General features: G+C 71.2%; 59 protein-coding genes (1 of these 59 only partly in view). 28 read left to right on the top strand and 31 right to left on the bottom strand.

The features are described 5' to 3' along the window. From Aph01nite_RS27995 to Aph01nite_RS27965, 7 genes are all read right to left on the bottom strand, one after another. A protein-coding gene (locus tag Aph01nite_RS27995; protein WP_204043989.1) for a hypothetical protein crosses the window boundary here: on the bottom strand, positions 1-280 show its 5' portion. The gene continues 122 nt to the left of window position 1, outside the view; the window shows 280 of its 402 coding nt (coding positions 1-280); its start codon is at positions 278-280; its stop codon lies beyond the left edge, outside the window. A 101-nt stretch (positions 281-381) separates the two neighbouring features. Beyond that, positions 382-1,506 carry a S8 family peptidase gene (locus tag Aph01nite_RS27990; protein WP_204043988.1) on the bottom strand — a complete coding sequence of 375 codons (1,125 nt, stop codon included), beginning with the start codon at positions 1,504-1,506 and terminating at the stop codon, positions 382-384. Then, positions 1,500-2,333 (bottom strand): hypothetical protein, encoded by an 834-nt coding sequence (locus tag Aph01nite_RS27985; RefSeq protein ID WP_204043987.1) that lies wholly within the window; start codon positions 2,331-2,333, stop codon positions 1,500-1,502. The genes Aph01nite_RS27990 and Aph01nite_RS27985 overlap by 7 nt, the downstream gene beginning before the upstream one ends. A 9-nt stretch (positions 2,334-2,342) precedes the next feature. Continuing rightward, the gene (locus Aph01nite_RS27980) at positions 2,343-3,650 is read right to left on the bottom strand and encodes a S8 family serine peptidase (RefSeq protein ID WP_239162030.1); all 1,308 of its coding nucleotides are present in this window, start codon (positions 3,648-3,650) and stop codon (positions 2,343-2,345) included. After that, on the bottom strand, positions 3,644-4,363 hold the full coding sequence (locus Aph01nite_RS27975) for a hypothetical protein (protein WP_239162029.1): 720 nt from the start codon (positions 4,361-4,363) through the stop codon (positions 3,644-3,646). The genes Aph01nite_RS27980 and Aph01nite_RS27975 overlap by 7 nt, the downstream gene beginning before the upstream one ends. A gap of 72 nt (positions 4,364-4,435) precedes the next feature. Further along, on the bottom strand, positions 4,436-5,617 hold the full coding sequence (gene moeZ / locus Aph01nite_RS27970; RefSeq protein ID WP_204043986.1) for an adenylyltransferase/sulfurtransferase MoeZ: 1,182 nt from the start codon (positions 5,615-5,617) through the stop codon (positions 4,436-4,438). Positions 5,618-5,729: 112 nt separating this feature from the next. Beyond that, positions 5,730-6,632, bottom strand: coding sequence for an alpha/beta fold hydrolase (locus Aph01nite_RS27965; RefSeq protein ID WP_204043985.1), 903 nt, complete (start codon positions 6,630-6,632; stop codon positions 5,730-5,732). A 148-nt stretch (positions 6,633-6,780) separates the two neighbouring features. Between Aph01nite_RS27965 and Aph01nite_RS27960 the strand changes: the two genes are divergently transcribed. Next, on the top strand, positions 6,781-7,164 hold the full coding sequence (locus tag Aph01nite_RS27960) for a hypothetical protein (protein ID WP_204043984.1): 384 nt from the start codon (positions 6,781-6,783) through the stop codon (positions 7,162-7,164). 39 nt (positions 7,165-7,203) lie between these two features. Here the strand turns inward: Aph01nite_RS27960 and Aph01nite_RS27955 are convergent, their stop codons facing one another. Both Aph01nite_RS27955 and ku read right to left on the bottom strand, forming a co-directional pair. Beyond that, positions 7,204-7,701, bottom strand: a complete 498-nt coding sequence (locus Aph01nite_RS27955) for a hypothetical protein (protein WP_204043983.1) — start codon at positions 7,699-7,701, stop codon at positions 7,204-7,206. 28 nt (positions 7,702-7,729) lie between these two features. Beyond that, the gene (gene ku, locus Aph01nite_RS27950; RefSeq protein ID WP_204043982.1) at positions 7,730-8,623 is read right to left on the bottom strand and encodes a non-homologous end joining protein Ku; all 894 of its coding nucleotides are present in this window, start codon (positions 8,621-8,623) and stop codon (positions 7,730-7,732) included. A gap of 83 nt (positions 8,624-8,706) precedes the next feature. On the opposite strand from ku, the gene ligD (Aph01nite_RS27945) reads away from it, so the two are divergent. From ligD (Aph01nite_RS27945) to Aph01nite_RS27925, 5 genes are all read left to right on the top strand, one after another. Continuing rightward, positions 8,707-9,648, top strand: coding sequence for a non-homologous end-joining DNA ligase (ligD, locus tag Aph01nite_RS27945; RefSeq protein ID WP_239162028.1), 942 nt, complete (start codon positions 8,707-8,709; stop codon positions 9,646-9,648). Further along, positions 9,645-10,523, top strand: a complete 879-nt coding sequence (gene ligD, locus Aph01nite_RS27940) for a non-homologous end-joining DNA ligase (protein WP_239162027.1) — start codon at positions 9,645-9,647, stop codon at positions 10,521-10,523. The genes ligD (Aph01nite_RS27945) and ligD (Aph01nite_RS27940) overlap by 4 nt, the downstream gene beginning before the upstream one ends. A gap of 33 nt (positions 10,524-10,556) precedes the next feature. Next, the gene (locus tag Aph01nite_RS27935; protein ID WP_204043981.1) at positions 10,557-10,730 is read left to right on the top strand and encodes a hypothetical protein; all 174 of its coding nucleotides are present in this window, start codon (positions 10,557-10,559) and stop codon (positions 10,728-10,730) included. Between the two features lie 77 nt (positions 10,731-10,807). After that, on the top strand, positions 10,808-11,452 hold the full coding sequence (locus tag Aph01nite_RS27930) for a TetR/AcrR family transcriptional regulator (RefSeq protein ID WP_239162026.1): 645 nt from the start codon (positions 10,808-10,810) through the stop codon (positions 11,450-11,452). Between the two features lie 89 nt (positions 11,453-11,541). Further along, positions 11,542-11,772 (top strand): DUF3107 domain-containing protein, encoded by a 231-nt coding sequence (locus tag Aph01nite_RS27925; RefSeq protein ID WP_204043979.1) that lies wholly within the window; start codon positions 11,542-11,544, stop codon positions 11,770-11,772. Between the two features lie 303 nt (positions 11,773-12,075). On the opposite strand, the gene Aph01nite_RS27920 is transcribed toward Aph01nite_RS27925, so the two are convergent. Continuing rightward, positions 12,076-12,738 carry a ferritin-like fold-containing protein gene (locus Aph01nite_RS27920; protein WP_204043978.1) on the bottom strand — a complete coding sequence of 221 codons (663 nt, stop codon included), beginning with the start codon at positions 12,736-12,738 and terminating at the stop codon, positions 12,076-12,078. A 238-nt stretch (positions 12,739-12,976) separates the two neighbouring features. Between Aph01nite_RS27920 and Aph01nite_RS27915 the strand changes: the two genes are divergently transcribed. Genes Aph01nite_RS27915 through Aph01nite_RS27905 form a run of 3 tightly spaced genes read left to right on the top strand, consistent with a single transcriptional unit; the run spans position 12,977 to position 16,181 of the window. Continuing rightward, complete coding sequence (locus tag Aph01nite_RS27915; protein ID WP_204043977.1) at positions 12,977-14,833, top strand: DEAD/DEAH box helicase; 1,857 nt, start codon at positions 12,977-12,979, stop codon at positions 14,831-14,833. 31 nt (positions 14,834-14,864) lie between these two features. After that, positions 14,865-15,248: a PLD nuclease N-terminal domain-containing protein gene (locus tag Aph01nite_RS27910; RefSeq protein WP_204043976.1), complete on the top strand. Its 384-nt coding sequence runs from the start codon at positions 14,865-14,867 to the stop codon at positions 15,246-15,248. A gap of 57 nt (positions 15,249-15,305) precedes the next feature. After that, a complete protein-coding gene (locus tag Aph01nite_RS27905) occupies positions 15,306-16,181 on the top strand; it encodes an alpha/beta fold hydrolase (protein ID WP_204043975.1) in 876 nt (291 codons plus the stop codon). Positions 16,182-16,189: 8 nt separating this feature from the next. On the opposite strand, the gene Aph01nite_RS27900 is transcribed toward Aph01nite_RS27905, so the two are convergent. Genes Aph01nite_RS27900 through Aph01nite_RS27890 form a run of 3 tightly spaced genes read right to left on the bottom strand, consistent with a single transcriptional unit; the run spans position 16,190 to position 18,497 of the window. After that, a complete protein-coding gene (locus Aph01nite_RS27900; protein WP_204043974.1) occupies positions 16,190-17,071 on the bottom strand; it encodes a RecB family exonuclease in 882 nt (293 codons plus the stop codon). 23 nt (positions 17,072-17,094) lie between these two features. Then, the gene (locus Aph01nite_RS27895) at positions 17,095-17,808 is read right to left on the bottom strand and encodes an MBL fold metallo-hydrolase (RefSeq protein WP_204043973.1); all 714 of its coding nucleotides are present in this window, start codon (positions 17,806-17,808) and stop codon (positions 17,095-17,097) included. Between the two features lie 53 nt (positions 17,809-17,861). After that, complete coding sequence (locus Aph01nite_RS27890; RefSeq protein ID WP_307836809.1) at positions 17,862-18,497, bottom strand: DUF6758 family protein; 636 nt, start codon at positions 18,495-18,497, stop codon at positions 17,862-17,864. A gap of 67 nt (positions 18,498-18,564) precedes the next feature. Between Aph01nite_RS27890 and Aph01nite_RS27885 the strand changes: the two genes are divergently transcribed. Next, entirely contained in the window at positions 18,565-18,939 is a 375-nt protein-coding gene (locus Aph01nite_RS27885; RefSeq protein WP_204043972.1) for an NUDIX hydrolase, read from the top strand. On the opposite strand, the gene Aph01nite_RS27880 is transcribed toward Aph01nite_RS27885, so the two are convergent. Then, on the bottom strand, positions 18,920-21,937 hold the full coding sequence (locus tag Aph01nite_RS27880) for a beta propeller repeat protein (protein WP_204043971.1): 3,018 nt from the start codon (positions 21,935-21,937) through the stop codon (positions 18,920-18,922). The genes Aph01nite_RS27885 and Aph01nite_RS27880 overlap by 20 nt on opposite strands. 99 nt (positions 21,938-22,036) lie before the next feature. After that, positions 22,037-22,894, bottom strand: a complete 858-nt coding sequence (locus Aph01nite_RS27875) for a CPBP family intramembrane glutamic endopeptidase (RefSeq protein WP_204043970.1) — start codon at positions 22,892-22,894, stop codon at positions 22,037-22,039. A gap of 394 nt (positions 22,895-23,288) precedes the next feature. Here Aph01nite_RS27875 and Aph01nite_RS27870 point away from each other — a divergent pair, with 394 nt between their 5' ends. Both Aph01nite_RS27870 and Aph01nite_RS27865 read left to right on the top strand, forming a co-directional pair. Then, positions 23,289-23,993, top strand: a complete 705-nt coding sequence (locus Aph01nite_RS27870; protein WP_204043969.1) for a hypothetical protein — start codon at positions 23,289-23,291, stop codon at positions 23,991-23,993. A 15-nt stretch (positions 23,994-24,008) separates the two neighbouring features. Beyond that, the gene (locus Aph01nite_RS27865; RefSeq protein WP_204043968.1) at positions 24,009-24,569 is read left to right on the top strand and encodes a DUF6529 family protein; all 561 of its coding nucleotides are present in this window, start codon (positions 24,009-24,011) and stop codon (positions 24,567-24,569) included. A 61-nt stretch (positions 24,570-24,630) separates the two neighbouring features. On the opposite strand, the gene Aph01nite_RS27860 is transcribed toward Aph01nite_RS27865, so the two are convergent. Further along, positions 24,631-25,566: an HpcH/HpaI aldolase/citrate lyase family protein gene (locus Aph01nite_RS27860; protein WP_204043967.1), complete on the bottom strand. Its 936-nt coding sequence runs from the start codon at positions 25,564-25,566 to the stop codon at positions 24,631-24,633. An 86-nt stretch (positions 25,567-25,652) separates the two neighbouring features. On the opposite strand from Aph01nite_RS27860, the gene Aph01nite_RS27855 reads away from it, so the two are divergent. Continuing rightward, positions 25,653-26,024 carry a hypothetical protein gene (locus Aph01nite_RS27855; protein WP_239162023.1) on the top strand — a complete coding sequence of 124 codons (372 nt, stop codon included), beginning with the start codon at positions 25,653-25,655 and terminating at the stop codon, positions 26,022-26,024. On the opposite strand, the gene Aph01nite_RS27850 is transcribed toward Aph01nite_RS27855, so the two are convergent. Then, the gene (locus Aph01nite_RS27850; protein WP_204043966.1) at positions 26,001-26,951 is read right to left on the bottom strand and encodes an EamA family transporter; all 951 of its coding nucleotides are present in this window, start codon (positions 26,949-26,951) and stop codon (positions 26,001-26,003) included. The two genes, Aph01nite_RS27855 and Aph01nite_RS27850, sit on opposite strands and share 24 nt — an antisense overlap. 81 nt (positions 26,952-27,032) lie before the next feature. Here Aph01nite_RS27850 and Aph01nite_RS27845 point away from each other — a divergent pair, with 81 nt between their 5' ends. The 3 genes from Aph01nite_RS27845 to Aph01nite_RS27835 are packed head-to-tail and all read left to right on the top strand — an operon-like array spanning position 27,033 to position 29,852. Further along, positions 27,033-28,238, top strand: coding sequence for a magnesium transporter MgtE N-terminal domain-containing protein (locus tag Aph01nite_RS27845; RefSeq protein ID WP_239162021.1), 1,206 nt, complete (start codon positions 27,033-27,035; stop codon positions 28,236-28,238). Continuing rightward, positions 28,231-28,695: a DUF1003 domain-containing protein gene (locus Aph01nite_RS27840; protein WP_204043965.1), complete on the top strand. Its 465-nt coding sequence runs from the start codon at positions 28,231-28,233 to the stop codon at positions 28,693-28,695. Before Aph01nite_RS27845 ends, Aph01nite_RS27840 begins: the two co-directional genes overlap by 8 nt. 17 nt (positions 28,696-28,712) lie before the next feature. Continuing rightward, the gene (locus Aph01nite_RS27835) at positions 28,713-29,852 is read left to right on the top strand and encodes an Mrp/NBP35 family ATP-binding protein (RefSeq protein WP_204043964.1); all 1,140 of its coding nucleotides are present in this window, start codon (positions 28,713-28,715) and stop codon (positions 29,850-29,852) included. 51 nt (positions 29,853-29,903) lie between these two features. Here Aph01nite_RS27835 and Aph01nite_RS27830 read toward each other — a convergent pair whose 3' ends face one another. The 4 genes from Aph01nite_RS27830 to sigE form a co-directional block, all read right to left on the bottom strand. Further along, positions 29,904-30,254 (bottom strand): sec-independent translocase, encoded by a 351-nt coding sequence (locus tag Aph01nite_RS27830; RefSeq protein ID WP_204043963.1) that lies wholly within the window; start codon positions 30,252-30,254, stop codon positions 29,904-29,906. Between the two features lie 69 nt (positions 30,255-30,323). Next, a complete protein-coding gene (locus Aph01nite_RS27825) occupies positions 30,324-31,754 on the bottom strand; it encodes a S1C family serine protease (RefSeq protein ID WP_239162020.1) in 1,431 nt (476 codons plus the stop codon). Positions 31,755-31,888: 134 nt separating this feature from the next. After that, positions 31,889-32,392 carry a zf-HC2 domain-containing protein gene (locus tag Aph01nite_RS27820; protein ID WP_204043962.1) on the bottom strand — a complete coding sequence of 168 codons (504 nt, stop codon included), beginning with the start codon at positions 32,390-32,392 and terminating at the stop codon, positions 31,889-31,891. A gap of 46 nt (positions 32,393-32,438) precedes the next feature. Then, positions 32,439-33,068 (bottom strand): RNA polymerase sigma factor SigE, encoded by a 630-nt coding sequence (sigE, locus tag Aph01nite_RS27815; protein WP_239162019.1) that lies wholly within the window; start codon positions 33,066-33,068, stop codon positions 32,439-32,441. A gap of 140 nt (positions 33,069-33,208) precedes the next feature. Here sigE and Aph01nite_RS27810 point away from each other — a divergent pair, with 140 nt between their 5' ends. Further along, a complete protein-coding gene (locus tag Aph01nite_RS27810; protein WP_204043961.1) occupies positions 33,209-33,835 on the top strand; it encodes an O-methyltransferase in 627 nt (208 codons plus the stop codon). 50 nt (positions 33,836-33,885) lie between these two features. Here Aph01nite_RS27810 and Aph01nite_RS27805 read toward each other — a convergent pair whose 3' ends face one another. Together Aph01nite_RS27805 and Aph01nite_RS27800 are read right to left on the bottom strand one after the other, a co-directional pair. Beyond that, complete coding sequence (locus Aph01nite_RS27805; RefSeq protein ID WP_239162018.1) at positions 33,886-35,253, bottom strand: leucyl aminopeptidase family protein; 1,368 nt, start codon at positions 35,251-35,253, stop codon at positions 33,886-33,888. A gap of 111 nt (positions 35,254-35,364) precedes the next feature. Then, entirely contained in the window at positions 35,365-35,532 is a 168-nt protein-coding gene (locus tag Aph01nite_RS27800) for a DUF3117 domain-containing protein (protein ID WP_083502187.1), read from the bottom strand. A 183-nt stretch (positions 35,533-35,715) separates the two neighbouring features. Here Aph01nite_RS27800 and Aph01nite_RS27795 point away from each other — a divergent pair, with 183 nt between their 5' ends. Then, positions 35,716-36,489, top strand: coding sequence for a PaaX family transcriptional regulator (locus Aph01nite_RS27795; protein ID WP_204043959.1), 774 nt, complete (start codon positions 35,716-35,718; stop codon positions 36,487-36,489). Continuing rightward, positions 36,486-37,640, top strand: coding sequence for a low temperature requirement protein A (locus tag Aph01nite_RS27790; RefSeq protein ID WP_204043958.1), 1,155 nt, complete (start codon positions 36,486-36,488; stop codon positions 37,638-37,640). Before Aph01nite_RS27795 ends, Aph01nite_RS27790 begins: the two co-directional genes overlap by 4 nt. Here Aph01nite_RS27790 and Aph01nite_RS27785 read toward each other — a convergent pair. The 5 genes from Aph01nite_RS27785 to dapE all read right to left on the bottom strand — a co-directional run bounded on the left by Aph01nite_RS27785 (position 37,615) and on the right by dapE (position 41,344). Further along, positions 37,615-38,169 carry a DNA-3-methyladenine glycosylase I gene (locus Aph01nite_RS27785; RefSeq protein ID WP_204043957.1) on the bottom strand — a complete coding sequence of 185 codons (555 nt, stop codon included), beginning with the start codon at positions 38,167-38,169 and terminating at the stop codon, positions 37,615-37,617. The genes Aph01nite_RS27790 and Aph01nite_RS27785 overlap by 26 nt on opposite strands. Then, positions 38,163-38,690, bottom strand: coding sequence for a hypothetical protein (locus Aph01nite_RS27780; RefSeq protein WP_204043956.1), 528 nt, complete (start codon positions 38,688-38,690; stop codon positions 38,163-38,165). The genes Aph01nite_RS27785 and Aph01nite_RS27780 overlap by 7 nt, the downstream gene beginning before the upstream one ends. Positions 38,691-38,728: 38 nt before the next feature. After that, complete coding sequence (locus Aph01nite_RS27775) at positions 38,729-39,295, bottom strand: LOG family protein (RefSeq protein ID WP_204043955.1); 567 nt, start codon at positions 39,293-39,295, stop codon at positions 38,729-38,731. 20 nt (positions 39,296-39,315) lie between these two features. Beyond that, a complete protein-coding gene (locus Aph01nite_RS27770; protein WP_204043954.1) occupies positions 39,316-40,110 on the bottom strand; it encodes an LOG family protein in 795 nt (264 codons plus the stop codon). Positions 40,111-40,297: 187 nt separating this feature from the next. Further along, entirely contained in the window at positions 40,298-41,344 is a 1,047-nt protein-coding gene (gene dapE / locus Aph01nite_RS27765) for a succinyl-diaminopimelate desuccinylase (protein ID WP_204043953.1), read from the bottom strand. Between the two features lie 38 nt (positions 41,345-41,382). On the opposite strand from dapE, the gene Aph01nite_RS27760 reads away from it, so the two are divergent. Next, on the top strand, positions 41,383-42,183 hold the full coding sequence (locus Aph01nite_RS27760) for a hypothetical protein (RefSeq protein ID WP_239162017.1): 801 nt from the start codon (positions 41,383-41,385) through the stop codon (positions 42,181-42,183). On the opposite strand, the gene Aph01nite_RS27755 is transcribed toward Aph01nite_RS27760, so the two are convergent. The 3 genes from Aph01nite_RS27755 to fdxA all read right to left on the bottom strand — a co-directional run bounded on the left by Aph01nite_RS27755 (position 42,180) and on the right by fdxA (position 44,281). Next, on the bottom strand, positions 42,180-42,791 hold the full coding sequence (locus tag Aph01nite_RS27755; protein WP_204043952.1) for a DUF4178 domain-containing protein: 612 nt from the start codon (positions 42,789-42,791) through the stop codon (positions 42,180-42,182). The genes Aph01nite_RS27760 and Aph01nite_RS27755 overlap by 4 nt on opposite strands. An 11-nt stretch (positions 42,792-42,802) precedes the next feature. Then, positions 42,803-43,882 (bottom strand): succinyldiaminopimelate transaminase, encoded by a 1,080-nt coding sequence (dapC, locus tag Aph01nite_RS27750; protein ID WP_204043951.1) that lies wholly within the window; start codon positions 43,880-43,882, stop codon positions 42,803-42,805. A gap of 72 nt (positions 43,883-43,954) precedes the next feature. Next, entirely contained in the window at positions 43,955-44,281 is a 327-nt protein-coding gene (gene fdxA / locus Aph01nite_RS27745) for a ferredoxin (RefSeq protein ID WP_204043950.1), read from the bottom strand. 98 nt (positions 44,282-44,379) lie between these two features. Here fdxA and Aph01nite_RS27740 point away from each other — a divergent pair, with 98 nt between their 5' ends. The 8 genes from Aph01nite_RS27740 (at position 44,380) to cysS (ending at position 54,893) form a co-directional block, all read left to right on the top strand. Next, entirely contained in the window at positions 44,380-44,586 is a 207-nt protein-coding gene (locus Aph01nite_RS27740) for a putative acetyltransferase (RefSeq protein WP_204043949.1), read from the top strand. A 48-nt stretch (positions 44,587-44,634) separates the two neighbouring features. Next, positions 44,635-45,705 (top strand): ABC transporter substrate-binding protein, encoded by a 1,071-nt coding sequence (locus tag Aph01nite_RS27735; protein WP_239162016.1) that lies wholly within the window; start codon positions 44,635-44,637, stop codon positions 45,703-45,705. A 60-nt stretch (positions 45,706-45,765) separates the two neighbouring features. Next, a complete protein-coding gene (locus Aph01nite_RS27730) occupies positions 45,766-46,542 on the top strand; it encodes a class I SAM-dependent methyltransferase (protein WP_204043948.1) in 777 nt (258 codons plus the stop codon). A gap of 124 nt (positions 46,543-46,666) precedes the next feature. Then, the gene (locus Aph01nite_RS27725) at positions 46,667-48,475 is read left to right on the top strand and encodes a hypothetical protein (RefSeq protein WP_204043947.1); all 1,809 of its coding nucleotides are present in this window, start codon (positions 46,667-46,669) and stop codon (positions 48,473-48,475) included. Positions 48,476-48,481: 6 nt separating this feature from the next. Beyond that, positions 48,482-50,536, top strand: a complete 2,055-nt coding sequence (locus Aph01nite_RS27720; protein WP_204043946.1) for a UvrD-helicase domain-containing protein — start codon at positions 48,482-48,484, stop codon at positions 50,534-50,536. Between the two features lie 48 nt (positions 50,537-50,584). Beyond that, on the top strand, positions 50,585-52,411 hold the full coding sequence (locus Aph01nite_RS27715; RefSeq protein WP_204043945.1) for a sigma factor-like helix-turn-helix DNA-binding protein: 1,827 nt from the start codon (positions 50,585-50,587) through the stop codon (positions 52,409-52,411). A 60-nt stretch (positions 52,412-52,471) separates the two neighbouring features. Next, positions 52,472-53,503 (top strand): lysozyme, encoded by a 1,032-nt coding sequence (locus Aph01nite_RS27710; protein WP_204043944.1) that lies wholly within the window; start codon positions 52,472-52,474, stop codon positions 53,501-53,503. A 10-nt stretch (positions 53,504-53,513) separates the two neighbouring features. Then, positions 53,514-54,893 carry a cysteine--tRNA ligase gene (gene cysS, locus Aph01nite_RS27705; protein WP_204043943.1) on the top strand — a complete coding sequence of 460 codons (1,380 nt, stop codon included), beginning with the start codon at positions 53,514-53,516 and terminating at the stop codon, positions 54,891-54,893. Positions 54,894-54,918 lie beyond the last annotated feature (25 nt).

Here is a 54,918-nt window from a genome sequence, read left to right as displayed (position 1 = left end):
CGCCGGTCAGCCGCCCGCCGACCAGCCCGGACAGGACGGCCAGCTGGGCCAGCTGCCAGTCGGACGCGGGCTCGCCCACCAGGCGGCAGGCGGAGGTGGCCCAGGTCGCGACGGTGTGTGTCGCGTCGCCGAAGCGCACGACCACCTCGCCGGCCTCCCGCAACCCGCGCAGCTCGAACCCGGCCTCGGACGCCTCAGGGGAGGTGTCGGCCGACAGCGACTTCGCGAGTTCGGTGTAGCCGAGCGGTATCTCCCGCTCCACGCGCAACTCGTAACCCATGAGGCGCGACCCTAGCGAAACTTTGCCCCGCCCTGTGACCAGTTGGCCTAACTTGAGGCAGCCCGCAGCCGAAAAGCACTCGTTTCGCCGCCGTTATGTGATCAGCTGCCACGGCGCGCCAGCAGTATCACCGAGACGCCGAAGGCGCCCAGGCCCAGCACCACTCCGATGCCGTAGACCCAGAGCCTAACCGGATCCGGGCCGGGGCGCACGGGTCCTTCCGAGAGCGGTCCACCGCCGAAGTGCAACTCGCCGGAGACGTCGAGGGCGCGCTGGTAGGCGGCCAGTTCCCCGGCGCGGGTGAAGGCCCGCTCGGCGTTGACCACGCCGAAGCCGATCTTGTCGTCGTAGCCGGCCGGCGGCTGGGTCCTGGTGCCCTCGGTGAGCGCCCGCGCGATCAGATCCGGGGTCAGCTCCGGGTACGCCGCCTTGATCAGCGCCACCACGCCCGCGACCAGGGCGCCGGCCGAGCCGGTCCCGGTCACCCGCTGCCCGCCGGCCACCGGGATCTCCACTCCGGGCGCCCCGACCAGCACCGAGAGGTTGTCGCTGCTGAAGGGCGCGCCCGCGTTCTTGTCGTCCACCGCGGCCACGCCGATCACGCCCGGGTAGCCGGCCGGGAACTGCCAGTAGGAGGTGCCCGTCTCCCGCGCGTACGGCGACTGCCCGAAGTCCCCTACGCCCGACACGACCGCGACCCCCCGGGCCAGCGCGTACGCCACCGCGTCCCGGTCGATCCTGGCCACGCCGAAGGAGCCGACCGGCACCAGGATGACCTGGGCGCCGTGGTTGGCCGCGTATCTGATCCCCCGGGCGATCGGGCTGTCGATCATGCCGCCGCTGCCGGCCTGCGGGTCGATGAGCTCGTTCCCCAGCGGGGGGGCGAGCACGGGCACCGACATGATGCGCGCCTCGGGGGCCACGCCCTGAACGCCGCCGCCGCGGCCGTCCCCGGCGATGAGTGCGGCCATGGCGGTGCCGTACGGGCCGGAGCGGGTGTCGGGGCCGGAGTAGTAGTTGCCGGTCATGTCGGGCGCGTGGACCACCCGGCCGCGGAGTTCGGGGGCGTTGGCGTCCACCCGCTGGCTGAGCACGGCCACGGTGATGCTGGAGCCCTTGGTCTGCTTCCAGACGGGCGCGACGTTCAACCGGTCCAACGGGGTCGGCGCGGGCGCGGCCACCAGGACCATCACGGTGGCCGCCAGCGAGGCGGCGGTCCTCAGCACACGTTCCCCTGGGTGCAGCGCGGCACGTCGGGCTCCTCGCCCAGGGAACGGGCCACCCGGCCGCCGATGGCCTGCGCGGTCGGCCACATCTCGCTGTTCAAGGCCTCCTCCGGCGGGATCGAGTCTCGCGTCCTGCCGTCCGTATACCCCGTCGTGACGAAGACAATGTAGGGACCGACGCCGACCCACGCGGAGCGCTGCCGCTGGGCGGCCCCGAACCGGTCGGTGACCGTCCCGGGGAAGGCCACCGGGCGCACGCCGACCCGGTCGTCCACCGGGAGTTTGGCGGCGGCGCTGACGCGGGCGTCCTCGTCCTTGAGCACGGCCACGCCGACCGTGATCGCGAACGTGGCCGACTGGTCCACGTACGTGGAACGGAGCAGGACCCGGCAGCCGCTCTCGTTGAGCACCGAGGCGACCGACGCGTCCACCCCGGCCCAGCACGGGATCTCCGGCGCCACCCCGACCCTGCGGGCGAACTGCTGGGTACGGGCCAGCCCGGTGTATTCGAGCTCCTCCGGGAAGACCACAGTGGCCGGCCAGTCATGCCAGCGGCGCGCGACGTCCTGCTTCACGTACTCGGCGCGCTCGGCGCCGGTGAGCGGGCGTGACCTGGTCTCCTGGAGCAGGGCGGCGATGCCCAGCAGCACGGTGATGGCCGAGGCGCCGAGCACCGCGGCCATGACGGCCAGGAAGATCGAGCGGAGCCGGATGCCGCGGGCTAACTCGGCGCGCTCCCTGGCGGCCTGCGCGGCGGCGGCACGTCCCCGCGAGGCAGGCCACGGGCGCACCCGGGTACGGCCGGTCCGTGGCTGCTGAGGCGACATACTCTGATGTTACGTCGATGCGTCCGTATGCCAACGATTCGGTAGAGGTATCTCAGTCGGTGGCATCGGCTGGGGCGTCGGTTGTGGTAGCGGATGCCGCCGGATGGCGACCACACCGGCGTTGCGTCTGGCCCTTCTGACCAGGAAGACCACCACCATGAGCCCACCGCCGGCGCCGAGCAGACCGGCCAGGCCGATCCCGGCGAACACGGTGATGGCCTGCTGATTGCGGTTGACGACGACGACCGGCTCCGGCGGGGCGCTGGCGATCGGGCGGTCCGGGTGCTGCACGCCGGGCCCGGACGCGATGGCCCGGTGCCGGGAGAGCACGGCGGCCATGCGCAGCGCGCGGGAGGCGTTGACGACCCCGAAGCCGGTGCCGGTGTTGTAGCGGGCGGCCCGGGCGCCGCCGGGGGCCACCGCGGAGGAGGCCAGCGCCTGCGCCACCACCGCAGGCGACATTTTCGGATATTTCGCTTTTATGAGGGCGGCGACGCCGGAGACGAGCGCGGTCGCCTGGGAGGTGCCCCGGCCCACCCAGTACTCGTTGTCCGGTCCCGCGCCCAGGATGTCCACGCCCGGCGCGGACAGCATCACCGAGGAGTTGCGGTTGGAGAAGGAGGCCCGGGTCATCGTGCTGGTCACGGCCGCCACCGAGATCACGCCGGGGATCGAGGCCGGATAGGAGAACGGCGCCGTCCTGCGCCCCGCGCCGTCGTTGCCCGCCGCCGCGACCAGCACCACGCCCTTGGAGATCGCGTACCGGATGGCGGCCCGCTCGGCCTCGGTGGCCAGGTCCTTGGAGATGGACAGGTTGATCACGTCCGCGCCGGCGTCCACCGCGTACCTGATGCCCTTGGCGACCACGCCCTCGTATCTGGCCTCGGCGTTGAAGGTGCGGAAGCCGGGCTCCTCGTCCTCCAGGATCACCCGTACCGACAGCACGCGGGCCTCGGGGGCGACGCCGATCACGCCGTCGCCGCGTCCCGGGCCGTGCCCGTGCCCGGCGATCAGGGAGGCCATGTACGTCCCGTGCAGGCGTACGGGCTCCACGTCGCTGGGGTTGGCGCCCTCGGTGAAGTCCTTGCCGATCCGTACGGACCCGACCAGGTCGCGGTGCCCCGGATCCACCCCGGAGTCCAGCACGGCCACCAGCACCCCACGGCCCTTGGTGACCTGCCATGCCTTCGCCAGCCCCAGCGTCCTGAGCACCGCGGCCTGGCTCCCCCGCACGTCGTCGGCGGCGGCGGGAGCGGCCAGCAGGCCCGGCAGTGCCAGAAGCAGCAGGGTCAGGAGCGCGCGCAGCGGTTTCAGCACTGGAACTCCTTGGACGCGCAGTCCGGCAACACGGGCGTGAGCAGGTCCTTGGCGATCTGGTCGGCCAGGTCGCCGGTGAAGGTGAACATGGTCGGCCGCTGCCGTCCCAGCGCCCTCGCCGGCCGCCCGTCGGTCTGCCCCGCGGTCGTCATGACCAGGTACGGCCCGGCCCGCCGTACCGTGGCGACCTGACGGCCCGCCGCGGTGAAGCGGTCCGCCACCGTGCGCGGGAAGGCCAGCGCGCGCAGGCCCGGCGCGGGCTTGCCGCCCTGCGGCAGCGCGGCGGCGGCACTGTCGGCGGCCCCCGCGTCGGGGAACGCGGCCACGCCCACGGTGACCACGATGCCCTGCAGGGCGTCCAGGTAGGTGGCGCGCAGCACGCCCTGGCAGCGGGCGGCCTTCATGGTCTCGCGGAGCGCCGCGTCCACGGCGGCGGCGCAGTCGGTCCTGGCCGAGATGCCCACCCGCCGCGCCCGCTCCGCGCCGCCCTGCTCGCCGGTGTAGGCGATGGTGGCCGGGAAGACCTTCCCGGCCGGCCACACCCGCCAGCGGCGGCCGACCTCGGCCGCCGCCGCCTGGCGGAGTTCCTGCGTGGTGGGCTGCCGGGTCAGCTCAGCCAGCGCGGCGCTGGCCCCCACCCCGGCGACCAGCGCGCAGCTGACCGTGAGAGCGGACGCCACCAGCATCGTCGGCCAACTGCGTCGCTCCTTCACGGCCCCGACCTTAACCCCCAGTAGGGACTGCCATCCCCACAAACGGTCCGGAAGGTCGTTATCAGTGCGAGATCAGTACGTCGGCAGGGAGGGGTCCACGGTCTTGATCCAGCTGAGGACACCGCCGCCGACGTGCACCGCGTCGGAGAAACCGGCGCTCTTCAGGACGGCGAGGACCTCGGCGGAGCGGGCGCCCGACTTGCAGTGCAGGACGATGCGCTTGTCCTGGGGCAGGCTCTCCAGGGCGGCGCCGCTGAGGAACTCGCCCTTGGGGATGAGAACCGAGCCGGGGATGCTGACGATCTCGTACTCGTTCTGCTCGCGGACGTCGATCAGGTAGATGTTCTCGCCCTGGTCCTTCATCTGCTTGAGCTCGGCGGCGGTGATGGTGGCGCCCAGCGCGGCCTGCGCGGCCTCGTCGGAGATCGTGCCGCAGAAGGCCTCGTAGTCGTCCAGGAGCTGGGTGACCGTGGGGTTCTTGCCGCACAGCACGCACTCGGGGTCCTTGCGCACCCGGACGTCGCGGTACTTCATCTCCAGCGCGTCGTAGATCATGAGCCGGCCGACCAGCGGATCGCCCACGCCGGTGAGGACCTTGATGGCCTCGTTGACCTGGATGGAGCCGATCGAGGCGCAGAGCACGCCGAGCACGCCGCCCTCGGCGCAGGAGGGGACCATGCCGGGGGGCGGGGGCTCCGGGTAGAGGCACCGGTAGCAGGGGCCGTGCTCGGCCCAGAAGACGCTGGCCTGCCCGTCGAACCGATAGATCGAACCCCACACGTACGGCTTGCCGAGCAGCACGGCCGCGTCGTTGACCATGTAGCGGGTGGCGAAGTTGTCGGTGCCGTCCACGATCAGGTCATAGCCGGCGAAGATGTCCATGACGTTGTCGGTGGTCAGCGCCACGTTGTGGATGACGACGTTGACCAGGGGGTTGATCTCGCGCACCGACGCGGCGGCCGACTCGGCCTTCAGCCGGCCCACGTCGGACTGGCCGTGGATGATCTGCCGTTGGAGGTTGGACTCGTCCACGATGTCGAAGTCGACGATGCCCAGCGTGCCCACCCCGGCCGCGGCCAGGTACATGAGCGCCGGGGACCCGAGGCCGCCCGCGCCGACACAGAGGACCTTGGCGTTCTTCAGCCGCTTCTGCCCGGCCATCCCGACATCGGGAATGATCAGGTGGCGCGAGTAGCGACGCACCTCGTCGACGGTGAGCTCGGCAGCCGGCTCGACCAGCGGTGGCAACGACACAGTTCTCTCCCATTTCAGGGCATTCGGGGTACGGCTCACGCGGACTCACGCGCCCACGTGTCACATCTCAACCTAGCTCGGGTGTCCCCGCATTCCCCAATCCGGCAACCGCTTACCGCACAACCGTACGCGCCTCGGCCAGCAGCCGTCCGACCTCCCGGGCGACGACCTCGGGGAACTCCATCTGGGCCACGTGACCGGCCCGCGGCAGGGTGACGATCCGTACGTTCGGGAAGGTCCGCCCGGCCCGGACGGCCATCCGCGCGTCCACCAGCCGGTCCCGGCCGCCGTGCAGCACCAGGGTGGGCGCCGCGATCCGCCCGGCCTCCCGCCACAGGTCGTTCCTGAAGTACTCCCGCACGATCCCCCGCGCCGAGGCCAGCAGCGCCCCCGCCGCGTACGGCAGGCCGTCCCGGCGGCGCAGCTCCGTGATGGCCTCCTCCAGCCGGGCCGGATGCACCCGCGCCAGGTCCGCGTAACACAGCTCCAGCGTCGACTGGATCCGCCGCTCCGGCGGTACGGCCGTGAGGCGTTTGATCACCCACTCGGCCAGCACGGGGGTGACGGACATGGCGATCCTGGCCGGGCCGACCCTGGGCAGCAGGTCGGGGAGGGCCGGGGAGACGAGGGTGAGGGAGCGCACCAGGTCCGGCCGGGCGGCGGCCAGCCGGACCGAGACGGCCCCGCCGAGGGAGTTGCCGAACAGGTGCACCGGCGGCCCGACGTGCTCGATCAGGCGGACGACCGCGCGGGCGTGCGCGCCGATGGAGTAGTCGCCGTCGGCGGGGGCGGGCGAGTATCCGGCGCCGGGGAGGTCGACCGCGAAGCCTTCGACGTCGGCGGCCAGCAGGGCCATCAGATCGGTCCAGTTCGTGGCGGAACCCGCCAGGCCGTGGACGTAGACCGCCCGTTCGGCGGGACCTGACGGCCCGGTCCGCACGTTCAGCGCCATATCGCCCAGGTCGAGCAGCTCCGCCGGCCAGGCGGGGACAGGCTCCGGAAACCCCAGCTCCATCGCACAGCCTCCTGCCGTTTACGTCCCGTCTGCCCCAGCATATGCCACAACTACTCTAAGTGATCGCAAAGGCCCATTTCTGCCCGTTTTGGCACGGAGAGTGAGGACATAACACGATTAGGCACCAGATGAACACAAGGAGTAACGGATGCAGTTCAAGACCATCGCCAGCGCGCTGATCGCCGCCGCTCTCACCACCGGCGGCGCGGCTCTCGCCACCGCCGCCACGGCGACGCCCGCACAGGCGAGCTCGTCCGACTTCGGCTCGGACAGCTTCGGCGACGAGGGCTTCGGCTTCGGCAACAACCGGGGCTTCGGCTTCAACGAGGACTTCGGCTTCAACCGGCACTGGGGCCACCACCGTCACCACCACCACGGCCACGGCCGCTTCCACCACCGGCACCACCACTTCGGGCACATCCGGCACCACCACCATCACCACCACGTGGGGTGCCACCACCACCGCTGGAACCGCGGCTGCAACGTCGGCTGCGGGGCCCGCCGCTGGCGCGGCGGCTGCGGCCGCTGGTAACCACGCGCCCGATCAGCCCGACCAATCCGACTAATCCGACTAATTCGTCACAGAACACATAGGAGCTTTGACATGCGTTTCAAGCGAATCGCCACAGCACTGATCGCCGCCACAATCACCACAGGCGGTGCCGCCCTGGCGACTGCCACCATGGCGACCCCCGCCCAAGCCAGTTCCGGCTTCGACAGCTTCGGCGAAGAGGGCTTCGGCGAGCGCGGTTTCGGCCACAACCGGGAGTTCGGTTTCAACCAGCACTTCGGCCATCACCGGCACTTCGGGCACCATCACCACCGCCACCACAGCCATGGCCACTTCCACCACCGCCACCACCACTTCGGGCACATCCGCCACCATCACCACCACGTCGGGTGCCACCACCACCGCTGGAACCGCGGCTGCAACACCGGCTGCGGCGGGCACCGCCGCGGCGGCTGCGGTGGCGGCGGCTGGTGGTAACCGGTCCGGCCAGGTGACCTGCCACTGGGCATGACGCCCAGCACCTGATGTCCGAGAGCGTGCCGCGATGACCTCTCTCATCGCGGCACGCTAAGGGCATCCCGGGTGATCAGGCGGACTTCTTGGCCCGGCGTTTGGCCGCGGGCTTCTCCTCCTCTTCCGCCGCCGGCTTCGCGGACTTGGCGGCGGTCTTGGCGGCGGGCTTCGCGGCCGGCTTCTTGGCCGCCTCACGCTCCTTCTTCGCCGCCTCCACGCTGGCCCGGAGCGCGGCCATCAGGTCCACGGCCGGCCCCTCCTCGGGAGCCACCTCGGGCGCGACGACCTCACGCCCGGCGACCTTGGCCTCGATGACCTCCTGCAGCGCCTCCCGGTAGGCGTCCCGGTACTCCCCCGGATCGAAGTCCGCGACCATCGTCTCGATCAGCGACTCGGCCATCTTCAATTCCTGCGGGCGGACCTCCACGTCCTCCTCCAGGAACGGGAAGTCGGCCACCCGGACCTCGTCCGGCCAGAGCATCGTCTCCAGCACGAAGATCCCGTCCCGTACCCGGAGCGTGGCCAGTGACTCCCGCTGCCGCAGCGCCACCTTGACCACCGCCACCTGCCCCGACCGCTCCAGCGCGTCCCGCAGCAGCACGTACGGCTTGGCCCCCTGGGCGTCCGGCTCCAGGTAGTACGTCTTGGCGAAGTAGATGGGGTCGATCTGCTCGGCCGGGGTGAACTGGAGCACGTCGATCCGGCGGGAGGTGGTCAGGGGGAGGTCGGCGAAGTCGTCGTCGGTGAGCACCACGATCTCGCCGGTGGCCAGCTCGTACCCTTTGGCGATGTCGGAGTAGGGGACCTCCTCGCCGTCGATCTGGCAGACCCGCCGGTACTTGATGCGGCCCCCGTCGGCGCGGTGCACCTGGTGGAAGGTCACGTCCTTCTGCTCGGTGGCGGAGTACAGCTTCACCGGGATCGTCACCAGACCAAACGAGATGGCGCCCTTCCAGATGCTACGCATAGCCACATACTCGTCTCTTTGTTCGAATACCGCTATATCGGGATTCAAGGGACTTACCTAATGGGCAGATACCCACTGTGGCAATGCCATATCCGGTCGAACCCATGCTCGCCGTCCCCGGAAACCTGCCGGTGGACGCGGCGAACTACGCCCTGGAAGTGAAGTGGGACGGCATCCGCGCGATCGTCTACATCGATCAGACGATCCGGATCACCGGCCGCAAGGGCACCGATTTCACCTCCCGGTATCCCGAAATTTCAGCGCTGCGGGTGCCGGGGCACGAGGTGATCCTGGACGGCGAGGTGGTCGCGCTGGACGCCCTCGGGCGGCCCAGCTTCGAACTGCTCCAGCGCCGCATGCACATCACCGACCCGGCCGCGCACGGGCTGCTCACCCGGGTCCCGGTCCGCTACATGCCCTTCGACCTCCTCCACCTGGACGGCGAGAGCCTCGTTCACCTCCCCTACTCCGCCCGCCGGCGCCTGCTGGAAGGACTGCCCGGCCTGGTCGTGCCGCCCAACTTCCCCTGTGATCCGGACGTGGTGGCGGCGACCCAGGAGCAGGGGCTGGAGGGCGTGGTGGCCAAACGGCTGGACTCTCCGTACCGGCCGGGGCTGCGCACTCCGTGGTGGATCAAGGTGAAGAACCTGCGCGAGACCGAGGCGGTGGTCGGCGGCTGGCGGCCCGGCAAGGGCCGCCGCGAGGGCGGCGTCGGCTCACTCCTCCTCGGCATGTACGCCGACCTGCCCGGCGGGGGCTCGGAGTTCGTCTTCGTCGGCCACGTGGGCACCGGCTTCAGCGACGCCATGCTGGACGAGCTGTACCGGGTGCTGCGCGCGCTGGAGGTGCCGCGCAGCCCGTACTCGCAGCCGCTGCCGCGGGAGATCGCCAGGAACGCGCACTGGGTCCGGCCCGAGCTGGTCGGCGAGGTCACCTTCACCATGTGGACCGAGGAGCGCCGGCTCCGCCACCCGGCCTGGCGCGGCCTGCGCCCCGGCAGAATCCCCGCGGAGGTCCGGCTGTGAAGGTTCCCGCGAAGGTCCCCGTGGTCGTGGACGGCAAGCAGCTCGTGCTCACCAACCTGGACAAGGTGCTCTACCCGGAGGCCGGCTTCACCAAAGCGGAGGTGATCGACTACTACTCCCGGATCGCGCCGGCGATGCTGCCGCACCTGCGCGGGCGCCCGCTCACGGTCAAGCGCTACCCGAACGGCGTGACGGGACCCTTCTTCTTCGAGAAGAACGCGCCCAGGCACACGCCGCCCTGGATCCGCCGGGTCACCCTGCCCGTGCCGGGGAGCACCAAGGACCGGGAGAGCATCGAGTTCGCCGTCGTCGACGACCTGCCCACCCTGGTCTACTACGCCAACCTGGCCGCGCTGGAGATCCACGTGCCGATGTGGCGGGTCTCCGCGGAGGGCGCGGCGCTGCCGCCGGACATCCTCGTCTTCGACCTGGACCCGGGCCCCGGGGCCACGATCGTGGAGTGCTGCCGGGTGGCGGTGCTGCTGCGCGACGCGCTCGCCGCGGACGGCCACGCCTGCTACCCCAAGACCAGCGGCAACAAGGGCATGCAGCTGCACGTGCCCTGGCCCGACCCCGACCGCGCCACCTCCCCGTACGCCAAGGAGCTGGCCCGTCTCCTGGACGCCGGGCACGACCTGGTGACCAGCGTGATGAGCAAACGGCTGCGGCCGGGCAAGGTCTTCATCGACTGGAGCCAGAACAATCCGGCCAAGACCACCGTGGCCGCGTACTCGCTGCGCGCCAACGCCCAGCCCACCGTGTCGGCCCCGCTTTCCTGGGAGGAGGTCGAGGACTGCGAAAGCGCAGATCAGCTCGTGTTCACCGGGCCCGACGTGCTGGCGCGGGTCGCCGAGTTCGGGGACCTGTTCCCGTAGGCTGGGAGGAAGCCCACAACGCGGGAGGACACCGTGTCCGAGATGAACTCGCTGGACGCCGCCGAGGCCGACCTGGTCGAGCAGAGTCGCACGCTGCGCCCCGACGAAGGCCCCTGGCCGCTGGAGATTTCCCTGGAAGCAGACCCGGCGGACGCCGCGGAGCAGGGCCGCGAGGTCGGCCTGGACGACGAAGACGACTATCGCTGACCTGGTTACCCGCGCGTAGGATGAGTCCCCGTGAACGCCAGGCGCGGGACCCGCAAGAGCCCTTCAAGGAGACCGTCGTGACCGCTACCCCGGACGCCAAGCCCCGGGGCACCCGGCTGCCCCGGTTGGCCCGCCGCCGCCAGCTGCTCAGCGCGGCGCAGGAAGTGTTCGTGGAGAACGGTTACCACGCGGCCGCGATGGACGAGATCGCCGAGCGGGCCGGGGTCAGCAAGCCGGTCCTCTACCAGCACTTCCCGGGCAAGCTGGAGCTCTACCTGGCCCTGCTGGACCTGCACGTGGACGACATGGTGACCCGCTGCAAGGAGGCGCTGGCCGCCACGCCGGACAACAAGCAGCGGGTGCAGGCCGCCATCGGCGCGTTCTTCGACTTCATCTCCAGCCAGGGCGAGGCGTTCCGGCTGGTCTTCGAGTCCGACCTGCGGAACGTGGCGCCCGTGCGGCAGCGCATGGAGCGCTCGCTGCGGGAGAGCGCCGACGCCATCGCCCAGGTCATCCAGGAGGACACCGGCTGCTCCAGCGACGAGGCCCACCTGCTCGGCGTCGGCCTGGTGGGCATGGCCGAGGTGAGCGCGCGCTACTGGCTGACCGCGCAGGGCTCGATCCCCAAGGAGGCCGCCACCCAGCTGATGGCCCGGCTGGCCTGGCGGGGTATCAGCGGATTCCCCCGGCACACGCCAGAGGTGTCCCCGGAGACGTCCTAGGGCGTGCGCTGACCGTTACGCTCGCCGCGATCACCCGCCCATGCCGCGGACCCGCGGGTCACGATGGAGGTCAGTCGAAAGGGGTCCCCATGGAAATCAAGATCGGCGTGCGATCCGTGCATCGCGAGATCGTGCTGGAGTCCGAGCAGACCGCCGAGGAGGTCGAGCAGGAACTCCGCAACGCCCTCGCCGCCGACCGTGGCGTCTTCTCCCTCACCGACGTCAAGGGCAACCGCTACATCGTGCCCGTGGCGGCCCTCGGGTTCGTCGAGATCGGCGAGGGCGAGACCCGTTCCGTCGGCTTCGGCGGCACCCTCTAGCCGTTCCCCCCGCTTCCGGCGCGCCGGGCCTGAGCTCCCCGGCACGCCGAACGCGGTGTCAGCGATCCCTCAGATCACACCCCGGCGGCCTCCGGCGGGGATGTGGGGCGTGTTCTCGCCGTTGCCCGATGGTCGGGCAGCCCGTGCTCCCCCTTCTCAGCACGGCGCGGGAAACCCAGCGGTTCGGTCCACATCTGGTCAAGGAACTGCCGTAGCGGCGCGAGGCCCTCATGCCTCGCACGGTACAACCGTTTGGACCCTTCACGCTCCACGAACGGCACACGGGTTGGCGGACAGGCGCTCTCAGGCGCCCGGGGTGAGGCCGATCGCCGACATGCGTTTGCCGTGCTCCTCGGTGATCTGGGCGAACATCTTGCCGATCCCGGCCAGGTCCGCGGAGTCCGCCGAGTCGCCCAGGAGAACGGCCAGGTCCGGCCGGGCCGCCGCCACCCGGTAGGCCTGGCTGAGCGCCTCGCCCACCAGCCGCCGCGCCCACAGCGCCAGCCTGCCGTTCAGCCGCGGGTCCTCGGCCAGCGCCTGGCGTACCCGCTCGACCGCGAACACCGAACGGCCCTCGTCGGCCAGCGCCCGGTCCACCAGCTCCCGGGTGGAGTCGTCCACGTGCCTGGCCGCCTCCCGGTAGAAGTCCCCGGCGATGCCCGTCCCCACGTACGCCTTGACGAGCGCCTCGTACCAGTCGCCGGGGCGGGTCTGCTCGTGCCAGGCGTCCAGGGCCTCGGTGAAGGGGGCCATGGCCGCTTCCGGGTCGGCTCCGAGGGATTCCAGGCGGTCCCGTACGAGCCGGAAATGGCCGTATTCGGTCGCCGCCACGTCGCCGAGCGCGGCGCGGTCGGTCAGCGTCGGCGCCAGGAGCGAGGCGTCCTCGGCCATCCGCAGAAAGGCGGTGAGCTCGGCATACGCGAGTACGCCGAGGAGGTCGACGACACCGGGCGGAGAATCTGTCATGGCAGCAGCGTAGGGGCACCGTCTCCCCGAAAAACATGCGGAACACGGGGAAATCGGTTCACGGTTGTGGTATCGAGTAGACTGCTCTGTGAAAGTGCGACCGCACTGTGTTGATCCGGGGTATAAGTTCCCGGAACCCCCAGAAATCTTGGATGCCGCGGTCGCTGATGACGTCGAAGGCGTCACCTCCGTGAGGACCCGGCCCGGGGATTGCTCGGAACATGCGACGAGCGCCAAGATGCCGGAGGTCCCGAAGGCCGTCTTCGACCAACGACTGAGGCAGGCGACGATTACGACGACGTTCCGAGACCTGGGAGTGATCCCGGAGATCGCCGATGCCCTGGAGACCGAGGGCATCACTTCACCGTTCCCGATTCAGGAGATGGCGCTTCCGCTGGCGCTCGCCGGCCAGGACGTCATCGGCCAGGCCCGTACCGGCACCGGCAAGACCTACGCCTTCGGCGTCGCCATGTTGCAGCTCGTCGGGAAGCCGCGGAAGAACCGCAAAAAACCGCGGGGCCTGGTGCTGGTGCCCACCCGCGAGCTGGCCCTGCAGGTGACCGAGGACCTGGTCCTCGCCGCCGGCAAGCTCGGCTCCCGCATTCTCACCGTGTACGGCGGCCGCGCGTACGAACCGCAGATCGAGGCGCTCAAGAACGGCGTCGACGTCATCGTCGGCACGCCGGGGCGGCTGCTCGACCTGATCAAGCAGAAGCACGTGGACCTCGGCCAGATCGCCATGCTGGTGCTGGACGAGGCCGACCGCATGCTGGACCTGGGCTTCCTGCCCGACATCGAGCGCATCATCAAGCTGGTCCCGGCGGAGCGGCAGACGATGCTGTTCTCGGCGACCATGCCGGGCGAGATCGTGGCGCTGTCGCGGCGCTACCTGAGCCAGCCCATCCGGGTCAGGGCCGAGCACGAGGAGCCCGATCCGGAGCAGCCGCCGCAGACGGCGCAGTTCGTCTACCGGACCCACCGGATGGACAAGATCGAGATGCTGGCCCGGCTGCTGCAGAGCCGCGCCACCGGGCTCACCATGGTCTTCTGCGAGACCAAGCGGGCCTGCGACATGGTCTTCGAGCAGCTGCGCGAGAAGGGGTTCGCGGCGGCGGCCGTACACGGGGATCTGGGGCAGGGGCAGCGGGAGCAGGCGCTGCGCGCGTTCCGGAACGGGAAGATCAACGTTCTGGTGGCCACCGACGTGGCGGCCCGCGGCATCGACATCGACGACGTGACGCACGTGGTCAACTACGACTGCCCGCAGGACGACAAGACCTACGTGCACCGCATCGGGCGGACCGGCCGGGCCGGGCGGACCGGGGTGGCGGTGACCTTCGTCGAGTGGACCGAGATGACCCGCTGGAAGGTCATCAACAACGCCCTCGGCCTCAGCTTCGCCGAACCCCTGGAGACCTACTCCAGCTCGCCGTGGTTCTTCACCGACCTGGACATCCCGGAGGGCACGAAGGGCGTGCTGCCCCGGGCCAACCGGTCCAGGGCCGGGCTGGAGGCCGAGCAGATCGAGGATCTCGGCGAGACCGGGCGCACCCGCAGCCGGTCCCGCTCGGGCGGCGAGGAGCGGGAGCGGCGGGAACGCCCCGCCCGCACCCGGGAGCGCCGCCGCACCCGCAGCGGCCGGTCCGTGGAGACCGCGGAAGCCGAGGGGATCGCCGCCGCGGAGACTGTCAGGGAGACCGCCGGGGAGGTCGAGAGCATGGTCACCGCGATACCAGAGCCGTCTCCGGAGCCGCCCGCGACGGCGGTCGAGGCCGTCGAGGAGCGCAAGCCCGCGCGCAGGACGCGGACCCGCAAGACGGCGGACAAGACGGTCGAAACGGCAGTGGAGCACCCCGCCGCCGAGCACCCCGCCGTCGAGCCCGAGCCCGTGCTCGAACCCGTGGAGGCCTTCGTGGAGGACCCCGTCCCGCCGCGGAAGGAGCCGGAGCGCATCATCCCGGCCAGCCCGTTCGCGGTGGTGTTCCAGTCTCCCGACCTGGCGACCGACGACGACGCTCCGGCGCCGTCCGCGGCCACCGAGCGGAAGGCCATGCGCAGGCAGAACAACCGGCCGCGACCCCGCCGCAACGGCTGATCGACGGACCGGACGGAAAGGTACCCCGGCAATGGTGATCATTCGCGGCGTGGTCGTGCTGCTGCTGATCGGACTCTGGCTCTACTGCGTGCTCGACGTGATCACCACACCGGCCGGCCAGCACCGGAACATGCCGAAGCTGGTCTGGCTGGCGGTGGTGATCATCCTGCCGACCGTGGGGTCGCTGCTGTGGCTCATCGCCGGCCGGCCGCGCCGTACGGGCCAGGCCCGGGCGCAGGGTCCCCGATCCCAGCAGTCGCCCCCGCGGGAGCGGCGGCCGCTCAGCCCGGACGACGACGAGGAGTTCCTCCGCAAGCTCAGGGAGCGGGCGGAGGAGCAGCGCAGGGCGGCCCGCGACAAAGCGGATCCGGAGAGCCCGGATGCGTCCAAACCGGAACCAGCTCCTGAAGAGTAACCGGCGAAAAAGTCTCGCCGGTGTCTCTGTCGGGCTTGTTCAGTATCGTGGCTTCACGTGAGTACGCCGAGATTCCTAACCTTGCCTCCGGGTGTGACCGCTCAACGGCTGGAAACGCCGGTGGGCAGCTTCGCCATGCTCGAAGCCCGGCCCCTGACCGACGTCGTCGAGCGGTGGCCGGCGCTGCTGGTCCCCGGCTACACGGGCAGCAAGGAGGACTTCATCGCGATCCTGCAGACACTGGCCCAGGCCGGGCGGCGGGTGTTCGCGATCGACCTGCGGGGGCAGTTCGAGTCCCCGGGTCCCGACGATCCGGCGGCCTACACCTGCGCGGCGCTCGGCGCCGATGTTGACGTGATCACGTCCCTGGTCGGCGACGGCGAGCCGGTGCACCTGCTCGGCCACTCCTTCGGCGGCCTGGTGACCAGGGAGACCGTGCTGGACGGGACCGCGAAGCTCGCGTCGTACACGCTGATGAGCTCGGGGCCCGGCGGGATCGTCGGGCCGCGCGAGCGGGCCGGGCGGACCATGCTGGCCGAGCTGCCGACGCTCGGCGTGGAGCGCATGTGGAGCGAGCGCCTCGAACCGGAGGCGCTCAGGGCCGGCGTGCCCGACGACATCATCGACTTCCTGCGGCGGCGGCTGTTCGCCAACTCCCTCACCGGCCTGCTGGCGATGGGCCGCGCGGTGCTGGACGCCCCCGACCGCCTCGACGAACTCTGCCAGACCGGCCTGGCCACCCTCGTCCTGTACGGCGAGCGCGACGACGGCTGGCCCCCCGCCATGCAGGCCGAGATGGCCGACCGGCTGGACTGCGACTGCGTGGTCGTGCCCGGCGCGGTGCACTCGCCCGCCGTGGAGGCGCCGGAGACGACGGCCGCCGCGCTCACCCGCTTCTGGAACGCGGCGGAGAGCGCGATACTGCACCGCTGAAAGCGCTGCTAGAGCGCCGGTTCGGGGGTCGCGAGGCCGTCCCACGGCGCTCTGTCGGGCGCCGCGACCTGGCCTTCCGGGCAATGGCGGCGGAAGTCGCACCAGGAGCAGATCGGGCCGGGCGACGGCGGGAAGAGCGCGTCGATCTCCGGCGGCACCGGGGCAGCCTCGGCCTCCCGGTCCGCGCGGGTGCGCCGCCCGGTGCTCGGCAGCCGCTCCCGGTAGGCCTCGTCGGCGGCGGACGCCTCCTCGGCGATCTGCTCGGCCCGGCCCAGGTGGCGGGCCAGCGACTCCTCGGTGTGCTCCCAGTCGGCGACCTGGCCGGTGGGCAGGTGGTGCAGCTCGACCCGGTGGCAGGGCCGCCGGAGCACCCGGGACGCGGCGATCGCGTAGACGGCCAGCGCCAGCGAGGAGCGGGCCTCGTCGGGTCCGGGCGCGCGGCGGCCGGTCTTGTAGTCGACCACCACCAGCTCGTCGCCGCGCCGGTCCAGCCGGTCGATGCGCCCGGACAGGGCGATGACCGAGGTCCGGGTGGCGACGGTGCGCTCGACGCCGACCGGCTCGTCCGCCGCATCCAATGACGCGACATATCCGGACACCATCTCGCGGGCCCGGTCCCGCCACGCCAGCGACTGCTCCGCGTCCCTGAACCCCTCGGCGATCCAGCCGTTGCTCACCAGGATCGCCGCCGTCATCGGCGTACGCCGCTCGTACGGCTCACGCCACCACGCGGCCAGCGCGTTGTGCACGGCGGCGCCGACGCTGTTGTGCGCCCACGGCGGGCCCTTCGGCGGCGCCGGCCGGTCCAGGTACGCGAACCGGTAGCGGCGGCGGCAGTCGAGCCAGGAGTTGAGCCGCGACGGCGTGCAGGAGTACAGCCGGCGGGGCATGCCTTCCAGACCGAGCTGCTCCACTACTCGTCGTCGTCGAGCTTGAGCTTGATCCCGGAGGCGTGGGTGCCGTCGGCCAGCGGCGGCTCCGTCTCCTCCAGGGTCCCGGTCAGCGAGCCGGAGAGCCAGCGGTCGAACTGGGGCTCCAGGTCGCCGATGGTGGACTCCTCGCCCTGGGCGGGCAGCACCCTGGTCTCGTGCGGCAGGGTGAACAGCCGCTCGCCGATGGAGGTCAGCTGGTCGGCCAGCGACGGGTACTCCCCGCCGAGCTTGCCGGGGCCGTCGGCCAGCAGGGTCTTGCCGGTGAAGACCACGCCCAGCGACTCCGAGAGCAGCGACACGCCGCCGGGGGTCACCCCGGGCGTGATCAGGACCTCAAGCTCGGTGTCGGCGACGGCGAACAGGCCCTCGTCCTCCATGTCGATGTCCGGCCAGGTGTCCTCCCAGGTCTGCCGCCACAGGCGCTTGTCCTTGGGGTGGAGGGCGATCACCGCCTCGTCCTTGGCCGCCACCTCGATGGCCGCGCCGACATGGTCGGGCAGGCCGTGGGTGCAGATGACGGCGAGGATCTCGCGCTCGCCCACCTGCTCCAGGATCTTCTCGGCGTCCCGCGCCGGGTCGATGACGATGACCTCGTCGTCGTCACCCACGATCCAGGTGTTGTTCTCCACCTTGTGCTCGGCGTCGTCGATCTCCACGACCCCGGCGGTCACCACTCGCTCGATACGCGCTGTCACGGCTCAGAACCTTACCGGTCCGGGGCCGCGAGCGGGATTCGGGCGAAAATCCATCACGCCGCCACCAGCCGTGGGGAGAGGGCGCCGAACGGGACATCCCACTCGACGTCCCGGAAGTCGGCCAGGGCCAGTTGGGCGAGCACCAGCAGCCAGCCGGCGTCGGGCGGCCAGGCGATGGCCCACAGCCAGCGGCCGAGCGCCTCCCCCGCGTACGCGGCGCGGTCGCCAGGGACGTCGGGGACGCACCAGAGCGGGGTGGGGTGGCCGTTCACGTTGACCTTGGCGTGCGGGGGGCCCGCGCCCACGCCCTCGCCGGGGTCGGGGCCCGGCAGTCCCGCGTACGCGGCGCCGAGTCCGACGCCGGGTTCCTCCGCGACCAGGAGGAGGTCGGCGGGACCGTGGGTGATGGAAGGCCCGGAGAGGGCGACGACGCTTCCCCGTACGCCGCTGCGCTCGTCGCCGGCCTCGCCGAACCCGGTCACCAGCCAGCCGGCGGGCAGCGGCCAGGGCAGCCAGACGGGCACGGTGGCGGACTGCCGGATCGAGGTCAGGGACGCGGGCGACGGCGGACGCGTGCCGTACGGGGGCACGTCGCCGTGGCGGGGGCATCGCCACGCGCTGGACCAGGCGCTCGGCTCCTGGACGGGGCCGAAGCAGCGCGGGCAGGTGGGCGCGGCTCTCACAACCATCCACGGTGCTTCGCCCGGCGCGGCCACGTCAAGGGTTTTCTCGTTATCCAGTCGTAATCTTGGACATATGCGATGTGTAGGGGCGCTGATTCTGGACGCCGACGGGCGGCTGCTGCTGGTCAAACGGGGGCGTCCGCCGGGGGAAGGGCTGTGGTCGCTGCCCGGCGGGCGGGTGGAGGCCGGGGAGAGCGATCCGGAGGCCCTCGTCCGCGAGATCCGCGAGGAGACCGGCCTGGACGTGACGCCGGGAGAACTGGCCGGGAGCGTGTCGCGTCCGCCGTACGAGATCTACGACTACTACGCGACCCCGGCCGGGGGGCTGCTGCGGGCCGGGGACGACGCGGCGGACGTGCGCTGGGTGCCCCTGGACGAACTGGGGCGGCTGCCCCTCACCGAGGGACTGCTCGACTTCCTCGGCGGGCTCAGCGGTCTTCCGAGGTGAGGGTGCTGCGCCAGATGGTGATGTTGTCGGTGGTGCCGGTGGTGGAGCGGCCGATGGCGATCACCCGCTGACCGGAGATGGTGACCGCGCCCAGCCACTGCGCGCCCGCGCCGCCCAGGCCGTCCTCCACCAGGGCGTGCCGCTGCCAGGCCAGGCCGTCGGCGGAGGCCCAGACCGAGCTGTCGCCCTCGCTGGAACGGCCGTGCGAGCCGACCGCGACCAGGCCGCGTTCGCCCGCGGTCAGATCCAGCACGACGGCCGCCTCCTCGGCGGGCATCCAGCTGTACTCCCAGGTCTCCCCCTCGTCCAGGGAGACCGCCGAGAACGGGCGCGAGCCGTCGTCGGTGAGCGCGGTGCCGACGGCGACGACGCGGTCCTCGCGCGCCACCACGTGCCGCAGGCCCGCGGAGCTGGCGTCCTCGGGGAGCACCCGGCGCTGCGCCGTCCAGCTGAGCCCGTCCGGGGAGACCCAGACGACGCCGGACTCGCGCTCGTTCGGCCCGGAGCCGCCGACCGCGATGAACCCGGACGGCGTGGCCGCCACGTCGTGGATGCGGACCCCGGCGCCTCCCGCGGGCAGCTTGGCGATGCGGTTGAAGCGTTTGAGGTCGGGGGTGAACCACAGGGCGGGCACGATGCCGGAGGCCGTCTGGTCCTCCCCGGCCAGGACGTAGCCCCGCGAGCCGGCCGCCACCGTACGGGGAGCCAGGAAGAGATGCCCCTCCGGCACGTCGATCACCGGGCCCTGCCGCCACGCCCTGCCGTCGGCCGAGGTGACCAGGAGCGGCTTGGTGATGACCGGGTCGGCCATCGTGCTGCCGACCGCCAGCCAGCCCTTCTCGCCGTGCGCCACGTCGGTGAGGGCCTGCCGGCCGAGGCCGCCCAGCCACTCCGACTCGATGGCCTTCCAGTTGGCGCCGTTGTTGCCGCTGGTCCAGATGCCCGCGTCGCCGTTGGCCGAGCCGACCGCCACGAACGCGCCGCCGGAGGCGAGCACGCTGGCGGTGTTGCGGGCCAGCCGGTTGAGCCCGGCCACCGCCTCCAGCGGGACGGCGCGGGCGGCCTTGCCCTTCTCCGCCGTCATCAGCACGGCCAGGTTCTCCACGTCGCCGGGACCGCGCGCGTCGCCGCCCGCCACCAGCAGGCCGCTCCCGGTCATGGTGACCGCGCGCAGGGTGCCGGGGATGTGCCCGAGGTCGGTGCTCTTGGCCCACTTCTTGCCGTCGCCGCTGCGGAAGGCCACGTACTCCTCCCAGGCCGACTCGGCGACCGCGGCGATCCCGGCGGAGGAGGAGGCCAGGCCGCGCACGCCGGTGCCCTGCGGGCTGAGCGGGCCGATGGTGCCGCACGCCCGCCACTGACCGCCGTCCGGGGAGCAGTGCACGGGCACGCCGTCGCCGCCGAACCGCTGGCCGGTCGGGACCAGCACGAAGCCACCCTTCCCGACCGCCAGCGCGCCCGGCTCGGGGCGGATGTCAGGGATCTCCGTGGCGGTCCGCAGCCAGGTCGCGCCGCCGTCGTCGGAGCGCAGGATCACGGTGGCGGTGCCCGTGCCCGGATCGGCCAGCGCCACCACCTGGTCGCCCTTGGCGATCACGGACTGGATGCCCCGGATCTTGTCGGAGGTGCCGATCCTGGCGTTGTCCACCCGGGACCAGGACTGGCCGTCCGGCGAGACCCAGGCGACCGCGCCGAGCGTGCCGTCCGGCAGCACGGTGGTGCCGACCGCGACGAATCCGGTGGCGGTCCTGGCCAGGTCGGTGATGCGGTCCTGGCCGAGGAACGGGCTCAGCCGTACCGGGTCCACGGCCGTCCAGGTGCGGCCGTCCGCGGAGGTCCACATGCCGCGGCCCTCGGGTCCCGGCTCGTCGGTGCCCACCGCGAGCCAGCGGCCGGAACCGCCGGCGACCCGGCCGGGCGACCCGGGCACCGGTTCGTAGCCGGGCGGGCCGATGACGTTGCCGAGCTGCCAGTCCTTGCCGCCGTTGTCGGAGACGATGAACAGGGGCCGGGCGATCGCGCTGGTGGTGTCGGTGCCGACGGCCACGATGGTGGAGCCCGCCGAGGCGACCGAGGTGAGCAGCTGGCGGGAGCCGTTGCCCGGCTGGCCGGGGGCGGCGAAGGCCGAGTCGCCGGACTGGCCGTCGCCGACCGCGAGGGTGATCCCGGTGGCGGTGGGCGTGCCGGCCCACTGGTACACGAACACGCCGACCGCCGCCACGGCGATCAGCGAGACGAGCACCAGCAGGGGTAAGGCGAACGAGCGGCGGGGCGCCCTGGCGACTCTCCGGTGGTGCCGTCCCCCGCGCGGCGGCCCCAGCGAGACCAGCACGTCCGGGCGGGCCGGGCGGCCACCCGGCGGGCGGCCGATGCGCTGCGGCGGCGGGGGTGGCGGCGGAGGCGGCGGCGCGGGGGCCAGCGGCGGCGGCCGGTACGGCAGCCGGTGCGCGGGTTCCCGCTCCGGCTGGGGGATCTCCTCGGGTTCGGCCTGGATCTCCGGGCTGCGGCGGATGCCCGTCGGCGGCGGCCCCGAGGCGACCAGCTTGTCCGGCCGGGTCACCAGGCGGCGGGGCGGCCGCTGCGGCTGCTCCTCATCGACCTCGGCCTGCCACGACCAGCTGGGCTGCGGCCGAGGCTGCTCCCCGTACGGCGGCCTGCCGGTCCTGGGCTCCGGATCGGGGGGCTCCGGCCGGCTGTACGGGTGACCGTGACGGAACTCGGGCTCACGGGGCGGGTCACCGTACGGGCGGCGTCCGGTCCTGGGGTTGGGCGACCACGTGTGCTCGCCGGTGTCGTCGAGGCCGTCGAGGTCGCCGTCCCGCGTGTCCTCCGAACCGGCCGCGTCCTCGGGCACGGGCGCGCCGAACGGCGGCAGCATCCACGGCGAAGAACCCGCCGGCCGGAACGGGCGCTCCGGCGCGGGCTCGGCGGACGGTCCCGGCGGCGAGTGATGCAGCGCCGGGGGCGATTCCGCCGGCTCCTCGTCTTGGGGGGACACTGCCGGTACCTCCTATTTCAGGACCGTTCCAGACATATCGTGGACGCGTTCGACTGATACCCCCTCTCCACCGAGCGATCACCTCTTCTCTAGTCAGATTTATCGCGACACCGTCTGAACTGCGGATTTTCGCGCGAATGTCAGGATGAGAAGGGTGAAAGCCGTGAACTGAACGATGGTTCCGACCACTGTCTGCCAGGGCAGCGACCCCTGTTCCAGGGCTCCGTCCAAATTTCCATCGGCCGCGCTGAACCCGAACGCGACCACATTGTTGACCACGTGAAGCGCGATCGGCGCCTCCAGACCGCCCGTGCGCACCGCCAGCCAGCCCGACAGGATGCCGAACCCGAAGACGTACGCGATGCCCCAGTCCGTGTACCCGTGCAGCGCGGCGAACCCGGCGGACCCGATGATGAAGGCCGGCCACGGGTTGCGCATGTACGCCCCGAACGCCTGGATGACCCAGCCGCGGAAGACGTACTCCTCCGCCGCCGCCTGGAACGGCACCAGCAGCAGGATGACGGCCATGGCCTCCAGGAACGGCGCCCACCCTCCCCACTCGTAGCTGACCTCCTCGCCGCTCAGGAACGTGGTCAGCTGCTGCGCGCCCTCGCCCACGACCACGGCGAGCAGGCCGAGCGGCACGCAGGCCAGCAGCCACCGCCAGCGCAGCCGCCCGGCCACCGAGGAGACCGTGCCCGGCCGCCGCCGCTGGATCAGCCAGACCGTGCCCATCACCACGGGGATGGCCGCCGCCAGCACCAGCAACTGGAACGCCACGTCGAGCAGCGGCTCGGTGAAGACGCGGGAGCCCTCCGCGACCATCGGGACGCCGGCCATCCGGGCGACCAGGCCGACCACCAGGCCGAGCACCAGCGAGCTCACCAGGAACCCGATGATCAGGAAGCCGGTGCCCAGGATCGGCCGCCACCAGGTGTTGACCGAGTTCCGGGCCATGAGGTCGAAGCGCAACCCGGAGGGCGTGGGTATCGACCAGGGCTGGGGTTGTTGAGGCGGGTGTGTCGAGAACCCGCCCCCTGGCGGGTACTGCGGCTGGTAGCCTGACTCACCCGATTGCGCCGCATATTGTGCCGGATATTGCGGTGCGTCCGAAATGCTTGCTGAACCCCAAGGAGGCGACGGGTCAGTCGGTGCGGGATTGGCAGATGCCCAGGTCGGAGGGTGGGCAGGTGGCGGCGTCGGATCCGGGCGCGGCTCGTGGTCGGTCATGTGACCCATTCTCCGTAATCAGAGCCGATTTCGTCGCGATCCACTTTGCGCATTTGTCCACAGACAGAACGGGGCCGCAGAGAGTTCACTCGCGGGGTACGAACTATCCCAGGAGATGTCAATGAGTCGGTTAGGACCTGTCTATACCTTGGCCGTCGGCGCGGTGCTCACCGTCGCCCTCGGCGTCGCCAGTGCCCAAGCCTCGCCAGCGGTCGAGCAGGCCACGGCGACCCCCATCGATACCGCGTCAACCGCCCCTCCGGTCGAGGAGGAGGCCCCCACCCCCGAAGAAGAGGTCCCCAACCCCGCGGAGACCGACGCCCCCGAGGCCGCACCCGTCGACACGACCCCCAAGAAGGTCGACTACGCCGGCGTGGTCCAGGGCAACGGCGGCCTGGTGGCCATCTCGATCAGGAACGGCAAGGCCGTGGCGTACTTCTGCGACGGGCACATCGAGGCCTGGCTGAAGGGCACCGCCGCCAACAACGAAGTCATCCTCGAAGGCAAGAACGCCCTGATCACCGCCAGCCTGGGCGGAGGCAAGGCGAAGGGCCGGGTTGAGTTCAAGGGCAAGTCGTGGCAGTTCAACGCCGCGGTCGTGAAGAAGCCGTCCGGTCTCTACCGGGCGACGGCCCAGGTCCGGGGGGCCAGGATCGTCGGTGGCTGGATCAAACTGCCGAGCGGCCAGTCGGTCGGCCGGCTCACCATCGGCGAGAGCGGCGCGGGTGAGGCCGCCGCCGCGTTCGACGGCGGTGTCGTCACCTGGTACGGGATCCCCCTGACCCCGACCGAGCCCGACGCCTTCATCGACACCATCAACCCCTGATAGCGAGCCCGACAAATGAGCCACACACAGCAATTCACCCCCCATCGGCGCTCCGCCATCGCTCTGCTCATCATCCCCGTCCTGGTGGGCGGGGCCATCTCCACCGCCCTCGGCGTGTACGGCGAGCTGCACCCCCCCACCGGCTTCGCGGTCGGACCGGGCGGATTCTCCGGCCCGCTGGCCATGAAGGCGTGGCTCACCACAGGCGCGGCACTGCTGGCCATCCTCCAGGTGGTTACGGCCATGGCGATGTGGGGCAAACTCCCCTTCGAGGGCGGCTGGGTGGAACCCACCCACCGCTGGTCGGGGCGGATCGCGTTCCTGCTGACAGTGCCGGTGGCCTTCCACTGCCTGTACGCGGTGGGCGCCCGCTACGACGAGCCTCGGGTCATGATCCACTCGATCCTGGGGTGCCTGTTCTACGGCGTCTTCGCCACGAAGATGCTGTCGCTGCCGAAGCGCGGCGTGCCGGGCTGGACCCTTCCCGTGCTCGGCGGGCTGCTCTTCACCCTTCTGGTCGGCCTCTGGCTGACCTCGTCGTACTGGTTCTTCACCACGATCGGCGTGCAGTTCTGAAATCCCCGGGACCGCTTCAGGGGCCACCCCACAGCCCCTGAAGCGCCCAGGAGTCCCAGGCTTACGGCCGCTGGAACTCCGACGTACGGGTCAATCCGGCCGCCCGGCCCTTGGCGGAGACGACCAGGGCCATCTTCCGGGACGCCTCGTCGATCATCTCGTCCCCCAGCATCACCGCGCCTCGTGCCTCCACGGTCGTGTAGTACTCGTACGCGTCCAGGATCAGCTCGGCGTGGTCGTAGTCGGCCTGGGAGGGCGAGAACACCTCGTTGGCCGCGTCCACCTGCCCCGGATGCAGCACCCACTTGCCGTCGAAGCCCAGGGCCGCCGCCCGCCCGGCCGCCCGCCGGAACCCCGCCACATCCTTGATCTGCAGGTACGGACCGTCGATGGCCTGCAGATCCCGCGCCCGCGCCGCCATCAGGATGCGCATCAGGATGTAGTGGTAGGCGTCCCCGTCCGGATAGCCGGGCGGCTGCTCCCCCACCACGAGGGTGCGCATGCCGATGGAGGCCATGAAGTCGGCGGGCCCGAACACCAGCGTCTCCAGCCGGGGGCTCGACGCGGCGATCTCGTCCACGGCGACCAGGCCGCGCGCGCTCTCGATCTGCGCCTCGATCCCGATGCCGCCCTCCGGCAGGCCGACCGTCCGCTCGATCTGGCTCAGCAGCAGGTCCAGCCAGCGCACCTGGGCGGCCTCCTCGACCTTGGGCAGCATCACGCAGTGCAGCCGGTCGCCGGCCGCCTCCACCACCTCGATGACGTCGCGGTAGGTCCACGGCGTGGACAGGTCGTTGACCCGGACGGCCACGGTCTTGCCGCTCCAGTCCCCCTGCTTGAGCGCGTCCGCCACCAGCCGGCGGGCGCCCTCCTTGGCGACCGGGGCGACCGAGTCCTCCAGGTCGAGGAAGACCTCGTCGACGGGCAGGGTCTGAGCCTTCTCCAGGAACCGGGGATTGCTGCCGGGCACGGCCAGGCAGGATCGTCGCGCGCGCATGCGCCCACGCTAGCGCCGCCGCCCTGCCACGAACGGCTGCGGCTTATCGGCCGGACGAAGACGCGAAAGTCTGAAAAGGTAGGAACATGACCCTGCGGCTGATCGAAGAGGGTGCGAAGAAGTCCAGTGTGCTCTGGCTGGCGCTGCCGTCCGGGACCCGGCTCGCCTGGCACGTCTGGCACGACGGCGCGATCCACGTGGTGACGGGCGGCGGCGAGCAGGAACTCCCGGGCCTGGCCGACAGCCCGGAGATCGAGGTCATCCTGCGCAGCAAGGACAACGGCGCACAGCTCGTGCGCTTCCCGGCCGCCGTGGCGGTGCTCGACCAGGCCGAGCACCCCGAGGTGGTGGCGCTGCTGGCAAAGGAGCGCCTCAACGCCATCGACAGCACCGCCCTCACCGCCCGCTGGGCGGAACACTCCCAGGTCGTACGGCTAACGCCCCTGAACCCCGGTTAGTACTGGTTCGTCCGTGGACACCGGGACGGCCTGCCGGGCGGCGGTGGCCGTCTGGGCGAGCAGCGCGCCCAGCAGCACCACCGCGCCGCCGGCCAGCTGCGCCACGCCGAGATGCTCGTCGAGCAGGACCCAGGCGAGCAGGGCCGCGCTGATCACCTCCAGGGTGGCCACGGTGGCGCCCACCGCGGCCGACAGGCGCCGCACCGCCGTCACCCCCGCCACGTACGCGACGACGGTGGCCACCAGGATCAGGCAGGCCGCCGCCCCCGCCACCGGCAGCGTGTAGCCGGCCACGGTGGCGGACTCGCCGAACGCGGCCCACCGGATGCCCCAGGGCTGGGCGACCGGCACGAGCACCACGGCCGCGCCGATCATGCCCCAGGCCACCAGCCCGAGCGGATCGACGCGCAGGTTATCGCTCATCAGGAAATATCCGGCGCAGCAGGCCGCCGCCAGCAGGGCCAGCCCCAGCCCGAGCGCGTCCAGCCGCAGCCCCTGCCAGACCTCCACGACCACCCCGAGCCCGACCACGGCCACCAGCGCGCCGAGGTAGGCGGCCCGCGAGAGCCGTACGCGGCGGACGAAACGCACCCAGAGCACCACCAGGACCGGCGCCGTGTACTCGATGAGCAGGGTCACGCCGACCGGGAGCCGGGTGATGGCCAGGAAGAACAGCGCCTGCACCCCGGCCACCGCGATCACCGCGTACGCCGCGAAGAAGCCCAGCTGGTCGCGGGGGATGCGGAGGGCGCGCGGCCGGGCCACGGCCAGGACGAGGAGCAGGATCAGGCCGGCTCCCGCCATGCGGACCCAGACCGACTCGATCGGGGTGAGCCCGGCGGCTCCCAGATATTTGGCCATCGGCCCGGAAAATCCGAAGCACAAAGCCGACACGACCGCGATTCCCAGGCTAATTGACCGGCTCATGACCCATCCATGTAACTACCGTTTAATAGCATTGATCCTGTCATACCGTGCAGGATGGGCGCAGCCCCATAACCTTCGAGCGTGGATCGGATCTTCGCGGCGCGGCTGGCGGGGCTCCCGGTGTTCGATCCGGCCGGCGACCGCATCGGCCGGATCAGGGACGTCGTGGTCGCCCTGCGCGGCACGCTCCCGCCCCGGGTGCACGGCTTCGTGGTCGAGGTCCAGCCACGCCGCCGCGTCTTCCTGCCGATCACCAGGATCATCAGCATGGAGACCGGCGCGGTCATCTTCACCGGCCGCCTCAACCTGCGCCGCTTCGAGCAGCGCCAGTCCGAGACCCTCGCCATCGGCGAACTCCTGGACCGCCACGTCGCCCACGACGGCGAACCCGGCACCGTCCTCGACCTGGCCATGGAGCACCGCCCCCCGGAATGGCTGATCACCAAGGTCGCCGTACGGCACGGCACCCGCCGCCGCGGCCAGACCGTCATCGCCGACTGGAACCAGGTGACCGGCCTGGAGGCCACCCAGCCCGACCAGGGCGCGGCCGGCCTGCTCGCCGCCTTCGAGACCATGCGCCCCGCCGACCTGGCCAACCTGCTCCAGGAGCTGCCCGACCGGCGGATGGCCCAGGTGGCCGCCGCCCTCGACGACGACCGCCTCGCCGACGTGCTGGAGGAGCTGCCCGACCGGGACCAGGTCGTGGTGCTCGGCAACCTGGACGCCGAGCGGGCCGCCGACGTGCTCGCCGAGATGGGCCCCGACGACGCCGCCGACCTGCTCCAGGACCTGCCCGCCGAACAGGCCGAGAACCTGCTCCAGCTGATGATCCCCGAAGAGGCCGACCCCGTACGGCGGCTGCTCGACTACCCCGAGGAGACCGCCGGCGGCATGATGACCACCGAGCCGGTGATCCTGCCGCCCAGCGCCACCGTGGCCGAGGCCCTCGCGCACGTCCGCAACCAGGAGCTGACCCCGGCGGTGGCCGCCCAGGTCTTCGTGTCCCGCTCCCCGACCGAGACCCCCACCGGCCGCTACCTGGGCCTGGTGCACTTCCAGCGGCTGCTGCGGGAGCCGCCGTCCACGCTGCTCGGCGCCCTCGTGGACCTCTCGCTGGACCCCATCAGGCCGGACTTCACGCTGCCCGAGGTGGCGTCGTACCTGGCCACGTACAACATCGTCGCCAGCCCGGTGGTGGACGGCATCGGGCGACTGCTCGGCGCGGTGACCGTGGACGACGTGCTGGACCACCTGCTGCCCGAGGACTGGCGGGAGCGGCATGACTGACCGGCTGGACCAGCCCAGGGACCTGCGGCTGCGGCTGCGGCCGCACTACGACCCGGAGACGTTCGGGCGGCTGTCCGAGCGCATCGCCCGGTTCCTGGGCACGGCCAGGTTCCTGGTCTACATGACCGGGTTCATCGCGGTGTGGGTGACGTGGAACGTGCTGACGCCGCTGAAATTCGACCCCTATCCGTTCATCTTCCTGACGCTCATGCTGTCGTTGCAGGCGTCGTACGCGGCCCCGCTGATCCTGCTGGCGCAGAACCGGCAGGCCGACCGGGACCGGGTGCAGAACGAGCAGGACCGGCTGGCCGCCGACCGGAACCAGGCCGAGATCGAGTACCTGACCCGGGAGATCGCCGGGCTGCGGGTGGCGGTGGGCGAGGTGGCCACCCGGGACTACCTCAGGGCCGAGCTCCAGCGGCTCGGGGACCAGCTCGGTTCGTCGGATCGCCGCTGAGTTCGTAGCATGAACGTATGGCACCGACCCCTGAACTGGTGACGGCCGCGCTGGCCACGGTCAACGACCCCGAGATCCGCCGACCGATCACCGAGCTCGACATGGTGAAGAGCATCGACATCGCCCCCGATGGCGCGGTGCGCGTGGGCATCTACCTGACCGTCGCCGGCTGTCCCATGCGGGACACCATCACCCGGGACGTCACCGCGGCCGTCGCCGCGATCTCCGGAGTCTCCCGGGTGGCCGTCGAGATGGACGTGATGAGCACCGAGCAGCGCAAGGTCCTCCAGACCAAGCTGCGCGGCGACCGCGGCCCGGAGAAGGAGATCCCGTTCGCCAAACCCGGCTCGCTGACCCGCGTCTTCGCGGTGGCCAGCGGCAAGGGCGGGGTGGGCAAGTCCTCGGTGACCGTCAACCTGGCCGCGGCCATGTCGGCGAGCGGCCTCAAGGTGGGCGTGCTGGACGCCGACATCTACGGCCACAGCGTGCCGCGCATGCTGGGCGTGGGCGAGCGCCCCACCAAGGTGGAAGACATGATCATGCCGCCGGTGGCGCATGACATCAAGGTCATCTCGGTGGGCATGTTCAAGCCGGAGGGCAACAGCGCCGTGGTGTGGCGCGGCCCGATGCTGGACCGGGCCCTGCACCAGTTCCTGGCCGACGTCTACTGGGGCGACCTGGACGTGCTGCTGATGGACCTGCCCCCGGGCACCGGCGACATCGCCATCTCGGTGGCGCAGCGCATGCCCACCGCCGAGCTGCTGGTCGTCACCACGCCGCAGCAGGCCGCCGCCGAGGTGGCCGAGCGGGCCGGCTCCATCGCCGCCCAGACCCACCAGCAGGTGGCCGGCGTCATCGAGAACATGTCCTGGCTGCCCTGCCCGCACTGCGACGAGCGCATCTCGGTGTTCGGCGAGGGCGGCGGCCAGACCGTGGCCGACGCGCTGACCCGGGCGCTCGGGTCGCGGGTGCCGCTGCTCGGCCAGGTGCCGATCGACACCCGGCTGCGCGAGGGCGGCGACGAGGGCAAGCCGCTCGTGCTCACCGAGCCCGACGCGCCCGCCTCCGTGGAGCTGCGCCGGATCGCGGCCGGCCTGAGCAAGCGGCCCAACAGCCTCAAGGGCCGCAAGCTCGACCTCACCCCCACCAAGCGCTGAGACGCCCACAAGAAAGCCCGCCCGGATCCCGGGCGGGCTTTCTTCTTGCTCTCAGGTCGCCTCGTTGTCGTACGGCGGGATCTCGCCGACGCTCAGCTCCGCGTAGGCCGGGACCGGCGGCTCGGGCGGCGGCGGGGCCGCCTCGTCCTTCCAGTCGTTCTCCACGTCCTCCAGCAGGTGCTTGCGGACGAACGTCTTCGGGTTCAGGTCGGCCGGGTCGAAGTTCTTGAACTCCGGCCCCAGGTTCGCCTCCAGATCGCTGCGCGCGTTGTTGGCCATCTGCCGGAGCTGCCGCAGCGTGCGCCCCGCCTGAGAGGCCGCCTGCGGCAGCTTCTCCGGACCGAAGACGAGCAGCGCGATCACCACCAACGCCACGATCTCCGGCCAGCCGAGTCCGAACACGGCGATCTCCCTCCACTACCGATGGGTTCAGACTAACGCCGCCACCGGCATGCCCACGCGGCCGGTCCGCTACGAAGGCTGCGCGCTCGGCGCCGGAGCGGCCCCGATCGTCACCGTGGTCGTGCGATCGGCGCCCGCGCGCTGGTACTTGAACACGACCTTGTCGCCGGGGGCCTTGCTGCGGATGGTCACGATCAGCTCGCGGCTGTCGCTCACCGGCTGGCCGTCCACCTCCAGGATCACGTCCCCGGGCCGCAGCCCGGCCTTGTCGGCGGGCCCGTCCGGCGTGACCGGCTCGATCCCCCGCTCGGCCTGCGCCGCGATCCGCACGCCCTGCCCCTGGTACTGCTGGTCGATGCTGATCCCGATCCGGGAGGTACGGGCGGAGCCCGTGGAGATCAGCTCCTCCGCGATCCTGCGCACCTGGTTGACCGGAATGGCGAAGCCGAGGCCGATGCTGCCGGTCTGCCCGCCCAGCGAGGAACCGCCGCCCAGGGTGGCGATGGCCGAGTTGACGCCTATCACCTCGCCGGCGCCGTTGACCAGCGGGCCGCCCGAATTGCCGGGGTTGATGGCGGCGTCGGTCTGGATGGCGTTGATCAGCGCGGAGTCCCGGCCGCTCTCGCCGCCCGCCTCCACCGGCCGGTTGAGCGAGCTGATGATGCCGGTGGTGACCGTGCCGGTCAGCCCCAGCGGGGAGCCGATCGCGATGACCGGGTCGCCGACCACCATGGAGTCGGAGTTGCCCAGCGCCACCTCGGGCGAGCCGAAGGTCTCCTCCGGCTTCACCACCGCGATGTCGGAGTTGGGATCCCGGCCCACGATCCTGGCCGTGGTGGACCTGCGGTTGCTGAACTTGATCCGGATCTCGCCGCCGGTGGAGGCCACCGCCACCACGTGGTTGTTGGTGACGATGTAGCCGCCCCTGATCAGGAAGCCGGAGCCGGTGCCCGACTCGCTGCCGCCGCGCACCTCCAGCGAGACCACGCTGGGCAGCACCTTGGCGGCCACTCCGGCGACCGACTCCGGCGGCCTGGCGGTGGTGCCGGCCGGCGCGGACGGGATCGCGTAGTCGGGGTCCACGCCGGAGCCCGACCCGGACAGCAGGTAGGTGCCGTAGCTGCCGGCCGCGCCCGCGATGAGCGCGATCACCACGGCCAGCAGGGCCAGCACACCGGTACGGCGGTTGCCCTCCGGCGCCTCCTGGCGCTGCGGGCCCGGCGGCGGCGCCCAGGTGGGGCCCATGCCGTACGCGTTGACGGGCGGGGGCGGGCCCTGGGGCTGGCCGTACGGGTCCTGGGTGTACTGCTCCTGGCCGTACTGGTCGGCGTAGGTGTCCCGGTAGGGGTCCTGGTACTGGCTGCTCGCCTGGTACGGCGTGCCCGGCTGCCGGTACTGCGGGGTGGGCCCGCCAGGGCTGCCCCAGCCCGGGTGGGGTCCTTCCGCCGGAAGGAACTCAGGCCGGTCCGACGCGTTGAAGGAACGCGTGTCGTCGGTCATCGTTGCTTTCACTCCCACGCGAGTCAGCGGTGGCCTTGTGCCATCCTCAGGCGAACGGCATACGACTGATGTAAGCGAAATCGTATGCCGTCTCGATCCCCAACATTCGGCAGGGTAGTCGCCCGATCAGGACATCAGTGCGCAAGCGACGGCCGCAGCGTCGGAGTGGCGACCGGCTCGGTCCGGCCGAACGGCGGCGCGGTGTTGGGCGCGGGCACCATCATCTCCGGGGGCCTGGCCGGGCGAGGCTCGCCGCTGACCATGAACAACGTCCCCAGAGCGACGGCGGCGGAGGCCATGCCCACCGCCACGTAGCCGATGCGCCGGTTGGTGCGCCCCGGGCCCGCCGAACCGGCGGAGCGGCGCGGCCGGTTGTCCGCCGGAGCCAGGCTGTAGATGCCCGGCAGCGCGCGCAGGTTCGGCGGGCCCGGATCCGGCATGCGCATCAGCGACATCGTCAGATCCGCCGGAACCGGCGGCGGATCCATCAGCCGAAGCCGGCTCTTGAGCGCGCGGAACGCCTCCACCTCCGCCCGGCACTCGGCACAGAACGTCAAGTGGGCAAGGGCTCGTTCCCGGTCGTTGTGGCCGAGTTCGCCGTCGATCAGCGCGGAGACGCGCTCTCCAAGATGCGTCATGCTCCCTCCTCGTGATGCTGTCGGGGGCAGCGGGCGCGCGAGCCGCTCATCTGCCCTCCCGGGTGAACGACGAAGGGGGGAGCTGGTCATCGCGTGGCGCCCGGTGCTCCAGGGCTTCACGCAACTGCGAGCGGGCCCGGTGGATGCGGCTGCGGACGGTGCCGAGCTTCACCCCGAGCGTCGCGGCGATCTCCTCGTACGACAGGCCTTCGATGTCACAGAGCACGACGGCGGCCCGGAACTCCGGCGCCAGCGCGTCGAGCGCGGCCTGGATGTCGGGTTCGAGGTGGGCGTCGTCGTAAGCCTGGGCCGGCGACGGCTCGCGCCCGCGTAAGCGCTCCGCGGCGTCGTCGGCCAGACCTTCGAACCGGATGCGCTGCTTGCGGCGCGCCTGGTCCAGGAACAGGTTGGTGGTGATGCGGTGCAGCCAGCCCTCGAACGTCCCAGGCGTGTAACTGGACAGTGATCGGAACACCCGGACGAAGACCTCCTGGGTCAGGTCCTCGGCGTCGTGCACGTTCCCGGTCAGGCGGTACGCGAGCCGGTATACCCGCGCGGAGTGCGTGCGAACGACCTCCTCCCAGCTGGGAGGCGTCCAGTCGGACACCGAGGTGTCCGCCTGGTGGTCGGCGTCGTCCACCAGCAACCCTTTCTCCAAGACCGTCGCTACACCCATTGTGCCCTTCTGTTCTCATTGCCGCGCCTACTGAGCGGCAGCTGCTTGATGGCGCGAGAATAAAGACCGTTCAAAGCGTGCAACGTCCTCGTTGTGGCGTGAGTTCCCGTTCGGGGCTTACTCCCCTACGCTTCAGAACCATGAATACGGCGAGCCTGGCTCATGCGGAGGATTTCGTCCCCGAGGACGAGGTGCTGCGATCCGCGCGGCAGCGGGGCACGGAGGTGGGCGCGCCCCCCATCCTTCCTGGTGGCGGGGCCGCGCTGAGCTTCCTGGCGACCGCGATCAACGCCAGGGCCGTGGTGGAGATCGGCACCGGGTGCGGGGTCTCGGGCCTCTGGCTGCTGCGCGGCATGCGGCCCGACGGGACCCTCACGAGTGTGGACGTGGAACCGGAGAACCAGCGGATGGCCCGCCAGACGTTCGCCGAGGGAGGCTTCTCCGGCAGCCGGATCCGCCTCATCGTCGGCCGCGCCCTGGACGTGCTGCCCCGCCTCGCCGACGGCGGGTACGACCTGGTCTTCTGCGACGCCGCCAAACAGGAGTACGGCGACTACCTGGCCGAGGCCATCCGGCTGCTCCGGGTGGGCGGCATCGTCGCCTTCGACAACGCGCTCTGGCACGACCGGGTGGCCGACCCCACCCAGCGCGACCCGGACACCGTCGCCGTCCGCGAGCTCGGCAAGCTGGTCCGCTCCGACGAACGGCTCCGCCCCGTGATGCTCCCGCTCGGCGACGGCCTCCTGGCCGCGGTCAAACTGTCCTGACGAGGGCCCGGATCCGCCGGGCCCGTCCTCAGCGGCTCCTCAGCGACTCCTCAGCGGCTGAGCCAGTCCAGCAGCATGCGCACGCCGAACCCGGTCCCGCCCTTCTCCGCCCTGGCCGGGCCGGCGATGTCCAGGTGCGCCCACGCCCGCTTGCCCACGAACTCGCGCAGGAACAGCGCGGCCGCCACCGAGCCGGCCGCGCCGGACATGCGCCGGTCCACGTTGCTCAGGTCCGCCACGTCCGACTCCAGGTCGCTCAGGTAGTCGTCGATGAGCGGCATGCGCCACAGCCGGTCGCCGGTCCGCTCGCTCGCGGCCAGCAGCTGCGCGGCCAGGTCCTCGTCGTTGGCGTACAGCGCGCCGATGCCGCTGCCGAGGGCCACCCGGGCCGCGCCGGTCAGGGTGGCGATGTCCACCAGGGCGTCCGGGTCGAGTTCCGCGTCGGCGTAGGCCAGCGCGTCGGCCAGCACCAGGCGGCCCTCCGCGTCGGTGTTGAGGACCTCCACGGTGCGCCCGCCGTACTGGACGATGACGTCGCTGGGGCGCTGGGCGGAGCCGGAGAAGGCGTTCTCGGCGCAGGCGATCAGGCCGGTGACCCGGACGGGGACGTCGAACTCGGCCAGCGCGCCCATGGCGGCGATGACGGCCGCGCCGCCCGCCATGTCGGTCTTCATGGTCTTCATGCCCTCGGAGGTCTTGAGGGAGAGGCCGCCGCTGTCGAAGGTGATGCCCTTGCCGGCCAGCACGACGTGCCGGTCGTACGACGCGGGGCGGTAGCTCATCTCGACCAGGCAGGGCGGGTTGACCGAGCCCTGCCCGACCGCGCGGATGCCGCCGAACGCGGTCAGCTCGGTGTCCACCCGGACGGTGACGCCCGCCGCCGCGCCGATCTCCACGGCCTGGGCGGCCAGCCAGCCGGGCGTCTTGATGGAGGAGGGCGTGTTGACCAGGTCCCTGGCGATGGCGGTGGCGCGGGCACTGGCCGCCCCGCGCCGGATGGCGGCCGCGTCGCCGCCGACGAACACGATCTCCTCGACGGCCTTGGTCTTGGGCTCGCCGATGGTGAAGCCGTACGTGGCCAGCAGGGCGCTCTCCACCAGACTGGCCAGGTCCCCGTCCGGGGGCAGCACGATGGTCAGGCTGGTACGGCCCTTGGCCCGGCCGCCCAGGGCCGCGCCCGCCTTGCGCAGGTCGTCGCCGATGCCGTACAGCAGGATGCGCCGGACGCCGTCACCGTGCGGGACCGGCAGCTCCAGGACCTCGCCGGGTTCGCCCTTCACCTGGTAGTGGGCGAGCAGGGCGGGCAACGGGATGGGGAGCTCGATCGCGGGGTCGAGGCCGGGGCCGAACGGGACCGCCAGGAACTCGGCGTCGGCGGCGGCGTGGGGCGCGACGGTCAGGCGGGTGTTGATGGGCACGGACACTCCTGGACTTTCCATGGGCTTACGGTGGGCTCTCGCCCGAAACAGAGCGGCCCCGGCGCGGGAAGCACCCGCCACCAGGGCCGATATCGATGGAGGGACGGCCGATCAGCCGACCACGTTCTTCAGTGCGTCGCCGAGGGCACTGGCCTCGTCCGCGGACAGTTCGACGACGAGCCGCCCACCACCCTCCAGCGGGACCCGCATGACAATGCCCCGGCCTTCCTTGGTGACCTCCAGCGGACCGTCACCAGTCCGCGGCTTCATCGCCGCCATGCGTGTATCCCTTCCCGCGTTGTCGACCGCCCCCGAGGAGGTGGTCGGCGCATTCACGTCTTCTGTGATGTCCTATTATCCCGCCTCCGAGCTCAATAGGGTAATGCCCGGGGCTCATTTGTGGATCAAAGCGTGCCCACCTATGCATTGTCGGAGACAGATCCTGACCCCACACTTGGTGGAGTGAACGCCCGAGCCGCGCTTTTCGATCTCTACGGGGACCACCTGCGCACGCGGGGCGGACGCGCCTCGGTCGCGGCCCTGGTCCGGCTTCTCGCGCCGCTGGACGTCGCCGCCCCAGCCGTCCGCACCGCGATCTCCCGCATGGTGCGACAGGGCTGGCTGGACCCCGTACGGCTGCCGCAGGGCCCCGGCTACGCGCTCACCCCGAAATGCGCCAGACGCCTGGACCGCACCGCCGCGCGCATCTACCGGGGGGCCACGGTCACCTGGCCGGGCCGCTGGCACCTGCTGGTGCTGGAACCCGTCAGGGAACGCCCGCGCCGGGAACGGCTCAGGGCCGACCTCGCGTTCCTGGGCTACGCCCCCCTCTCGGAGACGACCTGGATCGGTCCCAGGCCCTCGCCCGAACTCGACGCCCTGGGGGTAACGGCCGACCGTTTCGAAGCCGTCCTGGAGGGAGATCCGCGCGACCTGGTGGCCAGGGCGTGGGACCTGGACGCGATCGGCCGGGCGTACGAGGAGTGGCTGGCCGGGGCCATGACCCTGGTCGCCTCGCTGCCGGACGAGTCCACCGACGAGCTGGTGTACGCGGTCCGCAGCCGGCTGGTACACACCTGGCGCAACTTCCTGTTCCGCGACCCGGGACTGCCGCCCGCGCTGTTGCCGCCCGGCTGGCCCGGGGAGAAGGCGCGGGCCTACTTCGATCAGGAGGCCGCGCGGCTGCTGCCCCGGGCGGCCGCGTTCGTCGACCGCAACCTGGACGGCCACCCGTGACAGTCACCCCCGGCACTCCCGGCACCCCCGAGAGCGCGACCTCCCGCCCCGGCTGGCTGGAGCTCTTCTTCGACCTGGTCTTCGTGGTGGCCATCGCCAAACTCGCCCACCACCTGGAGGGCGACCCCGGCTGGCACGAGTTCTGGGAGTTCCTGGTCCTGCTGTTACCGGCCTGGTGGGCGTGGCTGTCGTTCACCGCGTTCGTCAACACGGCGGGCGGCGACGGCACCCGGGCCACCAGGACCAGGATCCTGCTGCTGGCCGCGATGTTCTGCCTGGGCGTGGTGGGCGCGGCCGTACCGGACGGGCTGGGTGAGCGGGCCCCCGCCTACGTGCTCGGCTTCGCCGGGGCCCGGGTGGTGCTGTTCCTGCTCTGGCTGCCGCTGGCCCGCCGCCGCGAGGTCGAGTGGAACCTCACCCGCATCACCGTGTTCAACGGCGGCAGCATCGCCATCTTCGGCTCCTCGCTCCTGGTCTCCGAAGGCATGCGCCCGCTGATCTGGCTGGCCGGGATCGGCTACGAACTGGCCGTCCTGGTGTACGCGCAGCGCTCCCAGGTCAGGGACTACAACGTCGCCCACATCGTCGAACGGGTCGGCCTGTTCGTCATCATCGTGCTGGGCGAGTCGGTGGTGTCCTCGGTGAACGCGGTGGACGCCACCTGGGCGCCGGGCGCGTGGCTGATCGCGGTGCTCGGGTTCGTGCTCTTCGCCGCCCTGTGGTGGAGCTACTTCGAGTTCGGCGCGGCCACCGCGGAGGCCGAACTGCACGAGGGCGAGAACCAGCGCGTCAGGGACGTGATGGGCATCGGGCACTTCCCCGTGGTGGCCGCGCTGATCGCGATGGCGGCCGGGCTCGGCACGGCCATCCTGGACCACGCCCATCATCTGCCGACCGGGGCGGCGATCACGCTGTGCGGCGGGCTCGCGATCTACCGGGCCACGCTGGCGGGGCTGGGCATGCGGCTCGGGATTCCGATGCGGCGGGCGCTGCGCTGGGCGCTGCCCGGGGTGGTGATCCCGCTGGCGGTGCTCGCGGCGGCCGGGTGGCTGCCGACCTGGGCGGTGGTGGCGGCGCTCTGCGCGGAGGCGGTCGGGCAGACGGTCCTGGCCACCAGGAAGCGCGTCAGGCTCCGGACGGCCCTGTCCTGACCAGGCAGTCCGCGACGTGGTCGTCCACCAGGCCGATGGCCTGCATCAGCGCGTACGCGGTGGTGGGCCCGACGAAGCGGAAGCCGTGCTTCCTGAGGTCCTTGGCGAGGGCAACGGAGCCGGGCGTGGTGGCGGGGACGTCGGCCATGGTGCGCGGGATCGGCGCGTCCGGGTCGGCGTACTTCCAGATCAGGGCGGAGATGCCGCCGGGGAGGTCCAGGGCGGCCCTGGCGTTGGCCACGGCGGCCTCGATCTTGGCGCGGTTGCGGACGATGCCGGCGTCGGTCAGCAGGCGCTCCACGTCGGCCGGGCCGTACGCGGCGACCTTGGCGATGGCGAAACCGTCGAAGGCGGCGCGGAAGTTCTCCCTTTTGCGCAGGATGGTGATCCAGGACAGGCCGGACTGGAAGGCCTCCAACGTGACGCGCTCGTAGACGCCGTCGTCGTCGCGGACCGGGCGGCCCCACTCGTGGTCGTGGTAGTCCAGGTAGAGCGGGTCGGACGTCGCCCAGGCGCAGCGAACTACCACGCCTCCTCCGGATCGTCCTTCTCGTCCTCGTCCTTCTTGCCGGGCTTCTCGGACGCTTTGACCAGAGCCTTGTCGGTCTTGTCGGTCTTCTCGGCCACGGGGAGCGGGTCGAGGTGCTCGACCGGGATGCCCTCCCAGCCGGCCGCTCCGTTCGGGACCTCCGGCTGGTGCTCGGTCCGGGGCGGCTCCGCCGGGCGCGCGTACAGCTCCTGGCGGGCCTGGAGGCGGCCGGCCAGGAGTTCGGCGACCTTCTGCTCCAGCACGGCGATCCGGGTGTCCCGCTCGCTCAGCGCCGTGGCCGCCCGCTGCAGGGTCTCGTCCACACTCTGGGTGTTGTAACCGATCAGGCCGATGGGCAGGTGCAGGGACCCGAAGTCGGCCGCGTTCAGCTGTCCGGCCTCGGGCAACTCCAGCGGCGGCACGTCGGGGTGGAACTCGGCCATCTCACCGCCACGGCCCAGCGAGACCAGGACCACGCATCCGAGCACGGCCAGAGCGGCGACCACGAGTACGACCAGCACATACGAATCGTGCCACAACTCACAAGGGCCGCAGGCCGTCAGTCCGGATCGGTCACCGGGATGAGGTGCTGCCGCTTGTCCAGCAGATCGAAGGCCTCCTCCACGCCGGTGGCCCAGGAGATGGCGTCGAACACGTCGGGGCGGGTGAAGCCCTGGTCGTACATGCCGCCGACCAGGGCCTTCAGCGGGTCGTACAGGCCCCAGGGGTCGAGGATGACCAGGGGTTTGACGTGCAGGCCGAGGACCCGGGAGGTCCAGATCTCGAACAGCTCCTCCAGGGTGCCGATGCCGCCGGGGAGCACCAGGAACGCGTCCGAACGGGCGTCCATCACGCCCTTGCGCTCACGCATGCCCGGGGTGACCACGAGCTCGTCCGAGTCGGTGTCGGCGATCTCGATGTCCACCAGGGCCTGCGGGATCACCCCCACGGTGGTGGCGCCACCTGCCCGGGCGGCGCGGGCCACCTCGCCCATGCAGGAGACGACGGCCCCGCCGCTGACCAGGCCGTGGCCGCGCCGGGCCAGCTCGGCGCCGACCTCCCGGGCCAGCTCCAGGTACTTGGGGTCGATCCGCCGGCTGGACGCGCAGAACACACAAACGAACATTTGACCTATTTTATGGAGGCTTATTGGGCGTCGGCCACGGTCTGCTCGACCGACTCCCGCTCCACCGTCTCGGTCTCGCTCCGCAGCCGGTCGGCCTCCACGATGATCCGGATGGCCTCCTCCACGTCGTCGGTGCACCGGATCAGCTCCACGTCCGGCGGCGAGATCTTGCCCTCGGCGAGCAGCGTGTCCTTGATCCAGCTGACCATCGGGCCCCAGAACCGGGTGCCCATCAGGACGACCGGGAAGGAGGTCACCTTGCGGGTCTGCACCAGGGTGAGCGCCTCGAACAGCTCGTCCAGGGTGCCGAACCCGCCCGGCAGGGTGATGAAGCCGGAGGAGTACTTCACGAACATGGTCTTGCGCACGAAGAAGTAGCGGAACTCCACGCCGAGATCCACGTACGGGTTCATGCTCTGCTCGTGCGGCAGCTCGATGCCGAGACCCACCGAGACGCCGCCCGCCTCCAGCGCGCCCTTGTTGGCGGCCTCCATGCAGCCGGGCCCGCCTCCGGTGATCACCGCGTACCCCGCCTCGGCCAGACCCCGCCCGAGCCGCACCCCCATGTCGTACTCACCGGAGTCCGGTTTGGTACGGGCCGAGCCGAAGACCGTCACCGCGGGCGGCAACTCCGCCAGCGCGCCGAACCCCTCGACGAACTCGGCCTGGATGCGCAGCACCCGCCACGGGTCCATGTGCACCCAGTCGGCGGGCCCCCGCCGATCGAGCAGCCGCTGGTCATGGGTGGAATCGGGCACCAGGCTGCCACGGACGAGAGACGGCCCCTGGCGTCGTTCAGGGCGGATCGTGTTCATGCCGACTCACCGTACCCCCGCCCCGGGAAGGGTCCGAAAAGAATCTTGAAATTCTTCGGAAACGAGCGGAACCGGTTTTCGCGGAGGCCGCGTCTAAGAGTCGAGGGTGCTGCTCGGGACGGAAAGTGGCTTTCCCCGCCAAATGGCCGGCGAGGAAAGCCACTTTCTTCTTTCTGGGGGTATCCGCTCAGGTCAGCCAGCTGGTCATGACCCGCTCGGCTTCGACGATCTTGGCAAGTTCGACGTACTCGTCCCGTTTGTGGGCGACCTCCGGATTGCCGGGTCCGTAGTTCACGGCCGGGACGCCGAGCGCCGAGAAACGGGCCACGTCCGTCCACGCCACCTTGGCCTGCGGAGGGCCGCCGACAATGGCGGCGAAGGCCGACGCGATCGGGTGGTCCAGGCCGGGCCTGGCGCCGGGCGCGCTGTCGGTGATCCGCACGTCGAAGCCGGCGAAGAACTCCGCCAGGAAGCCGGCCGCCTCCGCCTCGGTCCGGTCGGGCGCGAAGCGGTAGTTGACCGTCACCACGCACTCGTCCGGGATGACGTTCCCGGCATGCCCGCCGTCGATCCGCACCGCGTTCAGGCCCTCGTGGTACGCCAGGCCGTCCACCACCGGCTTGCGCGGCTCGTAGGCGAGCAGCCGGTTGAGGATCTCGGCGGCCCGGTGCACGGCGTTGACGCCCAGCCAGGAGCGGGCGCTGTGGGCGCGCACGCCGGTGGTCCGCACCTCGGCCCGCATCGTGCCCTGGCAGCCGCCCTCGATCTCCCCGTCGGTGGGCTCCATCAGCACCGCGAAGTCGCCGCGCACCCAGTCGGGGTGCTCCCTGACCAGCATGCCGAGGCCGTTGCGGGCCGCCTCGACCTCCTCGCAGTCGTAGAAGACCAGGGTGAGGTCGCGGTTGGGCTCGGTCAGCAGGGCCAGTTTGAGCTGGACGGCCACGCCGCTCTTCATGTCGGTGGTGCCGCAGCCGTACAGGCGGTCGCCGTCGATCCTGCTGGGCACGTTCCCGGCGATCGGGACGGTGTCCAGGTGCCCGGCCACCACCACACGCTCCGGCCGGCCGAGGTGGGTGCGGGCCACCACGTTGGAACCGTCCCGGTCCACGGTGAGATGCCCCAGCCTGGTCAGCGCCGCCTCGACGGCGTCGGCGAGCGGTTTCTCGTTCCCGCTCTCCGAGGCGATGTCCACCAGTTCGGCGGTGAGGGTCCTGACGTCCTGATCCAGTCGCATGAGACACCAGCCTAGGGAGTCCGGGTAGGTTCTGGGACGTGACAACCCGCGTCCCCAGAACCGCACTGATCATCCTGGCCATCGTCGTTGTTCTGGGCGGCGCCATCCTCTTCGCGGTCTACCGGCTGCTCCAGCAGGCGGAGCCGTACGTGCGGGGGGAGAACTGTCAGATCACCACGCCGGACGGAACGATCGAACTGGACATCGAGCAGTCCCAGGTGGCCGCGGTGATCGCCGCCGTGGCGGCCCGGCGCAAGCTGCCCGAGCGGGCGCTGGAGATCGCGTACATCACCGCCATCCAGGAGTCCAAGCTCAGCAACATCCCGTACGGGGACCGCGACTCGGTCGGCATCTTCCAGCAGCGCCCGTCCCAGGGCTGGGGCACGGTCAAGCAGCTGATGGACCCGGTCTACTCGACCAGGAAGTTCTTCGCCGCGCTGGAGAAGGTGGAGGGGTACCTGGACCTGCCACTGCACGACGCCGCCCAGGAGGTCCAGCGCTCGGCCGACGGCGGGGCGTACGCCGACCACCGGGCCACCGCGATCATCCTGGCCGGCGCGTTCAGCGGCCGGGTGGCCAGCGCCGTGTACTGCTGGTACCCGCCGCCCGCGAAACCGGTCAAGGCCGACCCGGGCGAGGCCCGCGGCGAGCTCACCCGGGCTCTGGGCGCCGCCGCCCGCAAGGACAGCTGGCTGGTCGCCACCTGGTACGTCACCCACGCGCAGAAGTACGGCCTGCGCCAGATCCGCTACGACGGCGTCAGCTGGACCGCCGAAAATGGACACGACGGTTGGCAAGCCGATAAATCCGGCAAAAGTGGGCCGATGGCGGTGAGTTAGCCCAGCCGCTCGACTTGGATCGAGCCAGGGGTCAGCGGCGAGGCGTACGAGGCCACCCACTGCCCGCCCTGGACCCGCTGGAACGACAACAACCGCCCGTCATTGGCCCGATAGTCCGCGAAGTCCAGCAGTCCCCGGTCCGGCAGGCCGGTCATGCCCTCGGCCCGGAACGGGACAGTGCCCCGCTCGATCGGGAAGAACTCCACGCCCTCCATGATCAGCATGCTCTTGGCGGGCACCATGCCCTGCGCCTGGACCTGTGTCCAGAGCAGAACCTCCAGGTGAGCGGCCTCCTGCTGGACCTCACGCTCCTGGACGGAGAGCCACTGGTAGCGGCGGGTGCCGTCGTCCAGGAGGTGTTCGGTCCACTCCTCGCCGTGCCAGGAAAGATGCAACGCTCCCATGGCGCGGTAGCGCACACCCGCGATATGCACCGTGTCGCCGACCTTGATGGTTCGCGGGTCGAAATACGAGGGCCCGTGGCCGGAGCCGTAGTCGCCGCCGTTCGCCGGAGCCGCACGCCTGTCCTGGCGGGTGGTGGCGATGAACGCGCCAAGCACGACGATGAGCGTCGCGACACTCAAACCGAGCACCACCGCTGTCGTCATGGCGCGCGATCCTACTGGAGCCGACGCACGACCGCATTTATCCGTTCATCTGTCGCCGTAATAGCAATACGAATGTGTTGCTTTCCGGCTGCCCCGTAGAAGTCCCCGGGCGCCACGAGGATGCCGCGCTCCGACAGCCGGCGCACCTGGTCCCAGCAGTCGGTGCCGTCGCTCGCCCACAGGTAGAGCCCCGCGGTGGAGTGCTCGATCCGCCAGCCGGCCGCCTCCAGGGCGGGCCGGAGCGCGTCCCGGCGCGCCGCGTACCGCTCACGCTGGGCCAGCGCGTGGGCGTCGTCGTTCAGGGCGGCGGTCATGGCGGCCTGGACCGGTCCCGGAACGATCATTCCGGCGTGCTTGCGGACCTCCAGGAGGCGCTGGACGAGCTCCGGATCGCCGGTGACGAAGCCCGCCCGGTACCCGGCCAGATTGGACCGTTTCGACAGCGAGTGCACCGCCAGCAGGCCCTCGTGGGAGCCCCCCGAGACCTCCGGGTGCAGGATCGAGACCGGCTCCTCCTCCCAGCCGAGCCCGATGTAGCACTCGTCCGAGGCGACGATCGCGCCGCGTTCCCGCGCCCAGGCCACCACCTTGGCCAGGTGCCCGGCCGGCAGCACCTTGCCGGTCGGGTTGGACGGCGAGTTCACCCACACCAGCGGCACCCGCTCGGGCCCCAGCGAGACCAGCCCGTCCGTCGCGTACGGCTCCGCCCCCGCCAGCCGCGCGCCCACGTCGTACGTCGGGTACGCCAGCTCGGGGAAGACCACCCGCTCACCCGCGCGCACGCCCAGCAGCGTGGGCAGCCAGGCCACCAGCTCCTTGGTGCCGATGACGGGCAGCACCGCGGCCGGATCCACGGTGACCCCGTGCCGGCGGGCCAGCCAGCCGGCCGCCGCGTCGCGCAGCGCGGGCGTGCCGTACGTGAGGGGGTAGCCGGGGCTGTCGGCGGCCTCGGCCAGCGCGCGCTGGATCACCGCGGGCACGGAGTCGACCGGCGTGCCGATGGACAGATCGGCGATGCCGTCCGGGTGCGCCTGGGCCACCTCCTTGTACGGCGTGAGCCGGTCCCACGGGAAGTCGGGCAGTGTGATCAACGAAGGTCCCCCCTACGGGCATGCGGCAGCCGCCCACCGGGACGCGGCGGGCGGCCGGGGCACAAAACTACTTCAGTGGTCCTCAGCCTGCGGGGGCAGCGCGGCGACGACTTCGTGGTCCTTCTCGATTTTGCCGACCTTCGACGCACCCCCGGGAGAACCGAGGTCCTCGAAGAAGTCCACGTTGGCGCGGTAGAAGTCCTTCCACTGCTCCGGCAGGTCGTCCTCGTAGAAGATGGCCTCCACCGGGCAGACCGGTTCGCACGCGCCGCAGTCCACACATTCGTCGGGGTGAATGTAGAGCATGCGGTTGCCCTCGTAGATGCAGTCGACGGGGCATTCCTCGATGCACGCCTTGTCCAGGACATCCACGCAAGGCTGCGCGATGACGTAGGTCACCTCGGGCTCCTTCTTTCCGGCACGACATGGGCCGCGGGTTGCTAACGCCTAGTATTGCGTTGCCTGCCAGGTGGCTGAAACAGGAGGGGGCCAAAGCCGTGGCCTTTCACCTCAGAGTGAGCATCTCGGCGGAAGACGTGGGCCGCAAGGTGACCGTGCGGCGGGTGGTGCCCGAAGGTTTCCGCGACGTCGTGGGCGTGCTGGAGTCGTGGTCGGGCGGCGTGCTGGCCGTGCGGAAGCGCGACGGCACGCTGGTGGAGTTCCCGGAGAAGGCCATGGTGGCGGCAAAGGTCGTGCCCGGCTGACGGCGTGTCTCCTCGACCGGCCGGAAAATCACGCCAAGTATTCGAATCGTGACCACACGTGCTCTAGGTCTGGTAGCCCTGCTCGCGGTGGCCGCGGCCGCCTGCTCCGCCCCGGCTACGGACAACAAGAACCTGCCCCCGGTGAACCCCATGGCCGCCAGCCTGCAGTCGGGCTTCACCAACATGGACCGGTTGATCGAGGCGGCCCAGAAGGAGGGCGAGCTGGTCGTGGCCGGCCTGCCCCGCGACTGGGTGAACCACGGCGAGATCATGGACGAGTTCGCCGACAAGTACGGCGTGAAGGTGACCGCCCTCAAACCGGACGCCACCGGCGCCCAGCAGCTCGCCGCCACCGGCGCCCAGGCCCCCGACGTGTACGACCTGAGCCTGGACGCGGCCGTCGCCAACGCCGACAAGTTCGCCCCCTACCGGGTGCTCGGCTGGCAGGACATCGCCGACGACCTCAAGGCCGCCGACGGCGCCTGGTACGCGGGTTACGGCGGCTACATGTCGATCGGCTACGACCCCGCCAAGGTGGCCGCGCCCGCGTCGTACGCGGCGCTGCTGAAGCCGGGGGCGGCGGTCGCCCTGCCCGGCGACCCGATCCGCACCGCGGCCGGATTCGGCGGCGTGATGGCCACCTCGCTGTCCGGGGGGAAGCCGGACGCCGCCCGCGGGGTGAAGTTCTTCGCCGACCTGAAGAAGGCGGGCTCGCTGTCCACCCCGGACAAGGCCACCGCCCTGCTGGACTGGGACTACCTCAACATGGCCAGGGCCGCCGCGGCCACCGAGCAGGACAAGCCGGAGTGGCGGGTGACCATCCCCAAGGACGCCGTGCTCGCCTCGCACTACGTGCAGGCCATCAACGCCAAGGCCAGGCACCCGGCCGCCGCCCGCCTGTGGGAGGAGTTCCTCTTCTCCGACGAGGGCCAGAACCTGCTCCTGCGCGGCTACGCCAGGCCGGTACGGCTGGAGGCGATGGAGATGCGCGGCGGGCTGGACCACGAGGCCCTGGCCAAGCTGCCGAAAGTCGCCGGGACCCCGGTGACGCTCACCATTCCGCAGCAGGACGCCGCGAAGACGTACCTCCGGCAACATTGGCCCCAGCAGATCGGCTGACCACCATCCATTCCACGGAGGCCTTACAGTAATGGCTATACCGTGGAATGAGAGCCGATCTTGCGATATGACACCCCTAGTCTCATTCAGTGGAACGCTCGCGCTTATGACAGCTCGTTCGGGTATGTCTCGGCGCAGGGCGCTCCGCTGGTGGACCTGCTGGATCCGCAGCCGGGCGAGCGCGTGCTCGACCTGGGCTGCGGCACCGGCGTGCTGACCGCCGAGATCGCTTCGCGCGGCGCCCGGGTGCTCGGCATCGACGGCTCGCACTCGATGATCGAGACCGCCATCGCCCAGTTCCCCGGCCTCGACTTCACCGTCGGGGACGGACACGACTTCACCGTCGCGCAGCCGTACGACGCGGTCTTCTCCAACGCGGCGCTGCACTGGATGAGCCGCGACCCGGACGCGGTGATCGAATGCGTGCGGATGGCCCTGCAGCCCGGCGGCCGGTTCGTCGGCGAACTCGGCGGCGCGGGCAACTGCGCCGCGCTGACCGCCGCGATGCTCACCGCCTGGCGCGAGCACGGCCTGCGCGACCCGCAGCTGCCCTGGTACTTCCCCAGCCCCGCCGAGTACGCCGTGCGCCTGGAACGCGCCGGTTTCACGCTCCGCCTGGTGGAGTACTTCGACCGGCCCACCCCGCTGGACGACTGCCCCAACGGCGCCGCCGACTGGGTGCGCATGTTCGCCCCCTCGCTGCTGGACGGCGTGCCCATCGGCACGGTGGAACCGCTGCTCCGGCGGGTGAACGAGCTGGCCGCGCCCGCGCTGCGCCGGGAGTCCGGCTGGATGGCCGACTACGTACGCCTGCGCTTCGCGGCCGTCCGGCAGTAGAACGGCAGGAGACGCCCACGAGAGGCCTACCGAGCCGAATCAAGGTCGTCACCGAGAAACTGCCGCCAAACGCGGGTGATTTGCCAGACTATGGTCTGGTCTTACGTACGTGATGGGGATGGCGATGAACTTCTGCCTGAGTGACCTTGTGCCACCGCTGCGCTGGAGTGATGCCGCCACCATTCCCACCCCGCCGGATCTGCCGGATGCCTGGTGGCGGAGCCTGCCCATGAGCCGGGTGCTGGCCGCCGTCGGACCTTCGGGGCTCGCCGACCTGCTGACCGACCTCACGCTGAGCCAGTGGCGGGCCGCCGCGGTCGGCGACATCCTGCCCGCGCTGCACGTGCTCCACCCCGACGACGCCGACGACCCGCAGGTGGCGATCGCGCTGGACCGGGCCGGGTCGTGGACCGGGCTGCTGGCGCTGACCGGCAGGGAGCTGGCCGACCAGCCGTTCGTGAAGGTGCGGCCGGTGCTGACCGCCCTGTTCGGCGCGGTCTTCGCGCGCCTGGCGCAGGTCCAGGGCGCGCGGGCCCCGCTGGCGTTACGCCCGTGGGAGCCGGCGCGGGCCGAGGCGGCGGCCGTGTCCGTCTCCGCCGCCGTGGGCGCCGTGGCCGGCGGATCCGGCGCGGATCTGTGCGCGCTGCTGGACGGGGTGTTCGCGGAGCTGGACGACCAGACCTGGATGGTGGCGCAGAACCGGGTCTTCACCGACACGCCGACGGCCGTGGAGGAGCTGGGGCGGCTGCTGGCCGTACCGGCCGGGCTGATCGAGGCGATGGAGAAGGCGCTGCGGGCGCGGCTGGAGGAGTGGCTGGAGTCACCCGGGTCGGCGCCGTTCCGTACGCACCTGGAGCGGGTGGCCGCGCTGCTGGGGGTGGCCGCGCCGAAGACGCGGCTGATCAACGCGGCCCCCTGGCACGAGGAGGAACTGCGCTCGCTGGACGTGCTGGCCTGGCAGTTCGTGCTGGCCTCGCTGCCGGGCTACCAGGTGGACGGCGAGTGGCTGGTGGCCGGGGACATGGCCGAGCTGCAGGAGAAGACCCGGAAGCTGATCGTGAACTCCGACCGGCCGCCGACGGTGAATCGGGCCCGCGAGCTGGTCTCCAGCCTGGGCATCCGGCCCGAGGTGGCCAAGGAGTGGCTGGAGAACGTGCCCCAGCTGCGCATCCAGAGCGGCAACGGCAAGCCGAAGCCCCGGCCGCGCACCCGGCCCGCTCCCCTGCCGAGCCCGGTCCCCGAGGCCGAGCCGGAACTTTTATCGCAGGCGCCGGAACCCCAGCCGGAACCCCAGCCGGAACCCGCGCCCGAAGCGCAGCCGGAACCCAAGCCCAAGCCGGCGCCCAAGGCCGAGCCCAAACCGGTCGCCAAGCCGGTGCCGAAGCCGCCGCCCAGGACCGAGCCGAAGCCTAAGGCCGAACCCGGCTTCAAGGACGTCGCCCACACCCGGCGCTGCTTCCGGCAGCCCGACGGCCGGTGGTGGCTGCGGGTGGACGTGACCGCCGAGTACCTGACCGGCGCGGAGATCCCGCTGCCCAGCGGCTTCGCCTCCTACCTGGGGCTGGCCCCCGGCGAGACCAAGAGCGTGCGGAGCGCGGCCGGCGACGTGGAGCTGACCTGGCAGTCCCACCCGGCGGTGGGCTCGCTCCAGCGCATCCTCACCGAGGTGGCCGCCAAGGAGGGCGGCCACATCTTCCTGACCCTCTCCGAGGAGGGCATGCTCCGGGTCAGGCACCTGCCCTCGGCCACCGGTGGCGACAACACCTCGCGGGCGCTCCGCCTGGTCGGCTACACCGCCCCCGGCGGCACGCCCGACCAGGCCGTACGGGTGATCGCCACCCGGATCGGCCTGACCGGCCCGATCGGCACCGTGGAACTCCTGGCCCGACTCCGAGAACGTGGGGACCGCGACCTGCTGTCCCTGCTGGGATAGCCGCCCATGCCACGACTCGCGGTCTCCCTGGAGTTCACGAAGGAACTCGGCGCGCTGGCCCGGCCGGTACGCCGAGACGCCGTGGTCGCGGTCCGCCGTTTCCTGCACAACTCCCCCGCGGGGCCGACTCCCGAGCGGGTGCGCAACGCCCGCGACCCGCGTGTCTTCACCCTCCGGCTGAGCGACCGCTACCGGGGCGTGGTGCTCCGCCAGCGCGACGTCTACTGGCTGGTCGCGATCCTGCCCGACGCCGAGGCCTGGACGTACGCGCAGCGCCACCGTTTCACCGTGAACCCCGCCATCGGCGTGATCGAGGTCTGGGACGCGGAGGCGCTGGAGCGGATCGAGCCCGCGCTGCGCCGCTCCTCGGCCGGGTCCGCCCGCCGCCTGTACGGCCACATCTGCGACACCGACATGTTCAGCATCGGCATCGACGCCCAGCTGCTGCCGCTGCTGCGGCTGATGAGCACCGACGCGCACCTGGCGGCGGTGGAGCCGCTGCTGCCGGAGAGCCAGTTCGCGCCGCTGTCCGCGCTGGCGCAGGGCGGCTCGCTGGCCGAGGCGTGGCGGGAGCTGGACGGGTGCCGGTGCATCCTGGCCGATGTCATCGACACCGACGACGTCGCCACCGCGCTGCTGCGCACGCCCGGCAAGGCCGCGTTCGCCGCCGACCGGATCGAGCTGGACCGCATCCTGACCGTGCCGGACTGGTGCACGTTCCTGTACGCGCCGCAGCACACGTACTCGAACTGGGAGACCTACGACCAGCCGGCGCTGATCACCGGGGGCGCCGGCACCGGCAAGACGATCATCGCCCTGCACCGGGCCGCCCACCTGGCCAGGCACGGCACGGGACCGGTACTGCTGGCCACCTTCTCCCAGGTGCTGGTGAACGAGCTGGCCACCAAGCTGGACATGATCATCGACGACGAGGTGGTGCGCAAGCGCGTCGAGGTGACCAACGTGGACCGGCTCGCGTACCGGATCGTGGCCGAGCACGAGGGACGGGCGCCCACGCTGGTCGGGGACGTGGCCAAGCTCTGGCAGGAGGCGGCCGGCAGCAGGTTCGGGGCGGCCTTCCTGCTGCGCGAGTGGGAGCAGGTGATCCTCTCCCAGAACCTGCGCTCGCTGGAGGAGTATCTGGCGGCCGAGCGTCCCGGCACCGGCACGCAGCTCTCGCCCGAGCTCAAAACCAACGTCTGGCGGGCGGTCGAGCACGTGGTCGGCCAGCTGCGGGCGTCCGGCCGGCGGACCCTGCTCCAGCTGGTGAGCGAGGCGGCCGACCTGCTGGGGCAGGCCACCGGGGACATGCTGGGCGACCAGGCGCCGGGGCGGGAGCCGTACAAGCACATCGTGGTGGACGAGGCGCAGGACCTGCACCCGGCGCAGTGGCGGCTGCTGCGGGCGGCGGTGCCGCCGGGTCCCAACGACCTGTTCGTGGTGGGCGACCCGCACCAGCGCATGTTCGACACCCGGGCCGCGCTGGCCGGCATGGGCATCCCGGTCCGCCGCTTCCACCTGAAGATCTCCCACCGGCTGCCGCACGAGATCCTCTCCTTCGGCGTACGGCTGCGCGGCGGCGGCCCCGTGGACGGCCTGGCCGAGGGCGTCTCCGAGATGTACGGCTACCGCTCGCTCCAGCACGGCCCCCGGCCGATGGTCCGCGGCTACCTCAGCCCCGAGGCGGAGATCGCCGGCCTGCTCGCGCACGTGAGCGAGTGGCTGGAGGACGGGGTGCCGCCGAACCAGGTCGCGGTGGCGGCCAGGACCGTGGAACTGGTCAGGACCGCGCGGGCGGCGCTGCGCGCGGCGGGCATCGAGGTGAAGGTGACGATGCTGCACGGCATGAAGGGTCTGGAGTTTCGCCGGGTGGCCGTGATAGGCGTTGCAGACGGGATCGTGCCGGCGCCGGAACAGCTCACCCCGGCCTCGGAGGACCCCACGGCCCGAGCCCATGACCTGCAACGAGAACGGGGGCTGCTCTATGTGGCCTGCACGCGGGCGAACGAGCTGCTCTACGTGTCCTACTCCGGCCGGGCGAGTCCCTTCCTGCCCACCTGATCCCCTAATCTGAACTGCGGATATATTCCCCTTGCCGGTTGGACCTGCATGAATCTGAGCCTGAGCGACATCGTGCCTCCCCTGCGCTGGACCGCGCCCAGCCAGGTAGAGCCGATCGCCAGTGATCCCGGTCTCCCCGACGCGTGGTGGCAGGCGCTTCCCCTGGACCGCGCCTGCGCCGCGGTGGGCACGGAGCGGGTGGCGTCCCGGCTGGCCGACCTGACCACGGCGTGCTGGGGTCATCTGGTGCTGGGCGACGTGATGCCGTTGCTGAGGTTCACGAATCCGGTGGAGAGCCAGCTCGCGCCGGGGGGCAGGGACAGCGTGCTCCTGCTGTTCGCGGGCGTGCTGGACAAGCTGCTGGAGACCGAGCAGGCCGACCGCGCCGCGCCCCCGCCCGCGCTGCCGGAGCGCCCGCTGCCCGAGCTGGTGGACGAGGTCTTCGCCCGGCTCGACGACCGCCAGCGCGCGATCGCCAGGGACCGGCTCTACGCCGAGCAGCGCGCCACCCTGGACGAGCTGGCCCAGCGTTTCTCGGTCACCCGGGAGCGGATCAGGCAGATCGAGCGGGACCTGCGCGACCACGTGGACGCCTGGCTGTCCGGGCAGGACGCGGCGCCGCTGAGCGCGCACCTGAGCTGGCTGCGCACCCGGCTGGGCTCGGCCGTGCCCGCCGACGACCTGACCGCCGCCGTGCCGTGGCACCGGACCGAGCTGACCACGCTGGGCATTCCGGCCTGGCGGTTCGTGCGCACCCTGCTGACCGGCTACGAGCAGGTGGACGGCTGGCTGATCGCGGGCGGCGCGGACGAGCTGCGGGAGAAGACGCGGGGCCTGTTCACCGACGGCCCGGTGCCGCTGGCCGAGGCGATCGTGATGGTCTCCCAGCTGGGCGTGCGGGAGGACGTGGCGGAGCGCTGGCTGGGCGCCGTGCCGCATCTGCGGGTGCTGGAAGGGCACGTGGTGCCGTGGCCGCGCAGCGTCAACGACAAGGCCGAGGCGGTGCTGGCGGTGGCCGGCATGCCGCTGTCGCCCGAGGAGATCCAGACCAGGATCGGCGAGGACTACAGCCTGGTGGGCATCCGCAACCAGCTGACCGCCGACGAGCGGTTCCTGCGCCTGGATCGCAACAAGTACGGACTCACCCGGTGGGGCGGCGAGGAATATCTGGGCATCCGCGAGATGATCGCCCGGGAGATCCAACGGGCCGGGGGTGAGGCGTCGGTGAACACCATCGTGACCAGCCTGACCTCACGATACGAGGTGAGCGAGAGCTCGGTGCGCGCGTACGCGGGCGGGCCGGGGTTCGAGCGCACCCAGCGCGGCTGGATCCGGGTGGCCGGCGCGGAGCAGGGCGAGTACCAGCCGCGCCGGGACGTCTCGATGACCCGGCGGTGCTTCCGCAGCCGGGACGGGCGCTGGTGGCACCGGGTGGACGTGAACGCCGAGCATCTGCGGGGTTCGGGGTCGCCGCTGCCGACCGGGTTCGCGGCCCATCTGGGGATGGCCCCGGGCGGGCAGCTGACGGCGTCCACGGCGGCGGGCGAGGTCGTGATCAGCTGGCACAACCAGCCGACCATGGGCTCGATCCGGCCGGTGCTGGCGGAGTACAACGCGGCTGAGGGCGATCACGTCTTCCTGACCGTCTCCGACGGCGGCGAGTTGCTGACCCGGTTCCTGCCCGCCAGCCCGCCCGGGCTGCCCGCGCTGAACCGGGCCCTGCACCTGATCGGGTACACGGCTCCGGTGGCGTCGGAGGCGGAAGGGCTGCGGCTGATCGGGGCCCGGATCGGGCTGCCTGACGGGGCCGCGCGGGACGAGGTGCTGACCCGGCTGCGGGAGCGCGGCGACCGGGACATTCTCACGTTCCTTTAACGGCCTTTGTCGGGATCTGGAAGGATCTTCGGCAATTGTCCGTTCGGGGAAGGATTTAGCGTGAAATTTCCGGCGATGCGGGCCGGGGTGGGTGTGGTGCTCACCGGGGTTCTGAGTGCGGGTGTCGTGTTTCCCGCGCAGGCGGCGACCAGGGTCGTCGGGGTGGACGTCAGCAACTGGACCGGGGACGTCGACTGGGAGTCGGTGGCCGACGGTGGGGCGCGGTTCGCGTACGTGCACGCCACGGAAGGGCTGGACTACAAGAACCCGCGGTTCGCGGCACAGTTCGGCGGGGCCGGGGATGCGGGCATCTACCGGGGGGCCTATCACTTCGCGCAGCCGCATGAGTCGGGCGGGGCCGAGCAGGCTGATTTCTTCGTACGCAACGGGGGGCGTTGGGCGGCGGACGGGAAGACGTTGCCGGGGGTGCTGGATGTGGAGGACAACCCGTACAAGAACCGGAACGGGCTGGATCACTGTTACGGGCTCGATCAGGACGAGATGGTGAAGTGGATCGGGGACTTCGCGAAGCGGTACAAGGCCAGGACGCATCGGGATGTGGTCATCTACACCACGACGGCGTGGTGGCGGAGCTGTACGGGGGACGCGAAGGGGTTCGGCAGGAATCCGCTGTGGCTGGCGCGGTGGGGGGACGAGGTCGGGCCCTTGCCCGCTTCGTGGTCGAAGCACACGTTCTGGCAGTCGGCGGAGAAGGGGAACCACGCGGGGGGTGAGGACCGCTTCCACGGCACGGCGACGCAGTTGCGGAGGCTGGCGTTGCCGCCGATCAGCTACCGGGTGACGGGGCAGGCGGTGCGGCGGAACGCGTACACGGTGACGGTGGCCAACACGGGGCCGCGCCCGGTCACGGAGCTGAGCGTGTACGGGCGGACGTTCGGGGGGAACCGGCTGGTGACGGTGCCGAAGGCGTGCCGGAAGAGCGCGACGGTGCTGCGGTGCACGATCGGGTCGATCGCACCGGGGCGGGCGGTGCGGATCACGCTGGGGACCAAGCCCAAGGCCGGCGGGTCGGTGGGGATCCACCTCAAGGTCGGGTCGGTGAAGCTGACCTTGCGGGGGGCGGCTGGGTAGGCTCGGGAGCATGCTGCGCCTCTATGACACGCGTCACCGGCAGGTTGAGCCGATCCTGCCGGTGGGGGCGCGGGTGCTGCGGATGTACACGTGCGGGCCGACGGTCTACCGGTATGCGCATGTGGGGAATCTGCGGTCCTATCTGTTCGCGGATCTGGTGCGGCGGGTGGTGGAGCGGCGCGGGGTGCGCGCGGTGGTGTGCAGGAACATCACCGATGTGGGGCATCTGGTGGATGACGCGGAGATCGATCCGCTGGGTGAGGACAAGGTGCTCGCGGCTGCCAGGGCCGAGGGGCGCTCGCCACTGGAGGTCGCGCGGTTCTACGAGGAGGCGTTTCGGGGGGATACGCTCGCGCTCAACCTGCGGATGCCGGAGCATTCGCCGCGGGCTTCGGAGTCCATCGAGTTGATGGTCGAGTTGATCGCGAAGCTCCTGGAGAAGGGGCATGCGTACGCGGGTCCCGATGGGGCGGTGTTCTTCGATGCTCGGTCGTTTTCGTCTTATGGGGAGATTTCGGGGAATCGGCTGGAGGAGTTGCGGCCGGGGCATCGGGTTGAGGGGGTTGACGAGCGGAAGAGGTTCCATGCCGACTGGGCGCTTTGGAAGCCTGGTCGGCGGGAGTTGACGTGGGACGCTCCCTGGGGGAGGGGGTTTCCTGGGTGGCATGTCGAGTGTTCGGCCATGTTGCTTGCTTATTTGGGTGAGCGGGTGGATGTGCATACGGGTGGGATCGATCTGAGGTTTCCGCATCATGAGGATGAGCGGGCTCAGGCGGACTCGGTCGTGGGGCATGAAGTGGTGCGGCATTGGGTGCATGGGGAGCATCTGCTCTTCGATGGGCGCAAGATGTCGAAGTCCACGGGGAACGTGGTTCTGCTGAGTGACGTGGTCGACGCCGGACTGGATCCTCTGGCTGTACGGCTTGCGCTGATGGAGCACCGTTATCGGCAGCAGATGAACCTCACGTGGGACACGCTGCACGCGGCCGATCGTCTCCTGAGGCGTTGGCGCTCGAAAGTCGCCGAATGGGCCGAATCCCCTAGTCAGCCCATCGCTCCCGCCGCCGACGCCATCCACCGAGCTTTCGAAGACGACCTCGACACCCCGCTGGCCCTACGCCTCCTCCGCGACCTCGAACGCTCCCCCGACGTCGCGCCCGGCTCCAAGTTCGAAACCTTCCTCCACTTCGACCACCTGCTGGGCCTCGACCTCTCCGCCGACATCGGCCGAGTCCCCACCCTCCCCCCGGGCGCCGCCGAACTCATCACCGCCCGAGCCCGGGCCCGCGACGCCCACGACTGGCCCACCTCCGACCACCTCCGCGACGCCCTCGCCAAACTAGGCGTCCACATCTCCGACACCCCCACCGGCCAAACCTGGACCCTCTAACCCTTTCCCAAACCGAACCCTCATT

This window comes from Acrocarpospora phusangensis, assembly GCF_016862995.1.
GTDB classification, from domain to species: Bacteria; Actinomycetota; Actinomycetes; order Streptosporangiales; family Streptosporangiaceae; genus Acrocarpospora; species Acrocarpospora phusangensis.
This window is presented reverse-complemented; position numbering and strand designations above follow the sequence as displayed.

What these genes read in the sequence shown, in the direction of transcription:
- Aph01nite_RS27985 (WP_204043987.1), bottom strand. Translation starts at nt 2,333, where the DNA reads ATGTCGCCTCAGCAGCCACGGACCGGCCGTACCCGGGTGCGCCCGTGG.
- Aph01nite_RS27965 (WP_204043985.1), bottom strand. Translation starts at nt 6,632, where the DNA reads ATGGAGCTGGGGTTTCCGGAGCCTGTCCCCGCCTGGCCGGCGGAGCTG.
- Aph01nite_RS27960 (WP_204043984.1), top strand. Translation starts at nt 6,781, where the DNA reads ATGCAGTTCAAGACCATCGCCAGCGCGCTGATCGCCGCCGCTCTCACC.
- Aph01nite_RS27955 (WP_204043983.1), bottom strand. Translation starts at nt 7,701, where the DNA reads ATGAGAGAGGTCATCGCGGCACGCTCTCGGACATCAGGTGCTGGGCGT.
- ku (WP_204043982.1), bottom strand. Translation starts at nt 8,623, where the DNA reads ATGCGTAGCATCTGGAAGGGCGCCATCTCGTTTGGTCTGGTGACGATC.
- ligD (WP_239162028.1), top strand. Translation starts at nt 8,707, where the DNA reads ATGCCATATCCGGTCGAACCCATGCTCGCCGTCCCCGGAAACCTGCCG.
- Aph01nite_RS27925 (WP_204043979.1), top strand. Translation starts at nt 11,542, where the DNA reads ATGGAAATCAAGATCGGCGTGCGATCCGTGCATCGCGAGATCGTGCTG.
- Aph01nite_RS27920 (WP_204043978.1), bottom strand. Translation starts at nt 12,738, where the DNA reads ATGACAGATTCTCCGCCCGGTGTCGTCGACCTCCTCGGCGTACTCGCG.
- Aph01nite_RS27915 (WP_204043977.1), top strand. Translation starts at nt 12,977, where the DNA reads ATGCCGGAGGTCCCGAAGGCCGTCTTCGACCAACGACTGAGGCAGGCG.
- Aph01nite_RS27910 (WP_204043976.1), top strand. Translation starts at nt 14,865, where the DNA reads ATGGTGATCATTCGCGGCGTGGTCGTGCTGCTGCTGATCGGACTCTGG.
- Aph01nite_RS27900 (WP_204043974.1), bottom strand. Translation starts at nt 17,071, where the DNA reads ATGCCCCGCCGGCTGTACTCCTGCACGCCGTCGCGGCTCAACTCCTGG.
- Aph01nite_RS27890 (WP_307836809.1), bottom strand. Translation starts at nt 18,497, where the DNA reads ATGGTTGTGAGAGCCGCGCCCACCTGCCCGCGCTGCTTCGGCCCCGTC.
- Aph01nite_RS27885 (WP_204043972.1), top strand. Translation starts at nt 18,565, where the DNA reads ATGCGATGTGTAGGGGCGCTGATTCTGGACGCCGACGGGCGGCTGCTG.
- Aph01nite_RS27875 (WP_204043970.1), bottom strand. Translation starts at nt 22,894, where the DNA reads ATGGCCCGGAACTCGGTCAACACCTGGTGGCGGCCGATCCTGGGCACC.
- Aph01nite_RS27870 (WP_204043969.1), top strand. Translation starts at nt 23,289, where the DNA reads ATGAGTCGGTTAGGACCTGTCTATACCTTGGCCGTCGGCGCGGTGCTC.
- Aph01nite_RS27865 (WP_204043968.1), top strand. Translation starts at nt 24,009, where the DNA reads ATGAGCCACACACAGCAATTCACCCCCCATCGGCGCTCCGCCATCGCT.
- Aph01nite_RS27860 (WP_204043967.1), bottom strand. Translation starts at nt 25,566, where the DNA reads ATGCGCGCGCGACGATCCTGCCTGGCCGTGCCCGGCAGCAATCCCCGG.
- Aph01nite_RS27855 (WP_239162023.1), top strand. Translation starts at nt 25,653, where the DNA reads ATGACCCTGCGGCTGATCGAAGAGGGTGCGAAGAAGTCCAGTGTGCTC.
- Aph01nite_RS27850 (WP_204043966.1), bottom strand. Translation starts at nt 26,951, where the DNA reads ATGAGCCGGTCAATTAGCCTGGGAATCGCGGTCGTGTCGGCTTTGTGC.
- Aph01nite_RS27840 (WP_204043965.1), top strand. Translation starts at nt 28,231, where the DNA reads ATGACTGACCGGCTGGACCAGCCCAGGGACCTGCGGCTGCGGCTGCGG.
- Aph01nite_RS27835 (WP_204043964.1), top strand. Translation starts at nt 28,713, where the DNA reads ATGGCACCGACCCCTGAACTGGTGACGGCCGCGCTGGCCACGGTCAAC.
- Aph01nite_RS27825 (WP_239162020.1), bottom strand. Translation starts at nt 31,754, where the DNA reads ATGACCGACGACACGCGTTCCTTCAACGCGTCGGACCGGCCTGAGTTC.
- Aph01nite_RS27820 (WP_204043962.1), bottom strand. Translation starts at nt 32,392, where the DNA reads ATGACGCATCTTGGAGAGCGCGTCTCCGCGCTGATCGACGGCGAACTC.
- sigE (WP_239162019.1), bottom strand. Translation starts at nt 33,068, where the DNA reads ATGGGTGTAGCGACGGTCTTGGAGAAAGGGTTGCTGGTGGACGACGCC.
- Aph01nite_RS27810 (WP_204043961.1), top strand. Translation starts at nt 33,209, where the DNA reads ATGAATACGGCGAGCCTGGCTCATGCGGAGGATTTCGTCCCCGAGGAC.
- Aph01nite_RS27800 (WP_083502187.1), bottom strand. Translation starts at nt 35,532, where the DNA reads ATGGCGGCGATGAAGCCGCGGACTGGTGACGGTCCGCTGGAGGTCACC.
- Aph01nite_RS27775 (WP_204043955.1), bottom strand. Translation starts at nt 39,295, where the DNA reads ATGTTCGTTTGTGTGTTCTGCGCGTCCAGCCGGCGGATCGACCCCAAG.
- Aph01nite_RS27770 (WP_204043954.1), bottom strand. Translation starts at nt 40,110, where the DNA reads ATGAACACGATCCGCCCTGAACGACGCCAGGGGCCGTCTCTCGTCCGT.
- dapE (WP_204043953.1), bottom strand. Translation starts at nt 41,344, where the DNA reads ATGCGACTGGATCAGGACGTCAGGACCCTCACCGCCGAACTGGTGGAC.
- Aph01nite_RS27755 (WP_204043952.1), bottom strand. Translation starts at nt 42,791, where the DNA reads ATGACGACAGCGGTGGTGCTCGGTTTGAGTGTCGCGACGCTCATCGTC.
- Aph01nite_RS27725 (WP_204043947.1), top strand. Translation starts at nt 46,667, where the DNA reads ATGAACTTCTGCCTGAGTGACCTTGTGCCACCGCTGCGCTGGAGTGAT.
- Aph01nite_RS27720 (WP_204043946.1), top strand. Translation starts at nt 48,482, where the DNA reads ATGCCACGACTCGCGGTCTCCCTGGAGTTCACGAAGGAACTCGGCGCG.
- Aph01nite_RS27715 (WP_204043945.1), top strand. Translation starts at nt 50,585, where the DNA reads ATGAATCTGAGCCTGAGCGACATCGTGCCTCCCCTGCGCTGGACCGCG.
- cysS (WP_204043943.1), top strand. Translation starts at nt 53,514, where the DNA reads ATGCTGCGCCTCTATGACACGCGTCACCGGCAGGTTGAGCCGATCCTG.